Genomic DNA, 55,822 nt, shown 5'->3' on the forward strand with positions numbered 1-55,822 from the left:
GCAGGTCGCGCTTCTGGGTCCGCAGGTAGGACAGGAGGCCCGCTTCGTACTTGCCGACGTCCTTGACCGGGACGTTGTCCAGATAGCCCTTGGTGCCCGCGAAGATCACGATGACGATCTCGGCGTTGGTGAGCGGCGCGTATTGCGGCTGCTTCATCAGCTCGGTCAGGCGGGCGCCGCGGTTCAGCAGCTTCTGGGTCGCCGCGTCGAGGTCCGAGCCGAACTGGGCGAAGGCCGCCATCTCGCGGTACTGCGCCAGTTCCAGTTTCACGGGGCCCGCGACCGACTTCATCGCGTTCGTCTGGGCCGACGAACCGACGCGCGACACCGACAGACCGGTGTTAACGGCGGGACGGATGCCCTGGTAGAACAGTTCCGATTCCAGGAAGATCTGGCCGTCGGTGATCGAGATCACGTTGGTCGGGATGTAGGCCGACACGTCGCCGCCCTGGGTCTCGATGATCGGCAGAGCGGTCAGCGAGCCGGCGCCGAAGTCCTCGTTCAGCTTCGCCGAACGCTCGAGCAGGCGCGAGTGCAGGTAGAAGACGTCGCCCGGATAGGCTTCACGCCCCGGCGGACGGCGCAGCAGCAGCGACATCTGGCGGTAGGCGACGGCCTGCTTCGACAGGTCATCATAGATGATCAGCGCGTGCTTGCCGTTGTCGCGGTAGTATTCCGCCATGGCGGTCGCGGCATAGGGGGCAAGGAACTGCATCGGCGCCGGGTCCGAGGCGGTGGCGGCCACGATCGTGGTGTACGCGATCGCGCCGGTTTCCTCGAGCTTCTTCACCAGCTGCGCAACGGTCGAGCGCTTCTGACCGACGGCCACGTAGATGCAGTAGAGCTTCTTGCTCTCGTCATCGCCGGCGGCTTCGTTGTACGACTTCTGGTTCAGGATCGTGTCGAGCGCGATCGCGGTCTTGCCGGTCTGGCGGTCGCCGATGATCAGCTCGCGCTGGCCGCGGCCGACGGGGATCATCGCGTCGACCGACTTCAGGCCGGTCGCCATCGGCTCGTGCACCGATTTGCGCGGGATGATGCCCGGGGCCTTCACGTCGGCGATGCGACGCTCGGTGAACATGATCGGGCCCTTGCCGTCGATCGGGTTGCCCAGCGCGTCGACGACGCGGCCCAGCAGGCCCATGCCGGTGGGGACGTCCACGATCGACTTGGTGCGGGTGACGGTGTCACCTTCCTTGATCGACCGGTCCGAGCCGAAGATCACGACGCCGACGTTGTCGACTTCGAGGTTCAGCGCCATCCCGCGGATACCGCCGGGGAATTCGACCATTTCACCGGCCTGGACGTTGTCCAGACCGTGGACGCGGGCAATCCCGTCGCCGACCGAAAGCACGCGGCCGACTTCGGCCACTTCGGCTTCCTGGCCGAAATTCTTGATCTGCTCCTTGAGGATCGCAGAGATCTCGGCAGCTTGGATTCCCATTATCCGACCTCTTTCATGGCATTCTGAAGATTGGCGAGCTTCGAGGCGACCGAGGTGTCGATCATCTTCGAGCCGACCTTGACGACGAGACCGCCGATGAGGCTTTCATCCACGGTCGTGTTCAGTTTCACGGTCTTGCCGACCGAGTTCGAGATCGCGGCGGCAAGGCGGGCCGACTGTTCGTCGGTCAGCGGTTGCGCGGCGCGGACGTCTGCGGTGATCTCGCCCTTCTCGGCGGCGATCTTGTCCTTCAGCGCGGTGATCAGCGCCGGCAGGACGAACAGGCGGCGCTTCGAGGCCAGCAGCTGCAGCGTGTTGGCGACGACCTGGCCGAGGCCCATCTTCGCCGCCACGGCGCCGATCGCCCGGCCCTGCTCGTCGCGGCCATAGACCGGCGAGGTGATCAGGTCGCGCAGCTCGGGGCTGGCGGCCAGGGCCTGGGCCAGGGCTTCCGCATCGGCTTCGAGCTGGGCAAGCGCACCGGCATCCTTGGCGAGGTCGAAAACGGCCGTCGCGTAGCGCGAGGCGATGCTAGCGGAGATCGAAGCTGGTTCGGACACGTCCACCCTTCCGTTTCATGGTACCCAAGAACCCCGCGCAAGCGCAGGGGAAGGGCGTTCCGTGGCCGTGCACGGTCAGGAGCGTTCCGCATTCGGCCGAAATTCGGGCGAGGATGTAGCAGAGCCGCCGGACTGTCGCAACCGCGAAGGTCAACAGAAAGTTACCGCAAATCCACGGAAAATCAGCCACTTGCCCCCACCCCCTTCCAAGGTGTGAAAAAACACTGCGGGACTTCGGGCGCTAACGGCGCCCGCGCGCGCGGAATCTATACTCGCGGCGGGGCGAATGCCCGAAAATCGGGCAGACGATTCAGTGCGGTCCCCTAAGGGTCAGCGCCACGAAGTGACCCTACGTCATTCACGCCCGCGGGGCCGCGGCGGCGCGTCAGACCGGGTCGGCCGCGGAGGCTGGCAGCCCCTCGAGCGCCTTCAGCGGGCGCTTGACCGCGGCGGCCAGCCCGGGGCGGGTCGGCGCCTGCACCTGTTTCGAGACCTCGATCATCACCACGCCGCTGGCCAGCACGGTCGAGACGCGCGCGCCCATCCGCTCCCACATCGCGGCAGTGCGCAGCCAGAAGCGGCGCGAGTTCGGCGGCATGAAGAGGGCGGCGGCATGACGCTCGGTCGCGAAGCCCGCCTTGCGCAGCGCGGAGTCGAGCTGCCCCGAGGTATAGGGCCGCCCCGAGCCGAAGGGCGTGCGGTCCGAGCGCGACCAGAGGCCCGCGCGGTTCGGCACGATGAAGATCGCCCTGCCCCCCGGCCCCAGCACCCGCCGGCATTCCTCGAGCAGCGCCTGAACGTTGTCGGACCCTTCCAGCCCGTGCATCACCACCAGCTTGTCGACCATCCCGGTGTCGACCGGCCAGTTCAGTTCCTCGCACAGGACCGAGACATTGGGCATCCCCGCCGGCCAGGGCATCACCCCCTGCGGCGCCGGCATCAGCCCGATCACCCGGCGCGCCTCGGCCAGGTAGGGACGCAGGAGCGGCACCGCGAAGCCGTAGCCCGCCACGGTCTGCCCCGCGGCCTCGGGCCACAGCTGCAGCACGCGGTCGCGGATCGCCTTCTGCGCGACGCGGCCCAGCTGGGTGCGGTAGTAGAAGTTCCTCAGATCGAGCACGTCGAGATGCATTGAACCTTCCGGTCCGGTTGGGCACAGTCGGCCCCCACCATAGCCGCATCCGAAGGGAACGCCATGCTCGAGCTTCTGACCATCCCCTGCCTTTCGGACAACTACGCCTACCTGATCCATGACCCCGCCACCGGCGGCACCGCCTGCGTGGACGTGCCCGAGGTCGCGCCGATCGAGGCCGCGCTGGCCGAGCGCGGCTGGCGGCTGACCGACATCCTGATCACCCACCACCATGACGACCACATCCAGGGGGTCGACGCCCTGCGCGCGGCGACCGGGGCGCAGGTCACCGGAGCCGCCGCCGATGCGCACCGCCTGCCGAAGCTCGACCGCGCGGTGATGGCCGGCGGACGGTTCGACCTGTTCGGCACCGAGGTGCAGGTGATCGACGTCTCTGGCCACACGGTGGGTCACATCGCCTACCACCTTCCGCAGCCGGGCTGGGCCTTCACCGGCGACAGCCTGATGGCCTGGGGCTGCGGGCGGCTGTTCGAGGGCACGGCGCCGATGATGTGGGACTCTCTGTCGCGGCTGGCCGTTCTGCCGCCGGAAACGGTGATCTGTTCCGGGCACGAATACACGCTGTCCAATGGACGGTTCGCCATGACCATTGAACCGGAAAATCCCGCGCTTATATCGCGCTTCGCTGCGACGGAAGCGGCGCGCGCCGAAGGTCGGTCCACGGTCCCGTCAACGCTGGAAATTGAATTGGCGACCAACCCGTTCCTGCGCGCCGGCAACTTCCAAGTAAAATCTTCACTCGGAATGGAAAAAGCCACGGACGCCGAGGTTTTCGGCGAGATCCGGGGGCGCAAGGACCGCTTCTGACGCATTTCGCGGCGAAGCATGAACGCTGCGCCGCGGAAAGCTAAAGCTGGTGTTCACATTTTGCGTCACACTGATGGGCAGACGCGAAATCCGCGAAGAAACCACTTGAAGCCCGGCCTTTTCCACCGAACTTTAAACGTATGAGGCCAAGGTCGTTACGGATGGGCCCGACCGGCTCGCCCTTTCGGCCATGAGGAAAGGAGCACGCGCGTGCCGTCGTTTTCGAACACTCTCGAGCAGGCCATCCATGCAGCCCTCGCGCTGGCGAACACCCGCCGGCACGAACTGGCGACGCTGGAACACCTGCTTCTGTCGCTGATCGATGAACCCGACGCGGCCAAGGTGATGCGTGCCTGCAACGTCGATCTCGACGAGCTGCGCCGCACCCTGTCGGATTTCATCGACGATGACCTCTCCACCCTCGTCACCGATGTCGAGGGCTCCGAGGCGGTTCCGACCGCCGCCTTCCAGCGCGTGATCCAGCGCGCGGCGATCCATGTCCAGTCCTCGGGCCGCACCGAGGTGACGGGCGCCAACGTTCTGGTGGCGATCTTCGCGGAACGCGAGTCGAACGCCGCCTATTTCCTGCAGGAGCAGGACATGACCCGCTACGACGCGGTCAACTTCATCGCCCATGGCGTGGCCAAGAACCCTTCCTTCGGCGAAAGCCGCCCCGTCACGGGCGCGTCCGAGGAAGAGGCCGAACAGGCGGCTTCGCAGTCGGCGCCCACCGGGGAAGCGAAGGAGTCGGCCTTGGCGAAGTACTGCGTCGATCTCAATCAGAAGTCGAAGAAGGGCGAGGTCGATCCCCTGATCGGCCGCGAGGCCGAGGTCGAGCGCTGCATCCAGGTGCTCTGCCGCCGCCGCAAGAACAACCCGCTGCTGGTGGGTGATCCGGGCGTCGGCAAGACCGCGATCGCGGAGGGCCTCGCGCTGAAGATCACCCGGGGCGAGACCCCGGACATCCTGGCGGGCGCGACGATCTTCTCGCTCGACATGGGCGCGCTTCTGGCCGGCACCCGCTATCGCGGCGACTTCGAGGAACGGCTGAAGGCCGTGGTGAAAGAGCTCGAGGATCACCCCGATGCGATCCTCTTCATCGACGAGATCCACACCGTGATCGGTGCCGGCGCCACATCGGGCGGGGCGATGGATGCCTCGAACCTGCTGAAACCGGCGCTTGCCGGCGGCAAGCTGCGCTGCATGGGCTCGACCACCTACAAGGAGTTCCGCCAGCATTTCGAGAAGGACCGCGCCCTGTCGCGCCGGTTCCAGAAGATCGACGTGAACGAGCCGTCGGTCGAGGACTCGATCAAGATCCTGATGGGCCTCAAGCCCTATTTCGAAAGCCATCACGACATCCGCTACACCCATGACGCGATCAAGTCGGCGGTGGAGCTGTCGGCGCGCTACATCAACGACCGCAAGCTGCCCGACAAGGCGATCGACGTGATCGACGAGGCGGGCGCGGCCCAGCACCTGCTGGCCGACAGCAAGCGCCGGAAGACCATCGGGTCGAAGGAGATCGAGGCCGTCGTCGCCAAGATCGCCCGCATCCCCCCGAAGAACGTCTCGAAGGACGATGCGGAAGTGCTGCGCGATCTGGAAAAGACGCTCAAGCGGGTGGTCTTCGGCCAGGACAAGGCGATCGAGGCGCTGTCCTCGGCGATCAAGCTGGCCCGTGCCGGCCTGCGCGAGCCCGAGAAGCCGATCGGCAACTACCTGTTCGCGGGTCCGACCGGCGTCGGCAAGACCGAAGTGGCCAAGCAGCTCGCCGATACCCTGGGTGTGGAGCTGCTGCGCTTCGACATGTCGGAATACATGGAGAAGCATGCGGTTTCCCGCCTGATCGGCGCGCCTCCGGGCTATGTCGGCTTCGACCAGGGCGGCATGCTCACCGACGGCGTCGACCAGCATCCGCATTGCGTGCTGCTGCTCGACGAGATGGAGAAGGCGCATCCGGACGTCTACAACATCCTGCTGCAGGTGATGGACCACGGGAAGCTGACCGACCACAACGGTCGTCAGGTCGACTTCCGCAACGTGATCCTGATCATGACCTCGAACGCCGGCGCCTCGGACATGGCGAAGGCCGCGATCGGCTTCGGCCGCGACAAGCGCGAGGGCGAGGACACGGCCGCGATCGAGCGGACCTTCACGCCCGAGTTCCGCAACCGCCTGGATGCGGTGATCAGCTTCGCGCCGCTCGGCCGCGAGATCATCCTGCAGGTCGTGGACAAGTTCGTGCTGCAGCTCGAGGCCCAGCTGATGGACCGCGGCGTGCATATCGAGCTCGACCCCGAAGCGGCCGCCTGGCTTGGCGAGAAGGGCTACGACGACAAGATGGGCGCGCGTCCGCTGGGCCGCGTGATCCAGGAGCACATCAAGAAGCCGCTGGCCGAGGAACTGCTGTTCGGCAAGCTGACCAAGGGTGGCGTCGTCCATGTCCGCGTGAAGGACGACCAGATCGTGCTCGAGGTCGACGAGCCGGCCAGCCCGCGCCTTTCCGGCTCGAAGCCGAGGCTGCTGACCGCCGAGTGATCCTCGGCAAGGCCTGACCTACGACCACCCGCGGCGGCGACGCCGCGGGTGGTTTCGTTTCATCCCCCCGTCCGCCTCACTGCCGCCGCAAACGGCGCGATTATCCAGACTGTTGCACGGTGGGAGAGGTGTCATGCGGGTCGCGGTTCTGGTCGATGGCGACAATCTGGGGGACTGGGCCGCGGAGGCGATCCTGAAACTGGCGCGGGCCGAGGGCACGCCGGACATCCTGCGGGTCTACACCAATGCCGAACGCGGTACGGGCTGGAGCCGCCGGCCAAGCTTCCGCATCGTCCACACCGGCACCGGAAAGAACGCGACCGACATCGCGCTCGCCGTCGACGCGGTCGAACTCGCCCTGCGCGAGCGGATCGGGCTGCTGATCATCGCCAGCTCGGACGGGGATTTCCGCCACCTCGCGCTGCGCCTGCGCGAATTGGGGCACGGCATCCTCGGCGTCGGCGAGGCGAAGGCCCCCGCCGGGTTTCGCGCGGCCTGCACCGGCTTCAGGGTCATCGCCCCGCCCGGCGCCCCCGCAAACGTGACCCCGCTGAAGCCCGGCGCCGAGGCACCGACGCCGGTCGCGCCGCCTCCTGCGCCCCCCGCAGCGCAAGCGGCGACAGACAGGCATCACCTCTACCTGGCCGAAACCCTGTTGCGCGGCCAGGGACCGCTCCCGCTCGCCACGCTTGGCAGCCGGATCGGCGCCGCGGCCAAGGCAGACGCAATGCCCAGCAAACCGCCCGGGGGCTGGCGGGCGTTCTTCACGCGCCATCCCGACCGCTTCGCCCTTGACGGCGACGCGACCGCGACCCGGATCCGCCTCACCGGCGCCCCGCCCCTGCGCCGGCCCGGCACCGCGAAAGACCCCTTGCCGGTGATCGCCCCGCAGGGCTAAGCCCAAGGCATGCTCACGCTCGACAAGATCATCTCGGACCGCGGCTCGAAATACGCCGTCTCCGGCGCGCCCTGCACGACCGAGGCAGAGGCAAGGGCCCTGATCGCCGGCCTCTGCAGCGCCAAGCGCTTCGCCACGGCCACGCACCACAGCTGGGCGCTGCTGTCTTCGGCCGAGGGCCCGCTGAAGGTCGATGACGGCGAGGCCGGCGCGGGCCAGGTAATCCTGCGCATGCTCGAACGCGCCGCCCTCAGGGATCACGTGGTGATCGTCACCCGCTGGTATGGCGGCAAGCACCTGGGCGGCGACCGGTTCCGCCACGTCCAGGACGCGGTGCGTCTCTACCTCGACCACCCCGCGCGCCCTTCGGCATAGGCCCATGGCGCAGGGGGGCGCGGGGGGAGGCCGCGCCTCCCCCCGCCCTTGCCTGTCACCGCTCGGTCAGCTTCAGCTCGATCCGCCGGTTCGCGGCGCGCGCCTCGGGGCTGTTGCCCTCGGCCACCGGCCGGTACTGCCCGAAGCCGGTCGCGGCCAGCCGGTCCGGCGCGAAGCCCAGCCCGTCGATCATGTAGCGCACCACCGACAGCGCCCGGCCTTGGCTCAGCTCCCAATTGTCGCGGTAGCGCCCGGCGCCGGACAGCGGCGTGGTGTCGGTGTGCCCGTCGACGCGGATGATCCAGTCGATCTCGGGCGGGATCTCGCTCGCGATCTCGTTCAGGATCGAGGCGACCCCGGCGATCTGCGACCGGCCCTCGGCCGAAAGATCGGCCGAGCCCGGCTCGAACAGCACCTCGGACGAGAAGACGAAGCGGTCGCCGACGACCCTCACCCCCTCGCGCCCGTCGAGCAGCTGCGAGAGCCTGGCGAAGAATTCCGACCGGTAGCGGCGCAGGTCCTTGGCCTCTTCCTCCAGCCGCTGCCGCTCGGCCTCTTCCAGCGCGGCGCGGCGGCGCTGCTCGGCCGCGACCTGCGCCAGCGCCGAGTTCAGCTGCGCGCCGAGGCTCTCGATCTGCACCTTCGCCTCAGCGTCGCGGTCCGAGGACTGGTCGAGCAGCAGCTGCAGCCCCTGCAACTGCCCGCGCAGGGCCGAGACCTGCTCGTTCAGCAGCGCGAGCTTGCGCGCCCCCTCGGCGCTGACGTCCTTCTCCTGCGCGAGCCTTGCCCGGGCCTCGGCCAGCAGCGCCGCCTGGCGCTCGGCCTCGCTGCCCTGCACGCCCTCGAGCTGCTTCTTCGCCGCCTCGGCCGCGGCCAGCAGCGTCAGCGTCTCTTCGGCCCGCTTGCGGCTTTCCTCCAACGCCAGCGTCATCGCCGTCAGCTCGTCGGTCGAATTCTTCAGCCGCTCGCGCAGCGCCTCGGCAGCGGCGGCATCGGCCAGCCGCGCGGCCTCCCGGTCCGAGATCTGCTGGCGCGCCTCGCTCAGCGCGGCCTCGCTTTCGGCCCCGCGCCGGCGCAGGTCGGCGATCAGCGCGTCCAGCGCCTCGCGCCGCGCCGCGGCCAGGCGCGCGGCCTCGGCCTGCGCGTCGATCTCGCTGCGGGCCGAGGCCAGCGCCGTGGTCAGCCCGTCACGCTCGCCCGTCACCCGGTCGCGCTCGGCGATCAGGGCGGCGACCTGCGCCTCGAAATCGGTGATCTTACCCTGGGCGGTCTGCAGCTGGTCGGCCTGGGTGGCGATCTGCGCGTTCAGCGTGGCGATCAGCCGGGTCTGGCGATCGGCCTCGGCCGCGGCGGCATCGAGCCCGCCCTGCAGCTCGCTCACCCGCGCCCGTTCCAGCCCCAGCGCGTCGGCCAGCGAGGCGACCTGATCGCCAAGGCTCGACAACTCGTTGTCCTGGCTCGAGATCCGGTCGCGCAGCACCGACTGCACCACGGTGAAGATGGTGACGATGAACATCAGCACCATCAGCAGCGTCGTCACCGCGTCGACGAAGCCCGGCCAGATGTTGCTATGGCCCGCCCCGCCCCGGCGGCGCCGTGACGACAGCGCCATCTCAGCCCCTCCGCCCGGTCACCGTCTCGGGCGCGCCGAGCGCGCGCACCGCGCGGGTCAGTGCCGCAAGGTCGCCGCGCAGCTCGCCCACGGCCTCCTGCCGGCCGGCCGCGACCTCTTCCAGAAGGCGCAGCAGCTGCACGTCGATCGAGCGCAGGCGCATCCGGGTCTCGGCCTCGCCATAGGGGCCCTCGTCGGTCGCGCCGCGTTCGAGCAGCGCCGCGATCCGCTCCTGCCCCTCGGCGATGCGCACCAGATGCGCCTCTGAGGCCGTGCCGGCCTCGAGCGTCTGCGCCAGCCGCTCGACGCTGCCCGCCAGCTGCGCCAGCCGGTGGTCGACCGCCTGCCCCTTCTCGTTCGTGCGCGCGACAAGATCCTGAAGCGCGCCCATCTGCTCGACCATGTAGTCGATGACCTGCGCGTTGCCGCCCTCGCCGCCCTCAGAGCCTTCGCCGGCCAGCGAGATCCGGCTTATCGACGAAAGCCATTCCTCGAGCTCGCGGTAGAAGCGGTTCTGGCCGTGGCTGGCGAACAGCTCCAGCAGCCCCACGACCAGCGAACCGGCTAGACCGAGCAGCGAGGACGAGAACGCCGTCCCCATGCCGCCCAGCTGGCTTTCCAGCCCGTGCATCAGCCGGTCGAAGACGGCCATCGAGCTTTCGCCCGGCTGCGGCGCCAGCGCGCGGATCGTCTGCACCACGGCGGGAACCGTGGTGGCAAGGCCGTAGAACGTGCCAAGAAGTCCAAGGAAGATCAGAAGGTTCGCGAGGTATCGTGTAATGTCCCGCCCCTCTTCGATCCGGTCCTCGACCGACTCGAGAATGGTGCGCGCGGAAGAGGTCGCGATGCGGCTGGACTGGACGCGGCCACGCAGAAGGGCCGCCAGCGGCGCCAGCAGGATCGGGGCCTGCGCGGTCTCGGTCGTGCGGCCGGCGACGAAGCGCTCGATCCAGCTGACCGACTTGGCAAGCTGCACCACCTGCCAGAAGCAGGTCAGCACGCCCAGCAGGAAGACCAGAACGATGGTGCCGTTCAGCCAGGGGTTCGAGGCGAAGATCGAGCGGATCTGGGCCAGGATCAGCCAGGCCCCCGCCGCGACCAGCGCGCAGACGACCAGCATCAGCACTACCTGCCGGACGGGCTGACTGAAGAACGGCTGCGGCTGGGTGAGGATCCGGTCCTTCAGGCCGCGGCCGGGATCGGTGACTGGGGTCTGCATGTCTCGCCTTCCCGGGGTTTGCGCGACCATAGCCAAGCCCCGCCGCAACTGCCAATTCTAATCAACTGCCGGGCCTTAAGTCGCATCCCCCTGCGGCGCCTGCGCCGCAAGATGGCGCACCCGCTCGGCCAGCCAGTCCAGATCGGGATCGCCCAGCCCCAGCCCGTCGAGATGGCTCTGGGTGTTCCACAGGTAGTCGCGGTTCGGCCCGCGCCCGCCGGTCGCGCCAAGGATCACCCGCGCCTGATCCTCCAGCGCCATGCCCCCGCAATACTGCCGATGGGTGGGATCGACGACATAGGCCAGCGCCGTCACCACCCGCCCGTCGGTCAGCGACAGCTCGACCTCGCGCTCGAGATAGGCCGAGGACACCAGCTCGCGCTCGCGCAAGGCGGCCAGCGTCTCGGCCTCTGCGCCCTCGGCGACGCGCAGCCCCACGCCAAGGCAGGCCCGCCCCGGCGCCGCGTCCAGCGCCAGCACCAGCCCGGGGGTCTCTTCCGTGCCGCGATGGTGGATCGACCACATGCAGAAACTGCGGTGCCAATCGGCAAGCCGCGCCGGAACCGCCTCGGCCACCGGGAAATCGGGCTGCCAGATCAGCGATCCGTATCCGAACACCCACATGTCAGCCCCCGCGCCCTGTTCCATCGCCTGCCGCCCCTGTAGACATCAGCCAAGAGCGAGAGGAAACCCCCGCATGGCCACGCCCTTCCCCCGGTCGCTGAAGGCGATGATCTGGCTGATCGCCGTGCTGGCGATCGTCTATTCCGCCTATTGGTTCGCGGGGTCGCGGGTGGTGCTGTGGGGGGCGCGGACGGGGCTCGCGCAGCTGGTGGCCGAGGGCCGGGCCCAGCCGTCCCAGATCTCGCTGCAGGGCTTTCCCAGCCGCTTCGACGTGACGGCACAGCCGGTCGCGGTCAGCTCGACCTCTGGCTGGCTGGAATGGCAGGCGCCGCGGGCGGATGTCTTCGCGCTGAGCTACCGCCCCACCCACCTGATCGCGGTGCTGCCGTCCGAGCAGCGGCTGCGCCTCGGCCAACTCTGGACCGACCTGCGCATGGCCGAGGCCCGCGCTTCGGTCAACCTCGGCCTGTCGCGCGACCTGCCGCTGGAACAGGCGATCTTCGTGGCCAAAGCCGGCCAGATCCGGGCAGAGAACCTGCCCGAGACGCTGACCGGCGCCGCCCCGGGCGAGCCGATCACCGGCTTCGACGAGGCGCGGGCCGCGATCCGCGCGCTGGACGCCGGGGGGTTGCGGCAGGAACTGGGGCTGGAACTGAAGGGCCTCGACCTGCCGCCGGCGGCGGTGAAGCGGCTGGGCGACCTGCCCAAGCGCCTCGACCGGCTGCATGCCGACGTGACCTTCACGCTCGACCGGCCGCTGGACCGGCAGGCCCTGGTCGCGCTGCCGCGGCCCGAGGCGGTGCAGATCACCGACCTGTCGCTGGGCTGGGGCCCGGCGACGGTGGCGGCGTCGGGCAGCCTGACGGTGTCGCCCGAGGGGCTGCTGGACGGCGAACTGAACATGAGCGCCACGAAATGGGACGACATCCTCGACCTTGCCGTCGCCTCGCGGCTGCTCGACCGCGACATCGCCAAGACCTATCGGCGGGCGCTGGACGCGCTGGCCGATCTGACCGGGACGCAGGACGGCGCGCTGAAGGTGCCGCTGACGATCCGGCAGGGGTTTATGTCGCTGGGACCGCTGCCGCTGGGCTATGCGCCGGTGCTGCCGCCCGCCTCGGCCTTCTGAGGCCCGGCTAGCGGCAATAGGCGCTCGACCGGCGCTCGGCGGTGTCGACGTGGATATGGTCCTCGTGGAACCCGTCCGATCCCGGCCCCAGAACCGTGCCGAAGGGCCCGCAGGCCGCATCGTGGATCTGGCGCAGGATCCTTCCCTGCTCGCGGTTCTTCCAGCCCTCGGCCACGGTGATGACCGAGCCGTTCTGCAGCCGCAGGCCCGACACGTCGACCGCCTTGCCGCGCCCGTGTTCGGACACCTGCGCGCCCTTCTGGTTGTTGCGCGGCCGGCAGGTGTAGGACCCGGCGATCTCGACCCGCGCCAGCCCACCGCCGGTGCGCCCGACCGCGGGCTTCACCGCGCGTTCGACCCAGCCGTCCAGCGTGCGGGCGGTGGCGCAGTCGGTCTCGATCGGCATCGACAGACCGATCCCCGCGACCGAGGTGACGCGCACGCCGTCTTCCAGCCCGCAGCCCTTCACGCGCTCGGTGATGTCGGGGATCGGCTCGCCCTTCAGCGTCGGGACCCCGCAGACGAAGCCGCCCGGGCCGCGCTGGACAGACCGCAGCGGCGGGAACGAGGCCGGGGTGGCGCTTTCGGTGGTCGCGGGACGGCCCGCGGGGCGCGGGCTTGCGGCGAAGGCGATGGTCGCGGCGGCAGAAGGCCGGGATGCCGGGTCCTGAGCGGTCGGGAAGGCGGCCATCCCGGCGCCGGCGGCGCGGATCCCGGCGGCGACGCTGGCCCGTTCCGCGGGCTGCGGCACCAACTCTTCAGGCCGGGCGCGCGGGCGCGGGCCGTCGAAGGCCAGCGCGGCAGAGGGCGCGACGGCGGCGGGGATCGCGCTGTCGGGGCGTGGACGGGGCCGCTTGCCGGCGAAGCCCAGCGGCGCCGATGGCCCCGGCAGGACGGCCGAGGCCGGGACCAGCAGCTCGGGCTGGGACCGGCCCGGCGCGGCCGGCGGACGCGGCGACTGGTCGGGGGCGGATGCCACGGCAAGCCCCGGCCAGGCTGCGATCAGCACCGCCAGCGCGAGCCGGCGGCGCGCGCTCATGCGCCGACCTTGGCCGCGCCACGCCCGAAGTCGGGCGCCGCGGTATCCTGCCCGGCCTCGATGATGCCGCGGCGGATCGCCCGGGTGCGGGTGAAATAGTCGAACAGCTGCTCGCCGTCGCCCATGCGGATCGCCCGCTGCAGGGCGAAGAGCTCTTCGGTGAACCGCCCGAGGATCTCGAGCGTCGCGTCCTTGTTGGTCAGGAACACGTCGCGCCACATCGTCGGGTCAGAGGCCGCGATCCGGGTGAAGTCGCGGAAGCCCGAGGCGGAATACTGGATCACCTCGGAATTCGACACGCGTTCAAGGTGATCGGCGACGCCGACCATGGTGTAGGCGATCAGGTGCGGCGTGTGCGAAACGACGGCAAGCACGAGATCGTGGTGATCGGCCTCCATCGTGTCGACCTTGGCGCCGATGCCCTCGAGCAGGGCGCGCAGGCGCGCGACATCGGCCTCGGCCGTGCCCTCGACCGGGGTCAGCAGCCACCAGCGGTTCTGGAACAGCGTCGCGAAGCCAGAGCGCGGGCCGGAATGCTCGGTCCCCGCCAGCGGGTGGCCGGGGATGAACGCGACATGCGCGGGCAGATGCGGCCCCACGGCGTCGATCACCGCGCGCTTGACCGAGCCCACGTCGGTGACGGTGGCCCCGGGCGCCAGATGCGGCCCGATCTCGGCCGCGACTGCGCCCATCGCACCGACCGGCACGCAGAGCACAACCAGATCCGCGCCTTCGACCGCCGCGGCGGCACTTTCGGCCACCCGGTCGACGAAGCCGATCTCGAGCGCGGTGGCGCGGGTCTCGGCGCTTTTCGCGAAGCCCACGATCTCGCCCGCCAGTCCGGCGGCCTTCATCGCATGGCCCATCGAGGACGCGATCAGCCCGAGGCCGATCAGCGCCACGCGGCGGTAGACCTGGGTCATGCGCCCGCGCCTGCCACGAAACCGTCGCCCTGCCCCTCGGTCGCGGTCGCCCGCGCCTTGAACAGGCCGATCGCATGGGCGACGCGGCGGCACGAGGCCTCGTCGCCGACGGTGATGCGCAGGCAGTTCGGCAGGTTGTAGCCGGCGACGCGGCGCACGATCAGACCCTGCGACTGCAGCCAGGCATCGCAGGCCACGGCCTCGGCCTCGTCGGCGAAGCGCGCAAGGATGAAGTTCGCCGTCGAAGTGTCGGAAGGCACGCCCTTTTCCGCCAGCGCCTCTGCCAGCCAGGTGCGCATCCGCGCGTTCTCGGCCCGGCAGCGATCGACGTGATCCTGGTCGCGGACCGCGGCTTCGGCCACTTCAAGCTGCACGGTCGACAGGTTGAAGGGACCGCGGATCCGGTTCAGCACGTCGATGATCTCGCGCGGGCCGTATCCCCAGCCGATCCGCAGCCCGCCAAGGCCGTAGATCTTCGAGAAGGTGCGCGTCATCACCACGTTCGGCCGCGTCGTCGCCATCCAGGCGCCGCCGTCATAGCCCGGAACATATTCGGCATAGGCCCCGTCGAGAACGAGGATCGCCTGCGGCGGCAGGCCGTTCGCCAGCCGCTCGATCTCGGCCAGGCCGATCATCGTGCCGGTCGGGTTGTTCGGGTTCGCGATGAACACCAGCCGCGTGCGCTCGTTGCAGGCGGCAAGGATCGCGTCGACATCGGTGACCCGCTCGCGCTCCTTCACCTCGACCGGGGTCGCGCCGGCGGCCATGGTCGAGATCTTGTACATCAGGAAGCCGTGCTCGGTGAACACGACCTCGTTGCCCGGCCCGGCATAGGCCTGGCAGAGGAAGTGGATGATCTCGTCCGAACCGACGCCGCAGATGATCCGATCGGCATCGAGGCCATGCGCCTCGCCGATCGCCTGGCGCAGGGCGCGGTGATCGGTGTTCGGATAGCGGTGGATCCGGTGCACGGCGCGCAGGAAGGCCTCCTTGGCCTTCTCCGAGGCACCGAAGGGATTCTCGTTCGACGACAGCTTGATCGCGTCCGAGACGCCGGCGACATGGGCGGCGCCCCCCTGGTACAGGGCGATGTCCATGATGCCGGGCTGCGGCTGGATGCGGTCAGACATGGGGGCGACTCCGGATTGCCTCGCCCTTCTAACGATGCGGTCGAAGCGAATCCAGCCGCATCTGCCCCGGACTGTGTCCCGGATGCCACCGTTGCAGATCGGCCTGCGGCCGAGCCTCCGGCGGGGATATTTGGACCAATGAGAAAGCAGCTTTCTTACCGGCAGCAATATCCCGGGGGAGCGGCGCCAGCCGCGGGGGCAGAGACCCCTGCCCGACCGGGCCAAAGCGAAAGGGCCGCACCCTGCGGCGCGGCCCTTCCGGAAATCTCACCGATCCGGGGATCAGTTCTGGGCGTAGAATTCGACGACCAGGTTCGGTTCCATGACGACCGGATACGGCACGTCCGACAGGCCCGGGGTGCGCACGAAGGTCGCGGTCATCTTCGAGTGGTCGACTTCCAGGTAGTCCGGAACGTCGCGCTCGGCCGACTGGGCGGCTTCGAGGACGATGGCGAGCTGGCGCGAGCGGTCACGGACGGCGACGACATCGCCTTCCTTGACGCGGTACGAGGCGATGTTCACGCGCTTGCCGTTCACGGTCACGTGGCCGTGGTTCACGAACTGGCGGGCGGCGAAGACGGTCGGGACGAACTTGGCGCGGTAGACGATCGCGTCCAGGCGGCGCTCGAGCAGGCCGATCAGGTTCTCGGTGGTCTCGCCCTTGACGCGCTCGGCCTCGGCGAAGATCTTGCGGAACTGCTTCTCGGTCAGGTCGCCGTAGTAGCCTTTCAGCTTCTGCTTGGCGCGCAGCTGGGTGCCGAAGTCCGACAGCTTGTTCTTGCGGCGCTGGCCGTGCTGGCCGGGGCCGTATTCACGCTTGTTGACCGGCGACTTGGCGCGGCCCCAGATGTTCTCGCCCATGCGGCGGTCGAGTTTGTACTTGGCAGAGGTGCGTTTGGTCATCTCTGATCTCCTTCTGGCGGGCGCTTGCGCGCCTCTGGTTTGCGAAGGGCGTTGTCCTTTGCCGCGGCACCGTTTCGGGCGCCTTGGCCGACAGGCTTCCCCTTGCGGGGTCCACCAACACCAATGATGCCCCGCGCCGGCATCGGGCCGGTCGGGAACGGCGGGCTTATACAGGGGATTCCCGGCCTGTCAAGCGCGCCGGGCCGCCGGCGCCGAAAGCCCCGCATGGGCGGCGGCACGGGCGGCGGGGGCGCCCAGAAGCACGGCCTCGCCCGGCGTGAGCCGGCGCAGGCCCGGCGCCGCGGCCGCGGCACTTTCCGCCAGGAACGCATCCGCTCGGCAGACGGCGATGGCCTCGTGCTCGTCGGGCGTTAGGTGCGGCGCCGCGGTCTGCGGGTCGAAGGCCTGCACCGCGCCCCCCGCGGCTAGCATCATCAGGTGGCGGTCGGGAAGCATCAGCCAGTGGCAGGTGACGCCGTCGCGCGGGTGCACCCGGCCAATGCCGGGTTGCGCCGTCAGGGTGCCGGCCAGTGCCAGAACCGCCCGCGCCCCGAACAGCGCCGCGACCGTCGGGCCGCCCAGCGCAACCCCCTGCCCCGGCGCGAGCAGCAGCGGCGCGCGGCAGCCGATCCCAGGCAGGTCGGCGGCAAGCTGCACCGGCGCCTCTGCGGGCAGCGCCGCGAGCCGCCCGGGGCCGAGCCGCCGCGCGCCGGTCCAGAGCACCCGCTGTGCGCCCGCATCGCGGGTGATCACCCGGTCGCCGGGGCCCAGCGCCTCGACCGGACGCGGACCCTCGGGGGTCAGCAGCATTGTGCCGGACGCGAGACCCTGCAACGGCGCTGCCGGCTCGGGCGGCGCGCGCTGCAGGCGCAGGTCGATGATCCAGAGCTCGGTCACACGCGGCGGGCAGAGGCCGTCGAAGACCAGCGGCGCCCCGCGCCGCCCGCAGGCGGGGTGCAGAAGCAGCACGCGCCAGGTCGCGTGGCCGTCGGTGACCAGAAAGCCGTTGGCCGGGGCCATCGCCAGCCCGTCCTCGTCAGGCGGCGCGGCGGGCGCGCTGTGCCCGGTCGCCCGCAGCAGGCGCTGCGCCTTGCGGCTGGCCACCGCGCGCAGCCGGTCCTGATCGTCGCGCAGGCCCAGCAGCAGCGGACCCGGCCCGCCCTCGATCCTGACCGCGGGGCCGTCCCAGCGCCAGACCGCGCCCAGGGCCAGCGCCTCGGGACCGGCGGCGCGAAGGCCGTCGATCTCTGTCTGCTGCCAGGGAATGACGAAGGTCCCGCCCGCGTCGGTCATCCGTGCCTGTCGCTCTGCCTCTGCCGGGCGTTGCCGGCGTCACTCCGGCCTCGGGGGCCGGTTATCCACAGCGTAGCAGCTTGGACGCGCTCGCGGAAGCCTGAGCGCCGCGGGCGGAGTTCCGCTTGCATCCCGGGACCTGCAGGCGCATTGGCGGGACAGGAAAGGAAGGCCGATGGATCTGCGCAGGGGAATGAGGAAGGGGATGGTGCGCCGCTCGCGCGCGCTCGTCGTCTCGCCGCGGTTCTGGAAATCGCGACTGGTGTTCTGGGCGGGGGCGGTGGCCGTGGGGCTTGTCAGCCTCGGGTTCGCCTGGGCCGCGGATGAAAGCCAGCGCCTGTTCCAAGCCCTCATCGCCGGCGGCGACCGGGCCTGGATCGCGCTCGCGCTGACGCCGCTCGGCTTCGTCTTCTGCGCCTGGGCGGCGGCGCGGTTCTTCCCCGGAACACAGGGCTCGGGCATCCCGCAGGCGATCGCCGCCCGCCATCTCGACCGCGAAAGCCGCGGGATCTACCTGACGATTCCGCTGGCCGCCGGGAAACTGGTGCTGACGCTGATCGGGCTGGCCTGCGGCGCCTCGTCGGGGCGCGAGGGGCCGACGGTGCAGATCGGCGCCGCGATCATGCTGCTGTCGGCGCGGATCGGCGGCATGGTGCAGGCCAAGGGGCTGATCCTCGCGGGCTCGGCCGCAGGCGTCGCCGCGGCCTTCAACACCCCGCTCGCCGGCATCGTCTTCGCCATCGAAGAAATGAGCCGCAGCTATTCCGCGCGAACGAACGGCGTCGTGCTGTCGGCGGTGATCATCGCCGGTGTCACCACCTATGCGATCGGCGGCAGCTACACCTATTTCGGCGAGACCGACGTGGTCTCGCTTCTGCTGAACGACTGGCCGATCGTCGTGGCCTCGGGCATCGCGGGCGGGCTTCTGGGCGCGGTCTTCACCAAGGCGGTGCTCTGGGGCACGCGACGGATCCGGCGGATCAAGCGGCTGTCGACCCCGCGCCGCATGGTCGCGGTCGCCGCCGGCGCGGGGCTGGTCGTGGCGCTGGCCGGGCTGGTCACCGCCGGAGACACCTTCGGCACCAGCTATGAAGAGGCGCGCGCGGCCGTCGAGGGCCATGCGCTGTCGCCGCTGTTCTTCGTCTTCAAGTTCGTGGCGACGCTGGCAACCACCCTGTCCGGCATCCCGGGCGGGCTTTTCGCGCCCTCGCTCTCGGTGGGGGCGGGGCTTGGCAGCTGGCTGGGGCAGCTGTTCCAGGCCGACCTCGGGCTGGCGGCGGTGCTGGGGATGGCCGGCTATTTTGCGGGCGTCGTGCAGGCGCCGATGACCGCCTTCATCATCGTGATGGAGATGACCGGCAGCCATGACGACATCATCCCGATCATGACCGCGGCGATGATCGGCCACGGCCTGTCGCGCATCGTCTGCCCGGAGCCGCTCTATCACGCCCTGTCGCGGCTGTGGATCGCCGATGCGATCCGCGCCCGCCGGGCGATGGAACAGGCCGCGCGCGAGGACGCGCGGGACTGAAGATCAGAAACCGGCCCTCAGAAACTGGGCGGCGTGCAGCAGCTGACCACCTCGCAGGGGTCGGGCCCCACGGCGCGGAACCGGTGCGGGCGGCTGCTGTCGAAGGCATAGGCATCGCCGGGGCCGAGCACCCGGCGCTGGTCCTCGACGGTCACCTCGAGCCGGCCCGAAAGCACGATCCCCGCCTCTTCCCCGTCGTGAACCAGGGGCACACGGCCTGTGTCGGCGCCGGGCTGATAGCACTCTTTCAACATCATCAACTGTCGGAACGGGGTGGCATCCCCGACCCTGCGATAGGAAATCCGACCTTTCCCGATTTCCACCAGCTCTTCCGCCGCGAAGAAGGCCTTGCGCGGGGCCTCCGGCTCCCAAGCGAAGAATTCCGACAGGCCGATCGGCAGCCCGTCGAGGATCCGCTTCAGCGCGCCGACCGAGGGGTTGGTGCGGTTCGCCTCGATCAGCGAGATCGTCGAATTCGGCACGCCGACCCGCCGCGCCAGCTCGCGCTGCGAGATCTTGCGCGCCTCGCGCAGGCCGCGCAGCCGGTTGCCGATGTCCACTTCCATGACCGCCCCGTTCGGGTTGTTCAACATTCGCGAACACCGTGACGAACGGCACAGGGAAATCAAGACCTTCGAGGCCACCAGAAAAGGGATTGCGCGAAGCCCCGAAGCGTGGCGGCATGGGGTCTTCCGCGACCCGGCCCCCGCGATCCCCCGCGCGCCCGAGAGGACCCCTTTCATGACCATCCAGCACAACCCGAACGACCTCAGCCATGTGATCGAGGCCGACCGCGCCCATATCTGGCACCACCTGCTGCAGCACAAGGCGCTGGAGACGACCGATCCGCGGATCATCGTCGAGGGCAAGGGCATCCGGGTCTGGGATGCCGCGGGGCGCGAGTTCCTCGACGCGGTCTCGGGCGGGGTCTGGACGGTGAACGTGGGCTATGGCCGCGAAAGCATCGCCGACGCTGTGCGCGACCAGCTGGTCAAGATGAACTACTTCGCCGCCGCCGCGGGCTCAATCCCCGGGTCGCTCTTCGCCGAGATGCTCTTGGACAAGATGCCGGGCCTGAGCCGCGTCTACTGGGCGAACTCGGGGTCCGAGGCCAACGAGAAGGTCTTCAAGATGGTCCGCCAGATCTCGGCGCGCCACCACAAGGGCCTGAAATCGAAGATCCTCTACCGTGAGCGCGACTATCACGGCACCACCATCGGCGTGCTGGCGGCCTGCGGCCAGCCGCAGCGGGCCGAGCAGTACGGGCCCTTCCCCACCGGCTTCGTCGAGGTGCCGCACTGCCTTGAATACCGCGCGCAGTGGGACCTGACCGGCGAGGCCTACGGCCGCCGCGCCGCCGACGCCATCGAAGAGGTGATCCTGCGCGAAGGGCCCGAGACGGTGGGCCTGCTGTGCCTCGAGCCGATCACCGCCGGCGGCGGCGTCATCACCCCGCCCCCTGGCTATTGGGAGCGCGTGCAGGAGATCTGCGCCAAGTACGAGATCCTGCTGCACATCGACGAGGTCGTCTGCGGGCTCGGCCGCACCGGCACCTGGTTCGGCTATCAGAACTATGGCGTGAAGCCCGATTTCGTGACGATGGCCAAGGGCCTGGCCTCGGGCTATGCCGCGATCTCGGCCTGCGTCACCTCCGAGCGCGTCTTCGAGATGTTCAAGGACGATCCCTCTGACCCGATGAGCTATTTCCGCGACATCTCGACCTTCGGCGGCTGCGCCGCGGGCCCGGCGGCGGCGATCGAGAACATGCGGATCATCGAGAACGAGAAGCTTCTGGAAAACACCGTGAAGATGGGCGAGCGGCTGATGGGCAACCTGCAGGCGCTGAAGGACAAGCACGCGGTGATCGGCGACGTGCGCGGCCTTGGCCTTTTCCAGGGGGCCGAGTTGGTCGCCGACCGCGCCACCAAGGAGCCGGTGAACGAGAAGCTGGCGGCGGCCGTGGTGGCCGAGGCCGGCGCGCGCGGTGTGATCATCGGCGTCACCAACCGCAGCCTGCCCGGGCTGAACAACACGCTGTGCCTGAGCCCGGCGCTGATCGCCACGCCCGACGACATCGACGAGATCACCGAGGCGATCGACGGCGCGCTGACCAAGGTCTTCGGCTGACCTGATCCCGGAACGATGAAGGCCTCTCCCGGTCTACCGGGGGAGGCGTCTTCGTGTCAGCGGTCGCGGATCCGCGCCAGAACCGCGCGCCAGCCGCCCGGCGCCACCAGGAACGAGGTCGCGAAGCCCGCGGCGAAGCCCGCGATCTCCGACAGCGTCTGCCAGGTGCCGCCGAAGATCAGCCCGAAGACCAGCTGGATGCCCAAAAGGAACCCGATCAGCGAAAAGGCGCGGTAGCGGTTCGCATGGACCGCCCCGAGACGTTGCCACAGGATGAAGGTGAAGGCCCCGATCAGCCCGTAGACCGGCGGATAGCCCCCGAAAAGCGGCGGCAGATCCATCGGGATCGCGGCATAGGCAAGCGAGCCCGCCAGCGCCGAGACGACGAACACCGCCAGCACCGCGCCGGCGCTGAACACCTCTGCCACCATCTTGCCCAGCGCCAGAAGGAAGACCGCGACGAAGACCGCGTGGGTGAACGAGCCATGGACGAAAATGTAGGTCAGAAGCCGCATCGCCTGTTCCGGCGGCCAGTGGCCGTTCGCCGCCATCCAGTGGAACAGCTGCGGCGAGAAGCTGAACCGCTCCAGCGCTTCCAGCCGCCAGCCCACCGCGCCGGGGCCGCCGACAAGGCCGGTGCTGCCGGCCTGCAGCACGATCTCCATCGCCGCGATCGGCAGGAACAGCAGCCAGACCACCGGCGGCATCGGGTTCAGCGGGCTCTCGCGGTGATCTTCGTTCATGTCGGTGACGGTCGCTTCTGTTGACCTGAATTGCGCCCAGCGATAAGCGACGGGGACCGGAAACTCCAGCCTCCGGGGCCTTTTCACGGAAAGATCCGACATGTCAGAAGCGCCTTCCACCGCGCCGACTTCCGCGCCCTCTGCGGCGCCGACCGCCCCCTCGAAATTCACGCCGCGCGTCTTCTCGGGCATCCAGCCTTCGGGCGGGCTTACGCTTGGCAACTATCTTGGCGCGCTGAAGCGCTTCGCCGAGATGCAGGAGGGCGGGTTCGAGACGATCTACTGCCTCGTCGACCTGCATGCGATCACCGTCTGGCAGGACCCGGTCGCGCTGGCCAACCAGACGCGCGAGGCCGCGGCCGCCTTCATCGCCTCGGGCGTGGATCCGGCGCGCTCGGTGCTCTTCAACCAGAGCCAGGTCGCGGGCCATGCCGAGCTGGCCTGGATCTTCAACTGCGTCGCGCGGCTGGGCTGGATGAACCGGATGACCCAGTTCAAGGACAAGACCGCCGGCAAGAACGCGGAAAACGCCTCGCTCGGGCTGTACGCCTATCCCTCGCTGATGGCGGCGGACATCCTGCTGTATCACGCGACCCACGTTCCGGTGGGCGAGGACCAGAAGCAGCATATCGAGCTGACCCGCGACATCGCCGCCAAGTTCAACCATGACTACGGCGTCGATTTCTTCCCGGTGACTGAGCCGGTCATCGAAGGCGCCGCGACCCGCGTCATGTCCCTGCGCGACGGCACCAAGAAGATGTCGAAGTCCGATCCCTCGGACGCGAGCCGGATCAACCTGACCGACGATGCCGATGCGATCGCCTCGAAGATCCGCAAGGCCAAGACCGATCCCGAGCCGCTGCCCGAGACGCTGGAAGGCCTGAAGGACCGGCCCGAGGCGAAGAACCTCGTGAACATCTATGCCGCGCTGTCGGGGATGACGGCCGAGGCGGTGGTGGGCGAGTTCGCGGGCAAGGGCTTCGGCACCTTCAAGCCGGCGCTGGCCGAGCTGGCCGTGGCGCAGATCGCGCCGATCACCACCGAGATGAACCGGCTGATGGCCGATCCGGCCGAGATCGACCGCATCCTCGGCGCCGGTGCCGACAAGGCCGACGCGATCGCCGCCCCGATCCTTGCGAAGACGCAGGAGATCGTCGGCATGATCCGCTCGCGCCGCCGGTGACCCTGCCGCCGCCCCCCGGTGGCGGCGATGACGAGGCCCCGCCGCCGCCGCGGCGGGACGAGCCTGCGCGCGCCGAGCCTCAGCCCCCGCGCCAGCCCTTGGCCGGGGCCGGGATGATGCGCGCGATGGAGCGGCTGCGGGCCGAGCATCAGGCACAGGCCCGTGGCCGGGCGCCGGCCGCGCCGCCGGTGGCCCGACCCCGGGCCGAGTCCCCGCGGCGCAGCGAGCCGCCGCTGCGGGCCCTGCCCCCGCGGCCCTTGACCGACGCCCCCGCGCCGCCACGCCCGCTTGCGCCAGTGCCGGTGCCGACGGTGCCGCGCCCGGAACCGGAGGCGCCGCAGGCCCCTGCCCATATGTCGGCCGAGATTCCGCAGGAGGCACTGCCTCCGGCAATCGCACCGATCCCCGCGCCCCCCCTGCCGCCAGAGGTGGCGGCGCCTGCGCCCGAACCGGTCTCCCCGGCGACAGAGGGCACAGCCCGGGACGCTCGGGACGCGGTGGCTGGGACGGACGCGGTCGCAGCGGACCGACCGGCGGCTCCCGAAGGTGCGGCGGGGCCCGAGGCGGACAGCAACGCAGCGCCCCCGCCCGGCTCCCCGACCGACCAGACGGACGAGGCCGTGGCGCCAGAGGCCGCGCAATCTGACCCAGCACCGGACACGGCTGCGGATGACGTAGCGCCTGCGCCGGCGGCGGCCCCGGACGCTGGCGGGGCGGCGGGCGATGCGCGCCCCGAGGAGGGCGCCGCTACCGAAGACGATTGGACGGCCCTGCCGCAGCGCGAGGCGGCCGAGCTGAAGATCGTCCGCCGCGCCGCGCATGGGGGCGAGGCGACCGCGGGCAGCGCGCTGGCCTCGCGGCTGGCAAAGCGCCTGTCGCACCTGCCCAGCACGCAGCCGGACCCGGTGCCCGCCGCGCCCGCGCCGCAGCCCGCAGCCGCCGCCGAGGCCACCGCAGGGACGGCAGCCATACCCGCCGCGCCGGCCCTGCCTGCCGCGGAACCTGCGGTGATGGCGGCCGCGGCGACGAACGGGACACCCCCCGGCGCGCCGCTGCGGGCGACGGCGCGCCGGGCGCCGCCCCCGCCGGCGGGCCTGCTGGCGCGGCTCGGCCACGGGCTGCGGCTGGCGTTGCGGCGCCTTCTGATGCTGGTGCTGGTCGTCTCGGTGATCTCGACGGCGCAGTCGCTCTCGGCGATCGCGGCGCAACCCGGGATCTCGCCCCTTGTCGATGCCGGGCAGGACCGCATCCTGGCGGCGATGGACCGGGCGATGGCGCGCGAGGCGACGCCCGCGCGCATCACCGCCCGGCTCGAGGCGCTGCTGGCCGCGCCCGAGCGCAACTGGGTGGCGATCGACGCGGTGATGGCCGTCGCCGAGGAACGCGGCGTCTTCCTGCCGGCCGAGCTTCTGCAGCGGATCGACGCGGCGCAGTCGGCGGACGAGGGGCTGCTGGCCTCGGCCCGGGGCTGCCTTGCCTGCATGGCGAACCCGGCCGCCTGCCAGCTGTCGGCGCAGCTTTTGTGCCAGGCGCCGATGGTGCTGACCCCGGCGGGCGACATCGCCGCCGTCGGCGCCGAGGCCTGGTCCTGGGCCAGCGGCGCCGAGGTCGACCGGATCAACCTGGCGCTGGGTCTCGTGGGCCTTGGCGCCACGGCAGCGATCCTGGCGACCGGCGGCAGTTCCGCCACGGTGAAGGTCGGCGCCGGCGCGCTGCGCACCGCGCGCGGCATGGGGCTCGTTTCGGCCCGACTGGGCGCGATGATCGCACGCGCGGCGGAGGAGGGCGTGGACTGGGCGCGGCTGCGCGGCCTGCGCCTGACGCAGCTGAGCAGCCGCGACGAGATCGCGGGCCTGCTGCGCCCGGCCGCGCTGGCACCGCTGCGCGAGACCGCGACGGCGCTCGGCCGGATCGAGGCCGCGACCGGCCCGCGCGCGGCGCTGGCGCTGCTGGCGCGGGTCGACAGCGCCGACGAGGCCCGCCGCATCGCCAACGCGGCCGAGGCGCTGGGGCCGCGCACGCTGGGCCGGGTCGAGGTGCTGGGCAAGGGCCGGTTCCTGCGCGCCACCGTGCGGCTTTCGGAACTGGCGGTGAAGGTGATACTGAGCCTTGTCGCGCTGATGCTGTCGCTGGGCGGGCTTGCCGCCTCGGCCTGCGGCCACTACGCGACGCGCCGCCTGCGCCGCGGCTTGATGCACCTGTGACCGCGACCCCGCCGCGCTGCGGCGCGGCGGTTGCCGCAGGGGCACAATCTTGCTAAAAGACCCCCAGCAGCAAGGAGCGGGTGCGATCCCCGCTGGCTCTTCCGGCCGCCGATCCGCCGGACAACCGACCAGGCCCCATTTCAGATTTCGCCGGGCCTGACCACCGGACAGACTTTTCATGCACAAGGATACCTATGCCCGCCAATGGACGGGCAACATTCGCGCCGACCTGCTTTCGGGCCTTGTCGTCGCCCTCGCCCTGATCCCCGAGGCGATCGCCTTCTCGATCATCGCCGGCGTCGATCCCAAGGTCGGGCTTTATGCCTCGTTCTCGATCGCGGTGATCACCGCGATCTTCGGCGGCCGGCCCGGGATGATCTCGGCCGCGACCGCCGCCACCGCGGTGCTGATGGGCACGCTGGTGCGCAACCACGGGCTCGACTACCTGCTGGCCGCGACGGTGCTGGCCGGCGTCGTGCAGATGATCGCCGGGGCGCTGAAGCTGGGCTTCGTCATGCGCTTCGTCTCGCGCTCGGTGATGACGGGCTTCGTCAACGCGCTGGCGATCCTGATCTTCATGGCGCAATTGCCCGAACTCGACCCCGCCCGCGTGCCCTGGCTGACCTATCCGCTGGTCGCGGCGGCGCTGGCGATCATCTACCTGGTGCCGCGGATCACCCGCGCGGTCCCCTCGCCGCTGGTCGCGATCGTGGTGCTGACCGCCTGCTCGATGGCCTTCGGCTGGGACGTGCGCACCGTCAGCGACATGGGCGCCCTGCCCGATGCGCTGCCGGCCTTCCTGATCCCGAACGTGCCCTTCACGCTCGAGACGCTGCAGATCATCCTGCCCTATTCGGTCGCCGTCGCCGCGGTGGGCCTGCTGGAAAGCCTGATGACCCAGCAGATCGTCGACGACCTGACCGACACCGGCTCGAACCGAAACCAGGAGTGCATCGGGCAGGGCCTTGCCAACTTCTGCACGGGCTTCATCGGCGGCATGGCCGGCTGCGCGATGATCGGGCAGTCGATGATCAACGTCACCTCGGGCGGACGCGGGCGGCTGTCGTGCTTCTTCGCCGGGGTCATGCTGCTGATCTTCGTGACCTTCCTCAACCGCTGGGTCGGCCAGATCCCGATGGCGGCGCTGGTCGCGATCATGATCATGGTCTCGATCGGGACCTTCTCGTGGCGCTCGCTCGGCCAGCTGCGCGAGCATCCGCTGCCCTCGTCCGTGGTGATGCTGGCAACGGTGGCGGTGGTGGTGGCGACGCACAACCTGGCCTTCGGGGTGATGGCGGGCGTGCTGCTGTCGGGGATCTTCTTCGCGTGGAAGATCTCGCGGCTGTTCACGGTCACCACGACGCTCGAGGACGGGCACCGGATCTATCGGGTCGAGGGGCAGCTGTTCTTCGCCTCGGTCGAGGCCTTCCTCGCGGCCTTCGACTTCCGCGAGCGCGTGGCACGGGTGACGATCGACGTCTCGGGCGCGCATGTCTGGGACATCTCGTCGGTGGCGGCGCTGGACCAGGCGGTGCTGAAGTTCCGCCGCGCCGGGGCCGAGGTCACGCTGACCGGCCTGAACCTCGCCTCGCAGACGCTGGTGGCGCGGCTGGGGCAGCACGACAAGCCGGGCGCCAGCCTGCCCGCGCACTGAACCGGCACCGGGCCAGCACTGGCCCGGCACTGGCTGCGCAACGGCCGCCATCTGGTCTGCCCGGCGGCGCGCCCTGTCGCAGAAGCGTTACGGGGCGGGCCTAGCCTTCCGGTTGTGTCCGGCAGCGAATCCCCAACCGCTGCCGGGCCCGCTTCCGGGCCGGGGTCCGACCATACCCCCGCCGGCGCCCTGTTCCCCGCATCGCCGCATCCCCGTCCCGGAAGCCCCCACCGCCCGCCCGGCAGCGCCGCGACGGCAGGGCCTCGACGGCAGGGCCCCGACGGCAGGGGTGGACCCGGCCGCCCACGCGCCCTAGGATCCCGCCGCCTGCGCGACCGCCTCCGGGGCGGCCGGCGCGCGACAGCAAAGGATCCCCGCCATGGCATTCGGCACCAACATCCGCACCTATTTCGACGGCCGCTGGCACGAGGGCGACATCGCGGTGATGAAGGCCGCGGACCACGGCATCTGGCAAGGGTCCTCGGTCTTCGACGGCGCGCGCTGGTTCGAGGGCATCGCCCCCGATCTCGACCTGCACTGCGCCCGCCTGAACCGCTCGGCCGAGGCGCTGATGATCGAGCCGAACGTCGCCACCGACGAGATCATCGCCATCGTGCGCGAGGGGCTGAAGGCCTATGGCGCCGACCAGCCGGTCTACATCCGCCCGATGTACTGGGCGATCCACGGCTCGGATCTGGGCGTGGCCCCGGCGCCGGGCGAGACCGGCTTCGCGATCAGCCTCGAGGAGGTCGCGATGCCGCCGGCCGAGCGCGCGACGACGCTGACCACCACCAGCTTCCGCCGCCCGGTGATGGCCGACAACGTCTGCAACGCCAAGGCCGGCTGCCTCTACCCGAACAACGCGCGGATGCTGGTCGAGGCGCAGCGCAAGGGCTTCGGCAACGCGCTGGTGCAGGACGCGATGGGCAACGTGGCCGAGACCGCGACCGCCAACGTGTTCATGGTCAAGGACGGCGTCGTCTTCACGCCGATCGCCAACGGCACCTTCCTGTCGGGCATCACCCGCGCCCGCCACATCGCCAACCTGCGCGCCGACGGCGTCGAGGTGCACGAGGCGATCCTGACCCTGCAGGACTTCCGCGGCGCCGACGAGGTGTTCCTGTCGGGCAACTTCTCGAAGGTCACCCCGGTCAAGGCCTTCGAGGATGTCTCCTACGGCGACAACCCGGTCACGCGGCGCGTGCGCCAGCTGTACTGGGACTGGGCGCATTCGTCCGAGGCGAAGGCCCGCGCGGCCGCCTGACCGCGCGCCCGCTGCATGGCCATACCGTGGGCGCGCCACGGCGCGCTTGCAACCCGCCCCGGCGGCGGCGAATATCCCGCGGCAAGCGGAGCCCTGAGAATGCGCAAATTCCTCGTCGTGCTCGACGACACCCGAGAATGCCTGAACGCCATGCGCTTCGCCGCGATGCGCGCCGCCCATTCGGGGGGCGGAGTGGTGATCCTCGCCGTGATCCCGCCCGAGGAATACGGGCACTGGATGGGCGTGGCCGAGATCATGCGTGCCGAGGCGCGCGAACGGATCGAGGCGCATTTCGAGGTCTTCGCCAAGTGGATGCGCGATCGGCAGGGCGTCGACCCGGCGCTGATCGTGCGCGAGGGCGAGCCGGTGACCGAGATCCTCGCCACGATCAACGAGGACCCCGAGATCGGCATTCTCGTGCTGGGGGCGGGCAACGACAAGTCGGGCCCCGGGCCGCTGGTCACCCAGATGTCGCGCAATTCGGGCGCCCTGCCCTGCCCGATGACCGTGGTGCCGGGCGACATGTCCAAGGAGCGGCTCGAGGCCATCACCTGAGCCGCTGCGGCATCCGCGCCTGCCGCGCCCCGTTGCCGCGGGGCCAAGGGCTTTGCTAGACTGCCGCAAAAATCGGGCGGAACCGCCCGGACGCAGCAGGCCCGAGCAGCAGGACAGACCCGATGACCCTTTCCATAGCGAAGCTGCGGCTGGCGCTCTGCGCCGCCGCCCTCGCCTCGATCGCTGCCTGCGGGCGGCATAGCGAGCTCGATTGCATGGAGCGCGCCATGTATTTCGAATCGAACCGCTCCAGCCGCGACGGGATGGTGGCGGTGGGCAGCGTGGTGATGAACCGGGTCCAGTCGGGGCAGTATCCGCGCAGCGTCTGCGGCGTCGTCGGCCAGCGCCATCAGTTCGCGCCGGGCATCATGCGCAAGCGGATGAACCTGAAAACCGCGCCGCTGATCCCCTCGACCGCCGCCTCGGTCCTGCAGGGCGAACGGCACCCGCTGGTCGGCAATGCGCAGTTCTTCCACACCGCGACCTACCGCCCGCGCTATGACAACATCCATTACGTGCTGACCACCGGCGGCAATGCCTTCTACGAACGCCGCCCGCGCGAGAACGTGACCCAGTCGCGCCCGCCCGCGGCGCTCGAGGGCATCACCGGCTGGTGAGCCCGCCCGCCGCCCAGAGCGCGAGCCGCCGCCGAAGCGCGCGGTCGCGCTTCAGGTGCCATTCGCGGCGCATCGCCTCGACGCGCGAGGGCAGACGCTCGGCATAGATCAGGCCCCAGTCGCGGCCGCGGGTGGATTTCGCCCCGGCGCGACCGCGGCCGTTGTGCTCGGCCAGCCGCCGCTCGATATCCAGCGTCCAGCCGACATAGGTGACCACCGGTCCCGCGCCAGCCATGCCTGTCGTGCCCAGCACATAGACAAAGGCCGCCTCTTCGTTGTCCACGCCGTCCCCGCTCAGCCGTTGCGCAACCGGCTCTCGATCAGCAGGCCCTCTTCGTCAAGGATCGGATGGGCGACAGAGACCAGATGCGCATTCAGCCGCTTGAGGTCGCGCAGGATGTCGAGATGCAGCGACGAGGTCTCGCGGCTCTGCGGCTCGCCGTCGCGCAGCCGCACGAGATGGCGCTGCGCCGACTGCCGCTCGCGGTTGCGGATCTCGACCTTCTGCTCCATCAGCCGGCGGGCGAGGTCGGTGTCGCGGGTCATGAAGATGGTCTGCGCCATCTGCAGGGTCTCGCCGCTCATCAGGAACATCGCGTCGAGCTCCTGATAGCCCGCGTCCGAGAAGCGCAGCCCCAGACCCACCTTCTTGCGCACGCTCGCGGCCAGCCCCTTCTCGATGATGTCGCCGACATGCTCGAGGTTGATGACATAGTCTAGGATCGCGATCGAGCGGCGCCGGTCGTCCTCGTCCGCGGCGGGACCAAGGCGCGAAAGGTAGGTCTTCACCTGCTGCTGGCGCAGGTCGACCCGCTCTTCCAGCGCCGAGACCTCGGACAGGGGCGCGAGGTCGTTCTTGCGGAAGGCATGGCGGGTCTGGTCGAGCATGCGCTGGATGTCGTCACCGATGGCCAGCGCCTGCCGGCTGGCCCCGCCCAGCGCCAGCGCCGGCGCCGCCAGCGCCTGTTCGTCCAGCCAGCGCGGCGGCGCCTCGCCGGTCTGTTCGACCTCGGGCACCAACTGCGCCAGCAGCCGCGACAGCGGCCCGGCGAAGGGGGCGATGCCCGCCGCCAGCACGAGGTTGAAGGCCAGATGCGCCTCGACCGCGAGGCCGGTGTGCGGCAGCGGCAGCGCCTGCACCGCCGCGGCCAGCACGCCCGCCAGCGGCAGCGCGATCAGGCAGCCGATGGCGCGCACCAGCAGGTTGCCCAGCGTCAGCCGCCGGGCCGCGACCCCGGCGCGGGTCGTCGCCAACACCGGCCCCAGCGCCCCGCCAAGGTTCGCGCCCAGCACCAGCACCACGACCAGCCCCGCCGGCAGGTCGAGCGACAGCACCAGCAGCACCGCCGCAAGCGACGAGGAACAGGCCGCCGCGATCCCCGCCGCGACCAGCAGCGCCACCGGCCAGGCCGCGTCGAGCAGCCCGAGGAAGGCGGCCATCTGCGGCGTCTCGCGCAGCGGCGCGGTGGCGGTTCCCAGCAACTCCAGCGACAGCAGCATCAGCCCAAGCCCGATCAGCGCCCGGCCAGAACCGCTGATCGACGGGCGGTCGCGCCGGCTGGCGGCGACGCCCGCCAGCAGCAGCGCCGGCGCCAGCGCGCCGATGCCGGTCGCCAGAAGCAGCGCGGTCAGCGCCGTGCCGACATTCGCGCCCAGAAGCACCACCTGTGCCATCCGCCCGGCGATCAGCCCGCGATCGGTGAAAGAGGCCGCCAGCAACGCCGTCGCGGTCGAGGACTGCAGCCCCAGCGTCGCCACCAGCCCGGAAAGGAAGGCGCGCGGTGCGCTCAGCGTGCCCAGCCCCAGCGCGGTCTTCAGCCGCAGGCCGAAGGCCGTCGTGACCCCCTCGCGCACCAGTCCCAGCGCAAACAGCAGCAGCGCGACCGCGCCGCCGATCTGCAGGAACCCCGTCAGTGATCCCATGCTCGACGCATCCCCGTGGCATGCCCCTGCGGCCGATCTCGGCCGGATCCGCGCGGGGCCGAATGTAACAGAAGGATGACACGCCCCCGCCCGGCGTCAACGGGGCGACGGCGGAAACGCTCCTGGTCGATTGTGCCTGTGACATATTCTGCGCCCCCGGAGGGCGGGCGGCGGCGGGCGATTTAGAATGGCTCCAAACCTTGACCCACGCCCCCCGAAGGCGCATATCGGGGGCCAACCCGGAGGTCCGCGCCCCATGTTCATCCAGACCGAATCCACCCCGAACCCCGCGACGCTGAAGTTCCTGCCCGGCCGGACCGTGCTCGAGCTTGGCACCGCCGACTTCCCCTCGGCCGAGGCCGCGCAGAAGTCGCCGCTCGCCCGCCGGCTCTTCGCGGTCGAGGGCGTGACCGGCGTGTTCTTCGGCACCGACTTCATCACCGTGACCAAGGCCGAGGGCCTGGCCTGGGACCACCTGAAGCCCGCCCTGCTCGGCGCGATCATGGAGCATTTTCAGTCCGGCGCCGCGGTGATCGAGGGCGAGGGCGCGCCCACGGGCGGCCATGCGATGCATGACACCGAGGACGAGGCGATCGTCAGCCAGATCAAAGAGCTGCTCGACACCCGCGTGCGCCCGGCCGTGGCGCAGGACGGTGGCGACATCACCTTCCACGGCTTCGACCGCGGCGTGGTCTACCTGCACATGCAGGGCGCCTGCGCGGGCTGCCCCTCGTCGACGCTGACGCTGAAGATGGGCATCGAGAACCTGCTGCGCCACTACATCCCGGAAGTGGTCGAGGTCCGGCCGGTCGCGGCCTGATCCGGTTTCCATGACCGACGCCGTGATCCTGGCCTTCGACACCTCGGCCGCGCATTGCGCGGCCGCTTTGCTGCGGGGCGACCGCGTGCTTGCCCAGTCGCGCGAAGAGATGGCCAAGGGACAGGCCGAACGGCTGATGCCGCTGCTGGCCGAAACCCTCGCCGCCGCCGGTCTGGACTGGCCCAACCTCTCGGCGCTGGCCGTGGGGATCGGGCCGGGCAATTTCACCGGCATCCGCATCTCGGTCGCCGCCGCCCGCGGGCTGGCGCTGTCGCTGGGGATCCCCGCGATCGGGGTCACCGCGCTGGACGCGCTGGCCGAGGGCGGCCCGCGCCCGATGCGCGCCGCGATCGACGCCAAGCGCGGCAACCTCTACCTGCAGGGCTACGGCTGCGCGCCCGAGGCGCCGGTGCTGGTCACCGAACCTCCGGCCGCCGATGCGCCGCTGATCGGCCTCGACGCCGCCCCCGCCCTGCCGCTGGCCGAGGCCATCGCCCGCATCGCCGCCCGCCGGCTTGCCGCGGGCGCTCCCGGCCCCCGCCCCGCGCCGCTTTACCTGCGCGAGGCTGATGCCGCCCCCGCCGCTCCCGCCCCGCAGCTGATCGGATGACGCCCGACAGGCTGGCGGCGCTGCATGCCGAAAGCTTCACCGCGCCGCCGCCCTTCAGCGCCGCCGCCTTCGCGGGCTTCCTCGCCGACCCGACCTGCTTCCTGCTGACGGAGGGCGAGAGGGGAGGCGACGGCTTCCTTCTCGGCCGCGCGCTGGCGGGCGAGGCGGAACTTCTGACCCTTGCCGTGCCGCCCTCCGCCCGCCGGCAGGGCGCAGGCGCGCGGCTGGTCGCATCCTTCCTCGACGCGGCCCGTGCCCGCGGGGCCGAGACCGCCTTCCTAGAGGTGGCCGAGGGCAACGCCCCCGCCCGTGCCCTCTATGCCGCGGCCGGCTTCACCGAAGCCGGACGGCGCCGGCGCTACTACCGCCACCCCGACGGAACCACCGAGGATGCGCTGGTCCTTGCCCGCCCGCTTCTGCCAAGTGGTTGACGCGACTGCCGCAGCGCGGAATCCGGCTTGACCGGTCGCGGCCTTAAGGCTCTCATCCGATGCGATGTCCAGAGGCCGCCGCGTCACGAAGGCAGGCCCGACCAGACCGGGAGAGTTCCATGACCATCATGACCAAGATCCTCGGCGCGACCGCGCTTCTCGCGCTCGGTGCGGGGGCCGCGGCGGCCGATCCGGCGCTGATCTACGACCTTGGCGGCAAGTTCGACAAATCCTTCAACGAGGCCGCCTATGCCGGCGCCGAGAAGTGGAAGAAGGAAACCGGCGGCACCTACCGCGAGCTGGAGATGCAGTCGGAAGCCCAGCGCGAGCAGGCCCTGCGCCGTCTGGCCGAGTCGGGTTCGAACCCGATCGTGATGACCGGCTTCGCCTTCGGCGACGTGCTGAACACCGTCGCCCCCGACTATCCCGACACCAAGTTCGCGATCATCGACATGGTCACCGAACAGCCGAACGTGCAGTCGGTGGTGTTCACCGAGGAACAGGGGTCGTACCTTGTCGGCATGATGGCCGCGATGGCCTCGAAGACCGGGACCGTGGGCTTCATCGGCGGCATGGACATCCCGCTGATCCGCAAATTCGAATGCGGCTATGCGCAGGGCGTGATGGCTGCCAAGCCCGACGCCATTGTCATCCAGAACATGACCGGCACCACCCCCGCCGCCTGGAACGACCCGGTCAAGGGCGGTGAGCTGGCGCGCAGCCAGAAATCGCAGGGCGCCGACGTGATCTATGCCGCCGCCGGCGGCACCGGCATCGGCGTTCTGCAGGCCGCCGCGGACGAGAAGATCCTGTCGATCGGCGTCGACAGCAACCAGAACCACCTGCATCCGGGCGCGGTGCTGACCTCGATGGTCAAGCGCGTGGACAACGCGGTCTACGAGGCGTTCAAGGCCGGCGCAGACCTCAAGCCCGGCGTGCAGGTCATGGACCTGAAGGCCGGCGGCGTCGGCTTCGCGATGGACGACAACAACAAGGACCTCGTCACCCCCGAGATGAAGGCCGCGGTCGACGCCGCCGCCGCCAAGATCGCGAGCGGCGAGATCAAGGTGCATGACTACATGGCCGACAACACCTGCCCGGTGAAGTGACGGAATGCCGGCTGCAACGACGATGATGGCGGGGGACACCCCCGCCATCGAGCTCGTGGGGATCTCGAAGGCCTTCGGGCCGGTGCAGGCGAACCGCGACATCTCGATGCGCGTGATGCCCGGCACGATCCACGGCATCATCGGCGAGAACGGCGCCGGCAAGTCGACGCTGATGTCGATCCTCTACGGCTTCTACCGCGCCGATGCCGGCCGCATCCTGATCGGCGGGCGCGAGATCCAGATCCCCGACAGCCAGTCCGCGATCCGCGCCGGCATCGGCATGGTCTTCCAGCATTTCAAGCTGGTGCAGAATTTCACGGTGCTCGAGAACGTCATCCTCGGCGCCGAGGGCGACGGGCTTCTGCGCCCCTCGCTGGCCCGTGCCCGCGCGAGCCTCAGGAAGCTGGCCGAGGAGTACGAGCTGGACGTCGATCCCGATGCGCGGATCGAGGACCTGTCGGTCGGCCACCAGCAGCGGGTCGAGATCCTGAAGGCGCTCTACCGTGACGCCCAGATCCTGATCCTCGACGAGCCGACGGGCGTGCTGACCCCGTCCGAGGCCGACCACCTGTTCCGCATCCTTCGCGGCCTGCGCGACCAGGGCAAGACCATCATCCTGATCACCCACAAGCTGCGCGAGATCATGGAAAGCACCGACACCGTCAGCGTCATGCGCCGCGGCGAGATGACGGCGACGGTGAAGACCGCGGAGACCAGCCCCGAAGAGCTGGCCGAGCTGATGGTGGGCCGCAAGGTGCTCTTGCGCGTCGCCAAGGCCCCCGCCACCCCGGGCGAGGTGGTGCTGTCGGTCCGCAACCTGTCGGTCACCGATGCGCAGGGGGTGCAGCGTCTGAAGGACGTCAGCTTCGAGATCCGCCGCGGCGAGGTGCTGGGCATCGCCGGCGTCGCCGGCAACGGCCAGTCGGAACTGCTGGCGGTGCTGGGCGGCATCCACCACCATGGCCGGATCACCGGCGAGATCCTTCTGAACGGCCAGCCGCTCGACCTCACCGGTCGCGGCGCCGATGCCCGCGCCCGCCGCGCCGCCGGCATGGGCCATGTGCCGGAAGACCGCCACCACCTGGGCCTGATCCTCGACTTCACCGCCTGGGAGAACGTCGCCTTCGGCTATCACCGGGCGGGCTACGGCAGCGGACCGCTGATGGACCAGCGCGCGCTGATCGAGGACACCAAGGGCAAGATGGAACGCTTCGACGTGCGCCCGCCGATCCCGGCGCTGGCCGCCAAGAACTTCTCGGGCGGCAACCAGCAGAAGATCGTCCTCGCGCGCGAGATCGAGCGCAACCCGGACCTGCTTCTGGTCGGCCAGCCCACCCGCGGCGTCGACATCGGCGCCATCGAATTCATCCACCGCCGGATCATCGAGCTGCGCGATGCAGGCAAGGCCGTGCTGCTGGTCTCGGTCGAACTGGACGAGATCTTCTCGCTCTCTGACCGGGTCGCGGTCATGTTCGACGGCGCGGTGATGGGCGAACGGCAGACCGCCGCCACCGACGAGCGCGAACTCGGCCTCTTGATGGCGGGGGTCGCCGCATGAGACAGCCGCTTCCCGCCTGGGCCGACGTGGTGCTGGTGCCGATCCTCAGCCTGATCGCCGCCTTCCTGATCTCCGGCCTCGTGATCCTCGGCATCGGCGAGGATCCGGTCGAGGCGCTCAACACCATGGTCACCGGCGCGCTGGGCTCTGCCTATGGCTGGGGCTACACGCTCTATTACGCGACGAACTTCCTGTTCACCGGCCTCGCGGTGGCGGTGGCCTTCCGCGCCTCGCTCTTCAACATCGGCGGCGAGGGGCAGGCCGGCCTCGGTGGGCTTGGCGTGGCGCTCGTCTGCCTGATGCTGCCCTGGCCGCACTGGGCGCTGGCCCTGCCCGCGGCGATGATCGGCGGCGCGCTTTTCGGGGCGGCCTGGGCAGCGATCCCGGCCTGGCTGCAGGCCCGGCGCGGCAGCCATATCGTGATCACCACGATCATGTTCAACTTCATCGCCGCGGCCCTGCTGAACTACATGCTGGTCAATGTCCTGCGCCCACCGGGCAGCATGGACCCGGCCACCGCCCGCTTCCCCGAAGGCGCCAAGCTGCCGACCCTGCACGACATCCCCGGCCTCTCGGCCGTCTTCGGGCCCAACACGCCGGCGAACATCACCTTCTTCATCGCGCTCGCCGCCTGCCTCGGCGTCTGGGTGCTCCTGTTCCGCTCGCGCCTCGGCTACGAGATCCGCGCCTTCGGCAAGTCCGAACATGCCGCGGTCTACGCCGGCATCTCTCCCACCCGCATCACCATGATCGCGATGCTGATCTCGGGCGGGCTTTCGGGTCTGATGGCGATCAACAACGTGATGGGCGAGGCCGAGCGCCTTGTTCTGAATTCGGTCGAGGGCGCGGGCTTCATCGGCATCGCGGTGGCGCTGATGGGCCGCAACCATCCGTTCGGGGTGCTGCTGGCCTCGCTCCTGTTCGGCTTCCTCTACCAGGGCGGCGCGGAACTGGGCCTCTGGACCTCGATCCCGCTCGAGCTGCGCACCGTCGTGCAGGCCCTGGTGATCCTCTTCACCGGGGCGCTCGACCAGATGATGCGGATGGCGGTCGAACGCGTCTTCGCCCTCTTCCGCCGGAGGACCGCCTGATGGATGCCGCCACGCTTCTAGTGCTGGCCGACAGCACGATCCGCCTGGCGATCCCGCTGCTGTTCGCCTGCCTTGCCGGGCTCTTTTCCGAACGCGCCGGGGTCTTCGACATCGGGCTCGAGGGCAAGATGCTGATGGCGGCGATGCTGTCGGGCGCGGTGGCCTTCTGGACCGGCCACGTCTGGCTGGGCCTCGCCGCCGGTGTCGCCGGCGCCATGGTGCTGGCGCTGCTGCACGGGCTCGCCTCGATCACCTTCCGCGGCAACCAGCTGATCTCGGGCGTGGCGATCAACTTCCTCGCCTCGGGGCTCACGGTGCTGATCGCACAGGACTGGTTCCAGCAGGGCGGCCGCACCCCCGCCCTCTCGGGTGACGCGCGCTTCAACGCCATCACGCTGCCCTTCGCGGAAACCCTGCGCCCGGTCCCGGTCCTCGGCCCGATCTATGCCGAGCTGATCTCGGGCCACGCGATCCTCGTCTACATCGCCGTCCTCTGCGTGCCCGCGACCTGGTGGATCCTCTACCGCACCCGCTTCGGCCTCAGACTGCGCGCGGTGGGCGAAAACCCGGGCGCGGTCGACTCGGCCGGCGTCTCGGTCACCGGCCTTCGCTACGCCGCCGTGCTGATCTGCGGCCTGCTCGCGGGCCTTGCGGGCGTCTACCTTTCGACCGCGCTCTCGGCGGGCTTCGTGAAGGAAATGACGGCCGGGCGCGGCTACATCGCGCTGGCGGCGCTGATCTTCGCGAAATGGCGGCCCTTCCCCGCGCTGGGCGCCTGCCTGCTGTTCGGCGCGCTGGAAGCGGTGTCGAACCGCTGGCAGAACATCGACCTCTTCGGCCTCGTGCTGCCGATCCAGTTCATGCAGGCGCTGCCCTACATCCTGACCGTGATCATCCTCGCCGGCTTCATCGGCAAGGCAATCCCCCCGCGCGCCGGAGGCGAGCCGTATGTCAAAGAGCGCTGAGAACGCCCTGCTCACCGCAGAAGCCCTCGCCGCCCGCATCCATGCCGTCGCGGGGACCGAGCCTGTGGGCACCGCCCTGATCCTCGGCTCGGGCCTCGGCGGCCTGGTCGAGCAGGTCGCGGGCGTGCACATCCCCTACGACGAGCTGCCGGGCTTCCCGCATGCGGGCGTCTCGGGCCATTCCCCGAAGCTCGGCATCGGTCTCTTGGGCGGGACCCGCGTCGCCGTCCTCGGCGGGCGCGAGCATTACTACGAACGCGGCAACCCCGCCGCGATGCGCCTGCCGCTGGAAACGCTGAAGGCGCTCGGCGTCACCCGGCTGATCCTGACGAATGCCGCGGGCTCGATGCAGCCCGACATGCCGCCCGGATCGCTGATGCTGCTCTCTGACCACATCAACTTCTCGGGCCTGAACCCGCTGATCGGCGAGAAGACCGAGGCGCGCTTCGTGCCGATGACGGAGGCCCATTCCCCCGCGCTGCGCGCCGCCCTGCGCGCGGCCGCCGGCGCCGAGCAGATCGCGCTGCACGAGGGCGTCTACGCCTGGTATTCGGGTCCCAGCTTCGAAACCCCGGCAGAGATCCGCGCGATCCGCATCCTTGGCGCCGATGCCGTCGGCATGTCGACGGTGCCCGAGGTGATCCTCGCCCGCTTCCTCGGCCTCGAGGTCGCGGCGATCTCGGTGATCACCAACATGGCCGCCGGCCTGTCGGACGAGAGGATCAGCCACGAACACACCAAGGCGATGGCACCGCTGGGCGCGGTAAAGCTCGCCAGGGTCTTGACCCGCTTCCTCACGCCCTGACCGCCCCGCTCGACTTTGACCAAACATCCCGGGGGAGGCGCGCCCGCGCGCCCGGGGCAGAGCCCCCTCTTCCGCGGCTTTCGCACTGGTCCAAATATCCCGGGGGTGAGGGCCGCAAGGCCCGAGGGGGCAGCGGCCCCTGCCGCCCTCGCAAAACACGACTGATCACATAGGGTTAAGCGGGCTGAAGCCTTCCGGACACGCTTGCCCGCCGATCGCGCCTTCTCGGTTTGACAAGCCGCCGATTCGGGCGAAATGCAGTCGCAACACCCGCCTCCCGGACAGACGCCATGCAGATCTACCTCCCGATCGCCGAGGTTTCGGTCAACGCCTTCCTGCTCCTCGGGCTCGGGGGCATCGTCGGGCTGGTCTCCGGCATGTTCGGCGTCGGCGGCGGCTTCCTGATCACGCCGCTGCTGTTCTTCGCGGGCGTGCCGCCGGCCGTCGCGGTCGCCACCGGCGCGAACCAGGTCGTCGCCTCGTCGATCTCGGGCCTCTTTGCCCACATCCGCCGCAAGGGCGTCGATTTCCGAATGGGCTGGGTGCTGCTCGCGGGCGGCATGACCGGCTCGGGCCTGGGCATCTTCCTCTTCAACCTCCTGTCCCGCCTCGGCCAGATCGACCTCGCCGTGCAGCTGAGCTACGTGGTCTTCCTCGGCTCGGTCGGGCTCCTGATGTTCCAGGAGTCGCTGCGCGCCATGCTGCGCCAGCGCAAGGGCCCGCAGCCGCTGCCCAAGCGCAAGAGCCACGGCTGGGTGCACCGGATGCCGCTGAAGATGCGCTTCCGCGCCTCGGGCCTCTACATCTCGGTGATCCCGCCGTTCCTGGTCGGGCTCGGCATCGGCGTTCTGGCCGCGATCATGGGCGTGGGCGGCGGCTTCGTCATGGTCCCGGCGATGATCTACCTGCTGGGCATGCCGGCGAAGGTCGTGGTGGGCACCTCGCTCTTCAACATCCTCTTCGTCTCGGCCTTCACAACCTTCATGCATGCCTGGACCAACCAGTCCGTCGACCTCGTGCTGGCGCTGCTGCTGATCGTCGGCGGGGTGATCGGCGCGCAGATCGGCACTCAGGTCGGCGCGAAGCTCAAGGCGGAACAGCTGCGCATCCTGCTCGCGCTTCTGGTGCTGGCGGTCTGCGGCAAGCTCGCGCTCGAACTGCTGCTGACCCCGGCCGAGCTCTATTCGGTCGTGCCGAAGGGGCGCGCGTCATGATCCGCCCCGCCGCTCGCCGCATCGTTCTCGCCCTCGCGCTCCTGCTGCCCGCGGCGCCGCTCGCCGCGGAAGAGGTCGTGGCCGGCCTTTCGCAGAACCGCATCGCGATCGACACGACCTTCACCGGGTCCGAGATCCTGATCTTCGGCGCCGTGAAGCGCGAGGCGCCGATTCCGGAAAAGCCGCTGCAGGTGATCATCACCCTCGAGGGCCCGCAGGAAGAGCTGACCGTCCGCCGCAAGTCGCGCGTCGCCGGCATCTGGATGAACACCGAGCAGGTCGATGTCGACCATGCGCCCAGCTACTACGCCGTCGCCACCACCGCCCCGCTGCGCGAGGTGCTGACCGAGACCGAAGACCTCAGGAACGCGATCACCATCAACCGCGCGATCCGCTCGGTCGGCGCGACCATCGTCGGCGCCCCCGCCTTCGTGCAGGCGCTGGTCCGGCTGCGCGAGGCCGATGGCGCCTATGACATCGAGCAGGGCGCGGTGGACATCGCCGAGGACACGCTGTTCCGCACCCGCTTCCTGCTGCCCGCGAACCTGCGCGAAGGCGACTACCGCGCGCGGATCTTCCTGACCCGCGACGGGCGCATCGTCGACAGCCACGAGACGGTGGTCGACGTGCGCAAGGTGGGGCTGGAACGCTGGCTCTTCGTGCTCAGCCGCGAACAGCCGGCGCTCTACGGGCTGCTCGCGCTGCTGCTGGCGGCGGCGGCGGGCTATGCCGCCTCGGTCGGCTTCGCCTGGCTGCGCCGCTGAACGCGGCTTTCGGGCCGCGTGGCCCGGGCGCCGGGCGCGGCGCGGCGCGGCGCGAAACCGCTTCGGGGGCCGGCTCGGAAGGCCTTGTCAGAACGCCTTGAAGGTCATCGTGGTCAGCGTGCGCTGGATGCCCTCGATCCCGAACAGGTTCTCGTTCAGGTAATGGCCCACATCGACCTCTTCGGGGACATAGACCTTGGCGATCAGGTCCCATTCGCCCGAGGTCGAATACAGCTCGGACACCACCTCGCGGTCATAGATCCGGTCGGCGACCTCGTAGGTCTTGCCGGGCTCGCAGCGGAACTGCACGAAAACGCAGCGCATCGGGGGTCTCCTGCTTCAACTCGGGGCTGACGATAGGCCCCCGCCCCGCCAGAGGGAAGGCCCGCAGGCCCGCCGCCCCCGACCTTCGTCACGTTGACAGCGCCCCGCGCCGGACGATCTCTTGCGGCAGGGAGGACGACATCATGAGCGACATCATCGAATGGGTGCTGGAGATGGAGGTCCATGCCGGCGCGGCCGACAGGATCCAGCCATTGATCGACGAAATGGTCGCGGCGACGCAGGCCGACGAGCCCGGCGCGCTGCACTACGAATACTACATCACCGAGGACCGCGCGCATGTCACGGTGATCGAACGCTATGCCGACAGCGCCGCGGCCCTCGTGCACCTCGGCAATTTCGGCGCGAAATTCGCCGACCGCTTCTTCGCGATCTTTGCGCCGATGCGCTTCACCCTCTACGGGCCGGCCAATGACGAGCTGCGCGCGGCGGTGGCGGGGCTCGACGCGCGCCATCAGGCCCGGATCGCGGGCTTCCACCGCTGAGGGCGGGGCTCACTCTTCCTCGGCGACCAGCTTCAGCGCCGCCGCCGGAACCGGCAGATCCGCGGTCGTGAGCCCGGACTGCGGCCGCGACAGCCGGTTGCGCACCACCCAGTGCAGCCGGTGCTCGGCCCGGGTGATCGCGACATAGGCGAGCCGCTTCCACAGCGGCACCCCCGCTTCGGACCGCCCGGCCCGCGCCGCGGCGTAAAGATCGGGCGCGAAGACCTGCACCGTGCCCCATTGCGAGCCCTGCGCCTTGTGGATCGTCACCGCCGCCCCGTGCAGGAAGGCCGCCCCCATCCGCGCGGCGTAGGGGATGAACGGCTCTTCCTCGTCGGGCAGCTCGATCTTGATGATCGAGGCGGCCGAGACCCGCGGATCCTCGGCCCCGATGACATGCAGCCGTGAGAAGCCGGGCTTCTTGCCGGGGCCGAGCCAGATCACCTGCGCGCCCTTGATCAGCCCGCGCGCCTCCAGATCGATGCGCTTCTTGCGGTGCTTCAACGGCAGCTCGATCCCGTCGCAGATCAGCGGCTCGCCGGGCAGAAGCGCGTCCTTGGGCGCCCCGAAGGCGCCGCGGAAGGCCTGGATCAGCCGCACCCGCGTCTGGTTGCGCCACACCAGCACCGGCGAGCGCGCCATCAGGTCGCTTTCCACCCGCTCGGCCCAGACCACGCGGTCGTCCTTGCGCGCGGCCTCCTCGACCATCCGCTCGAACCCCTCGAAGGTCAGGCTCTCGTCGGCCAGCGCATGCGCCAGATCGAGGATCGGATTGTCCTCGGCCTGCCGGTGGATGCGGTTCAGCACCAGCCGCCGCCCCTCGGGCAGGCGGTCGAAGGCCATGGCGCCCGACTGGTTCACCGGCGCCAGCTGCGCCGGATCGCCGAACATCACCAGCATCGGGAAGATCTCTTTCAGATCCTCGAACTGCCGGTCGTCGAGCATCGAGCTTTCGTCGATGAAGCCGATGTCGAGCGGATCCTCGCGCCGCTTCCATCCCAGGATGAAGTCAGAGCCGCGCAGGCCCGCCGCCGCCAGCGCGCCGGGGATCGACTTCATCTGGTCGTAGAAGGCCTTGGCGCGGTCCAGCGCGGCATCGGTCAGCCCCTCGACCTCGGGCCGCTCGCCCTGCCCCGCCAGCCATTCGGCGATGCGCTCGTATTCGGGATCGTAGACGGGCGTATAAAGAATGCGGTGGATCGTCGTCGCCGGCACCCCGCGCGAGCGCAGCACGCTCGCCGCCTTGTTGGTGGGCGCAAGGATCGCCAGAGTCCGGCGGTCCTTCTTCTTCTTGCCCTCGTAATCGCCCGAGATCACCTCGCAGCCGGCCGCGGCCAGCGCCTTGGTCAGCTCGGACAGCAGCAGCGTCTTGCCCGAGCCGGCCTTGCCGACCACCGCCATGACGCTGCCGCCGCCTCCCGGCGGTTCGGTGCTGCCGTCGACGATGTCGACCCCGGCATCGAGCAGCGCCGCGGCAAGACTGTCCCAGGCCTCTGCCTGGTCCTCCGACAGCGTCGCTGCGGGCGCGAGGGCTGCGCGCTTGGCGGCCTCGGCATCGGGGTCATGAAACAGGTCCTGCGGCATGGCCGGGACCCTATCGCCAAACCCCGCACACCGCCAGAGCCGCCGCCAGCGCCGCACCGGCTCCAGACCGGCTCCGGACCGGCGCCGCACGCGCGCCGTCCCGCTTTCGCATTGGCTCAAATATCCCGGGGGGCGCGCCAGAGGCGCGCGGGGGCAGCGCCCCCTCCCCGCCCGAAACCGACCCGAAGCCTAAAGTTCGGTCAGCCCGTCTCCGACCGGCGCCTCCTGCTCGCGCCGCGCGATTTCCAGCTCGGCCACCAGCCGCGCCTCTTCCAGCCGCTGGACCAGGTCCGGCATCCGGTTCTCTTCGGCGAACCGCGCCAGGTCACTCAGCACATCGATCATCCACTCGTAACGCATGTCCCATCCGGCAGGGCGATCGGCCCGCCCTGCAGCATGGCCCGATTCCCTGCCGGACTGGTAAACGTTTCCCGAAACAGTCCGGCCACCGCGCGGGGGCGGTGGCGGGCCGTCCATCCTTCGCGGCGCTCAGCGCCGGCTGGCCTCGAGCGCGTCCTCGAAGGTGCGCAACCCGGTGCGCGGGCTCTGCACCAGCACCGCCATGTTGCCGGGCTTGTGCTGGTTGCGCAGCATCTTCATATGCGCCGCCGGGATCTCGGCCCAGGGGAAGACCTCGGACATCGCCGGATCCAGCCTGCGCTCGATCATCAGCTTGTTCGCGGCCGAGGCCTGCTTCAGATGCGCGAAATGGCTGCCCTGCAGGCGCTTCTGGTGCATCCACATGTAGCGCACGTCGAAGGTGCAGTTGAACCCGCTGGTCCCGGCGCAGATCACGACCATGCCGCCCTTCTTCACCACCAGCGTCGAGACCGGGAAGGTCGCCTCGCCGGGATGTTCGAAGACCATGTCGACATTCACGCCCTTGCCGGTGATGTCCCAGATCGCCTTGCCGAACTTGCGGGCCTCTTTCAGCCACTCGTTGTATTCCGGCGTGTTGACCTTGGGCAGCTGCCCCCAGCACTTGAAGTCCTTGCGGTTGATGACGCCCTTGGCGCCCATCGACATCACGAACTCGCGCTTGTCCTCTTCCGAGATCACGCCGATCGCGTTGGCGCCAGCGGTGTTGATCAGCTGGATCGCATAGCTGCCAAGCCCGCCCGAGGCACCCCAGACCAGCACGTTCTGCCCGGGCTTCAGGTCATGCGGCTCGTGCCCGAACAGCATCCGGTAGGCCGTGGCCAGCGTCAGCGTGTAGCAGGCGGCCTCTTCCCAGGTCAGGTGCTTCGGTCGCGGCATCAGCTGCTGCGCCTGCACCTTGGTGAACTGCGCGAAAGAGCCGTCGGGCGTCTCGTAGCCCCAGATCCGCTGCGAGGTCGAGAACATCGGGTCGCCGCCGTTGCACTCCTCGTCGTCGCCGTCGTCCTGGTTGCAATGGATGACGACCTCGTCGCCGACCTTCCAGCGGGTCACGCGCTCGCCGACCTTCCAGACGATGCCCGAGGCGTCGGAGCCCGCGATGTGATAGGGCGCGCCGTGGCCGTCGAAGGGGCTGATCGGCACGCCGAGCCCCGCCCAGACGCCGTTGTAGTTGACGCCCGCCGCCATCACGAGGACCAGAACCTCGTTGCTGTCGATCTCCCAGGTGTCGACGACCTCGACCTGCATCGCGGTGTCGGGCTCGCCATGCCGCTCGCGGCGGATCGCCCAGGAATACATCTTCTTCGGCACATACCCGAGGGGCGGCATCTCGCCGATCTCATACAGGTCTTTTTCCGGCGCCTCGTAGGGCGCGATTTCGGTCTGTCGGTCCAGGGCCATCACGTAAGCCTCCCATTCGGCGTCCTGCCGCGGCGCGGAATCACGCGCCGCATCTGCAACAGAGCTAACCGACCGCAGCGCAACATTGCAATACGACTGAGGTAGGTTTTGTAATTTTCTGTCTCGCACGATTATTGCGCGAGGGAAGTCATGGTTCCGCGACCTGACGTTAGGACAGTTGCCCGACGCCGCGGTCGCACGCATCATAGCACGGAACCCGCCGCAGCGCGGCGAATTGACAGGGACATATTATTTCGCTTAACACCCGCCACACGGCAAGAATGTTGCCGCAACAATCTGAGGCCGCCATGACCGACAGCCTGAAGCCCTCCGATTCCGCCCCGAAGCGCGAAAAGCCCTGGCTGTTCCGCACCTATGCCGGCCATTCCACGGCCGAGAAGTCGAACGCGCTCTACCGCGCGAACCTCGCCAAGGGACAGACCGGGCTCTCGGTGGCCTTCGACCTGCCGACGCAGACGGGGTATGATTCGGACCACGAGCTGGCGCGGGGCGAGGTCGGCAAGGTCGGCGTGCCGGTGGCCCATCTGGGTGACATGCGCGCGCTCTTCGACGCGATCCCACTCGAAGAGATGAACACCTCGATGACGATCAACGCGACGGCGCCCTGGCTCCTGTCGCTCTACATCGCCGTGGCCGAGGAACAGGGCGCGGATGTCGCCAAGCTGCAGGGCACCGTCCAGAACGACCTCGTGAAGGAATACCTCAGCCGCGGCACCTACATCTGCCCGCCGAAGCCCTCGCTCGCGATGATCACCGACATCGCGGCCTACACGGCCGTCCACCTGCCGAAGTGGAACCCGATGAACGTCTGCAGCTACCACCTGCAGGAGGCGGGCGCGACGCCGGAGCAGGAGCTGGCCTTCGCGCTGGCGACCGGCATCGCGGTGCTCGACGATCTGAAGGCCAAGGTCCCGGCCGAAGGCTTCCCGGCGATGGTGGGCCGCATCTCGTTCTTCGTGAACGCGGGCATCCGCTTCGTGACCGAGATGTGCAAGATGCGCGCCTTCACCGAGCTCTGGGACGAGATCTGCCGCGACCGCTACGGGATCGAGGACGAGAAGTACCGCCGCTTCCGCTATGGCGTGCAGGTCAACAGCCTCGGCCTGACCGAGCAGCAGCCCGAAAACAACGTCTACCGCATCCTGCTGGAAATGCTCGCGGTGACGCTCTCGAAGAACGCCCGCGCCCGCGCCGTGCAGCTTCCGGCCTGGAACGAGGCGCTGGGCCTGCCCCGCCCCTGGGACCAGCAGTGGTCGCTTCGGATGCAGCAGATCCTGGCCTACGAGACCGACCTTCTGGAATATGGCGACCTCTTCGACGGCAACCCGGTGATCGCGGCCAAGGTCGAGGTGCTGAAGGCGGGCGCGCGGGCCGAACTGGACCTGCTCGATGGCATGGGCGGCGCGATCGCGGCGATCGACTACATGAAGGCGCGGCTCGTCGAGTCGAACGCGGCCCGCATCGGCCGCATCGAGGATGAAGAGACCATCGTCGTCGGCGTGAACCGCTGGCAGCAGGGCGAGCCCTCGCCGCTGGTGGACAGCGAGGGCGGCATCATGACCGTCGATCCGGCGGTCGAGGCCGACCAGATCGCCCGCCTCGCCGCCTGGCGCGCCGCGCGCGACGCGGGGCGCGTGCAGGCGGCGCTGGCGGCGCTGAAAACCGCGGCCAAGGCCGGGCAGAACATCATGCCCGCCTCGATCGAGGCGGCGAAGGCCGGGGTCACCACCGGCGAATGGGCAGGCGTGCTGCGCGCGGTCCACGGCGAATACCGCGGGCCCACCGGCGTGTCGAAGAACCCCTCGAACCGGACCGAGGGGCTCGAGCCGATCCGCGAGGCGGTCGACCTCGTGTCACAGAAGCTCGGCCGGCGGCTGAAGTTCCTCGTGGGCAAGCCCGGGCTCGACGGCCATTCGAACGGGGCCGAGCAGATAGCCTTCCGCGCCCGCGACTGCGGCATGGACATCACCTATGAGGGCATCCGCCTGACGCCCGAGCAGATCGTGGCCGCGGCCGAGGCCGAGGCCGCCCATGTCGTGGGCCTGTCGATCCTGTCGGGCAGCCACCTGCCGCTGATCGCCGAGGTGATGGAGCGGATGACCGCCGCCGGCCTGTCGCATGTGCCGGTCGTCGTCGGCGGCATCATCCCCGACGAGGATGCCGCGCGGCTTCTGGGCATGGGCGTGACCCGCGTCTACACGCCCAAGGACTTCGAACTGAACCGGATCATGATGGACATCGTGGCCCTGGCCGAACCCGCGCCCGCCGCCGCCTGAGCGTCCGTCCCGCCTGCCAAGACCACCGGCCGGGGCCCTGCGCCCCGGCTTTTTCGTGCAGGCGCAGCGGCGCTGTTTCACCGGGACCGGCAATGCCCGTCAGCACTCGAAGACTGTTTCGCAACATGTCGAATCTTGGCGAAAAATCGTCGAAACTCCTGCGCTGCGGCGGAACCCCGCCGCGACGCGGGGGTTGACCGGACACGATGCCCGCGACGTTCCCTCTGCCGGATCAGGGCCCTGACCGAAACCGATGGATGAGGATTGACGTGCGGCCGCCCGGTCGCCGGCTGGATCGACTTTCCCCAAAAACCAACAGGACTTGACAATGAAGCACTTCCTTCTGGCCGCGGCCCTCGTTGCCGCTCCCATTGCTGCGTCCGCAGCGACCGTCGCCGCCCCGGATGCCGGCAAGACCGCGACCGCCGTTGGCATGCTGACCCCGGGCGGCACCGAAAGCTTCGTCTTCACCCTCGACAAGCCCATGGACCTCGACTTCTCGGTCGCGGTCACCGGCGCCGAGGATGACGTGAAGGAAGTGACCTACCAGTACTCCTTCGGCGGCTTCACCTCGGAGATCATGAACCTCGTGTTCGCCGAGAATCAGGGCATCACCGGCGCCGGCTACGGCAACTTCTCGATCTCGGCGCTGAGCGACGTCACCCTGACCTTCTTCGACGGCGTGGCCGAGACCGTCGGCATCACCGTGACCGCCGCCGGCGACAACCCGGCCCCGGTTCCGCTGCCGGCCGGCGTGGTCCTGCTGGGGTCGGCCCTGGCCGGTGCCGGCTTCATGGGCAAGCGCCGCCGCAAGGCCTGATCCTGCCGTCCCGCCCCGAAACCGGGGCGGGACACCCCCGCGGCCACCCCTGTCCTCGCCGCCTTGACCCTGCCGCCCTGCCGGGCTTCTCTCGGCCCGACAGCGGAAAGGTCTCCCCATGCGCATCATCATCCTCGGCATCGGCGCCATCGGCGGCACCGTGGCAGCCGCCCTCGCCCGTTCAGGGCAGGAAGTGCTCTGCATCGCCCGCGGCGAACAACTCGCGGCGATCCGCCAGAGCGGTCTGAAGCTGCGCTGCCCGGGCGAAAGCTTCACCGAAGCCCTCGACTGCGTCTCGTCCCCCGCCGAAATCGCCTTCCGCCCCGATGACGCGATCCTGCTGGCCACCAAGACCCAGCACAGCGCCGCGGCCCTCGACGCCCTGCGCGATGCCGGCGTCACCGACCAGCCGGTCTTCTGCCTGCAGAACGGCGTCGAGAACGAGCGCATCGCCCTGCGCCGCTTTCCCAATGTCCACGGCGTGCTGGTGATGATGCCGGCGCAATACCTGATCGCGGGCGAGGTCCTCGCCTTCTCGGCCCCCTGCCACGGCGCCTTCGACATCGGCCGCTTCCCCGGCGGCTGCGACGGCGCGGACCGCGCGCTGGCGGCGGCGATGACCGCGGCCAACATCCCCTCGGTCGCGAGCGAGGCGGTGATGACCGCGAAATACGGCAAGCTGGTGATGAACCTCGGCAACATCTCCGAGGCGCTGGTCGGCCCCTCGGGCGACAAGGCCGCGGCGACCCGCGCCCTGCAGGACGAAGGCCGCGCCGTGCTGACCGCCGCCGGCATCGCCTTCCGCGAGGACATCGACCCCGAGCGGCGGGCGCGGATGAAGATCGAAGAGATCGCCGGCGTCGAGCGGCTCGGCAGTTCGACCTCGCAGAGCTTCGCGCGCGGCGCCGCCTCGGTCGAGACGGACTTCCTGAACGGCGAGATTGCCCTGATCGCCCGCCAGCACGGGCTCGCCGCACCGCGCAACGCCTTCGCCTGTGCCGCCGCGGCGCGGATGGTCGCGGGCCGCATCGCGCCGGGCGGCCTGCCGCAGGACGAGGTGGCCGCGGCGCTCGGCCTCTGACAGGCAGTTCGGGCGCGCAGCCCGGCCCGCATTCGGGCGCGCGCCCGCGATGGACGCCCTGCCCCGCTTGCGCTATCAGGGCGCCCGACCCAAGGCGGAGGAAGACATGTCCGGTCACGGCGCCCCGATCCCGATGATTTCCCGCAAGTCCGGGCCGCTGTCCGGCACGGCGGCGATCCCCGGCGACAAGTCGATCAGCCATCGCGCGCTGATCCTTGGCGCGCTGTCGATCGGCCGCACCGAGGTGACGGGCCTGCTCGAGGGCGAGGACGTGCTGGGCACCGCCGCCGCGATGCGCGCCTTCGGCGCCGAGGTGACGCGCCACGGACAGGGCCACTGGACGGTTCAAGGCGTCGGCACCGGCGGCTTCGCCGAGCCCGCGGACGTGATCGACTGCGGCAATGCCGGCACCGGCGTGCGGCTGATCATGGGCGCGATGGCCACCTCGCCGATCACCGCGACCTTCACCGGCGACGCGAGCCTGCGCAAGCGCCCGATGGGCCGCATCACCGACCCGCTTGCGCTGTTCGGCGCGCGCGCCCATGGCCGTTCCGGCGGACGGCTGCCGCTGACGCTGGTCGGCGCCGCCGACCCGGTGCCGGTGCGCTACACGCTGCCGGTGCCCTCGGCGCAGGTGAAGTCGGCGGTGCTGCTGGCCGGGCTGAACGCCCCGGGCGAGACCGTGGTGATCGAACACGAACCGACCCGCGACCATTCCGAGCGGATGCTGCGCGGCTTCGGCGCCGTGCTCGAGGTCACGCGCGAGAACGGCCAGTCGGTCATCACCCTGCAGGGCCAGCCCGAGCTCAAGGCGCAGAGCGTCGCAGTGCCGCGCGATCCGTCCTCGGCCGCCTTCCCGGTCTGCGCGGCGCTGATCGTGCCGGGCTCGGACATCCTCGTGCCCGGCGTCAGCCAGAACCCCACGCGCAACGGTCTTTACACGACGCTGGTCGAGATGGGCGCCGACATCGCCTTCGAGAACCCGCGCGAAGAGGGCGGCGAGCCCGTCGCGGATCTGCGCGTCAGGGCCTCCGCGCTGAAGGGGATCGAGGTCCCGGTCGAGCGCGCGGCCTCGATGATCGACGAATACCCGGTGCTGGCGGCGATCGCGGCCTTCGCCGAGGGCAAGACCGTGATGCGCGGCGTCAAGGAACTGCGCGTGAAGGAAAGCGACCGGATCGACGCGATGGCGCGCGGGCTCGAGGCCTGCGGCGTGACGATCGAGGAAGAGCAGGACCTGCTGGTCGTCCATGGCATGGGCCAGGACGGCGTTCCGGGCGGCGGCACCTGCGCCACCCATCTCGACCACCGCATCGCCATGGCCTTCATGGTCATGGGTCTGGCGTCGCAGAAGCCGGTCAGCATCGACGACGGCAACCCGATCGCGACCTCGTTCCCGATCTTCGAGCCGATGATGCAGGGGCTTGGCGCCACGATCGAACGTAGCGCGGGCTGACCGCGCGGATGCCTCCGGCGGGGATATTTGAGCCAATGCGAAAGCGCTTTCGCCTTGGTCCAAATACTCCCCGCAGAGCGGACCACGCCCGCCAAAGGGAGCCACGACCATGATCTTCACCGTCGCCATCGACGGCCCCGCCGCGGCCGGCAAGGGCACGATCAGCCGCGCCGTCGCCGCGCGCTTCGGCTTCGCGCATCTGGACACCGGGCTGCTCTACCGCGCGGTCGGCGCGCGGGTGCGCGCGGGCGAAGAGCCGGGCGCCGCCGCCCGCGACCTGCGTCCCGAGGATCTGGCCCGCCCCGATCTGCGCACGCTCGAGGCCGGGACCGCGGCCAGCCGCGTCGCCGCCCTGCCCGAGGTGCGCGCGGCCCTCGTCGACTTCCAGCGCCGCTTCGCCCGCACCCCGGGGGGCGCCGTGCTGGACGGGCGCGACATCGGCACCGTCATCTGCCCCGCGGCCGAGGTGAAGCTTTACGTCACCGCCAGCGCCGAGACCCGCGCGCACCGCCGCTGGCTGGAAACCGGCGGCGACCCGGCCGAGGTGCTGGCGCAGGTGCGCGAGCGCGATGCCCGCGACATGGGCCGCGCCGACGCGCCGCTGCGCCCGGCGGCGGATGCGGTGCTGATCGACACCACCGACCTCAGCATCGAGGCCGCCATCGCCCGCGCGCTGGACGAGATCGCGGCGCGCCTGCCCTCGCGCTGAGCCCGCGCCGCCCCCATATCGGGGGGATGCGCGCCCTCGTCCCCCTCCTGCTGCTTGCCCTGTCCGGCACACCGGTTGCCGCGGCGGACCGTGGCCTGCTGTGGAATCGCTCTGGCCTGCCGGCGGGTTTGCCGATGACCCTGCAGTTCGACCCCGGCGCGCGCTGGCAGGTGACGCTCAGCGATCCCGCCACCGGGCGCGACCTGCTGGCCGCGGTGACCGGCGGCCCGAGCCCGCTGCGCGTCCTCGTGCCCGCCGGGCGCTGGGCCGTGCGGGCCGAGAGCGCGGGGGCGACCCGCGACCTCGGGACCCGCGCCTTTGCCGTCACCGGGCCCGCCCGCAAGCAGGGCTGGCGCTTCGACCTGCGCGGCGAGGGCGCCGCGGCGCATCCCTTTGCGCTCTGCCAGGGCAGCGTCGCCGTCACGCAACCGACGGACCGGGTCGGGCCGCCGCAGGCTGCGGCCGCGCGGTCACGGCTGCTGCGCGAGCCCGCCCCGGGCGAGCTGTCGCGCACGCTCGACGACCTCGCCGACCCGCCGTCGCTGCTGCCGATCGCGCCGCCGACCGACCGCCGCCTGACCCTGCCCTGCGACTGACCCTGCACCTGAACCGGGAACTGTCCCGGCCTCAGGGGAGCGCGAAGGGCGGTTTTCCTTGCCTCGGCGGGGGCAAGGGACTATAGCAGCCGCGTCCGGACGGGGTCCGGCACGGATCTGCGCGGGTCGGGGCATGGCTTCCGGCCCGGTTCGCCGTTCCTCCGCCCCGCCCTGGCAGAGCCACCAAAGACCGGCGGAGCCAACCGCATGGCCAGAGAAACCCGTAAAGGAAACCACACACGCATGTGCGCCAAAGCCACCATGGAAGAATTTGAAGCCCTCCTTCAGGAGAGCTTCGAGATCGACACCCCGGACGAAGGTTCGGTTGTCAAAGGCAAGGTCATCGCCATCGAGGCGGGCCAGGCCATCATCGACGTCGGCTACAAGATGGAAGGCCGCGTCGATCTGAAAGAGTTCGCCAACCCCGGCGAAGCTCCTGAAATTTCGATCGGCGACACCGTCGAAGTGTATCTCGACCGCGTCGAGAACGCCCGCGGCGAAGCCGTCATCAGCCGTGAGAAGGCCCGCCGCGAGGAAGCCTGGGATCGCCTGGAGAAAGCCTACGAGAAGGAAGAGCGCGTCGAGGGCGCGATCTTCGGTCGCGTCAAGGGCGGCTTCACCGTCGACCTCGGCGGCGCCGTGGCCTTCCTCCCGGGTTCGCAGGTCGATGTCCGCCCCGTGCGCGACGCCGGCCCGCTGATGGGCATGAAGCAGCCGTTCCAGATCCTGAAGATGGACCGTCGCCGCGGCAACATCGTTGTCTCGCGCCGCGCCATCCTGGAAGAATCGCGTGCCGAACAGCGCGCCGAAGTCATCGCCCGCCTCTCGGAAGGCGAAGTGGTGGACGGCGTCGTCAAGAACATCACCGAATACGGTGCGTTCGTTGACCTCGGCGGCGTCGACGGCCTGCTGCACGTGACCGACATGGCCTGGCGCCGTGTGAACCACCCGAACGAGATCCTGAACATCGGCGAGACCGTGAAGGTCCAGGTGATCAAGATCAACAAGGACACCCACCGCATCAGCCTCGGCATGAAGCAGCTGCAGGCGGATCCGTGGGATGCGGTCGAGCGCAACTACCCGATCACCTCGGTCCACAAGGGCCGCGTGACCAACATCACCGACTACGGCGCCTTCGTGGAGCTGGAGCCGGGCGTCGAAGGTCTGGTGCACGTTTCGGAAATGTCGTGGACGAAGAAGAACGTCCATCCCGGCAAGATCGTCTCGACCTCGCAAGAGGTGGACGTCATGGTCCTGGAAATCGACACCCAGAAGCGCCGCGTTTCGCTGGGCCTCAAGCAGACCATGCGCAACCCGTGGGAAGTCTTCGCCGAGACCCACCCGGTCGGCACCGTCATCGAAGGCGAAGTCAAGAACATCACCGAATTCGGTCTGTTCATCGGCCTCGACAACGACATCGACGGCATGGTGCACCTGTCGGACCTCAGCTGGGAACAGCGCGGCGAAGACGCCATCCAGAACTACCGCAAGGGCGACGTGGTCAAGGCCGCCGTCACCGAAGTCGACACCGACAAGGAGCGCATCTCGCTCTCCATCAAGGCGCTCGACGCGGACACCTTCTCGGATGCCGTTGACGGCGTGAAGCGCGGCACGGTCATCACCACGACCGTCACCGCGATCGAGGATGGCGGCATCGAGGTCGAATACAACGGCATGAAGTCCTTCATCCGTCGTTCGGACCTGTCGCGTGACCGTTCGGAACAGCGCCCCGAGCGCTTCCAGATCGGTGACCACGTCGATGCGCGCGTGACCAACGTCGACAGCAAGACCCGCCGTCTGGGCCTGTCGATCAAGGCGCGCGAGATCGCCGAAGAGAAAGAAGCCGTGGAACAGTACGGCTCGTCGGACTCGGGCGCCTCGCTGGGCGACATCCTGGGCGCCGCGCTCAAGAACCAGAACAACTGATCCGGTTCTGCTGACCTTCGGAAAGGCCCCGCCCCGGCGGGGCCTTTTCCTTTGCCCCCTTCCCGCTTGCCGCACCGGTCCGCAGCGGGCAGCATGCCGGCCAGAGACGACCGGGCGCCCGGCCCGGCCCCCGGGGACCGCATGCCGTTCACCTTCCACGATGCGCCCGACGACGCCGTCCGTCAGGCCGTGCTCCAGCCCCTGCTCGCCAGCAACCGCGCGCGCGGACCGCAGCTCGATCTGCGCCCCTTCGCCTTCACGATAGACGACGATGCGGGCCGCGTGCTTGGCGGGCTCGTCGGCCGCACCGCCTATGACTGGGCGGTGATCGAGCTGCTCTACGTCCCGCCCGAGGCGCGCGGACGCGGCACCGGGCGCCGCCTGGTCGCGGCGGCCGAGGCGCTGGCCCGCGACCGGGGCTGCACCGGCATCTGGCTCGACAGTTTCGGGTTCCAGGCGCCGGAGTTCTATCGCCGCCTTGGCTATCGGGTCTTCGGCACGCTGCCCGACAACCCCCGTGGCGACAGCCGCTGGTTCCTGTCCAAGCGCCTCGACTGACCCTTCCGGCACCCCCGGACGCGGCCTGACGCTGCGGCGCGGCATGGCCGCCGCGCATTATGCGAAGCGGAAACCGGCCGACCTGTCGCGGCGTTCACAGGGAATTCCCCGTGAATACAGCGGGTTTACTGTTTCTTGCCAAAGAGAATCCCCCTATAGTCCGCAAACTGCGACCGGGAGAGACATCCCGCGCATCCTCCGGGAGGCCTGAATGATCCGTTCGGAACTGATACAGAAGATCGCGGAAGAAAACCCTCACCTGTTCCAGCGCGATGTCGAGCGCATCGTGAACACGATCTTCGAGGAAATCACCGAAGCCATGTCCCGCGGGGACAGGGTCGAGCTGCGTGGGTTCGGCGCTTTCTCGGTCAAGGGCCGTGATGCCCGCACCGGGCGCAACCCCCGCACCGGCGAGTCGGTCGATGTCGAGGAAAAGCACGTGCCCTTCTTCAAGACCGGCAAGCTGCTGCGCGATCGGCTCAACGGGCTGGAAGGCTGAGCCCTGCGGGGCTAGATAGCTTCGGACCGGTCCCTCGAAAGGCGAGACGATGATCCGATACCTGCGCATCGCGCTGACCGCCCTGGTCGCGCTGGTCCTTCTTGTGCTGGCGCTTGCCAACCGCGACCCCGTCGCGCTGCGCCTCCTGCCCGGCGACATGGGGGCCTATCTCGGCGTGGGCGAGGGCATCCAGATGCCGATGTTCGTGGTGATCCTGATCACCCTGCTCGTCGGTCTCGCGCTTGGCTTCTCGTGGGAATGGGCGCGCGAATCCGGGCACCGCAAGGCCGCCAGGGCCCATGCCCGCCAGGCCGCGCAGCTCAAGCGCGAGGTCTCGACCCTGCGGACCGAGACCCAGACCCCGCAGGACGAGGTGCTGGCCCTGCTCGACCGCCCCCAGACGCTGCCGGCCCCGCGCTGATCCGATGGCCACCCGCGTCAAGATCTGCGGGCTGACCACGCCCGAAACGCTCGCCACCGCCGTCGAGGCCGGGGCGCGCTATGTCGGCTTCGTGTTCTTCCCGAAAAGCCCCCGCGACATCGGCATCGCCCAGGCGGCGGCTCTGGCCGTCGAGGTGCCGCCCGGCGTCGCCAAGGTGGCGCTGACCGTCGATGCCGACGATGCCGCGCTCGAGGCGATCACCGGCGCGGTGCCGCTCGACATGCTGCAGCTTCACGGGCACGAATCCCCGGCCCGCGTGGCCGAGATCCGCGCCCGCTTCGGCCTGCCGGTGATGAAGGCCGTCGGCGTCGCCACCGCGGATGACCTGCCGAAGATCGCCAAATACGAGACGGTGGCCGACCAGATCCTGCTCGATGCCAAGGCGCCCAAGGGCTCGGAACTGCCGGGCGGCAACGGTCTTGCCTTCGAC

The 55,822-nt window shown here is 69.9% G+C and carries 54 protein-coding genes and 1 other annotated feature (2 of these 55 cut by a window edge); of the genes, 35 read left to right on the top strand and 19 right to left on the bottom strand.

The window, feature by feature from the left end; all coding sequences use genetic code 11:
- The 3 genes from atpA to V8J36_RS07685 form a co-directional block, all read right to left on the bottom strand.
- Positions 1-1,444: the 5' portion of a F0F1 ATP synthase subunit alpha gene (gene atpA / locus V8J36_RS07675; protein WP_336466694.1), read on the bottom strand. 95 nt of this gene lie to the left of the window's left edge; the window shows 1,444 of its 1,539 coding nt (coding positions 1-1,444); its start codon is at positions 1,442-1,444; its stop codon lies beyond the left edge, outside the window.
- The gene (locus V8J36_RS07680) at positions 1,444-2,004 is read right to left on the bottom strand and encodes a F0F1 ATP synthase subunit delta (protein WP_336466695.1); all 561 of its coding nucleotides are present in this window, start codon (positions 2,002-2,004) and stop codon (positions 1,444-1,446) included. Before V8J36_RS07680 ends, atpA begins: the two co-directional genes overlap by 1 nt.
- A 385-nt stretch (positions 2,005-2,389) precedes the next feature.
- Complete coding sequence (locus tag V8J36_RS07685) at positions 2,390-3,136, bottom strand: class I SAM-dependent methyltransferase (RefSeq protein ID WP_336466696.1); 747 nt, start codon at positions 3,134-3,136, stop codon at positions 2,390-2,392.
- A gap of 63 nt (positions 3,137-3,199) precedes the next feature.
- Here V8J36_RS07685 and gloB point away from each other — a divergent pair, with 63 nt between their 5' ends.
- The 4 genes from gloB to V8J36_RS07705 all read left to right on the top strand — a co-directional run bounded on the left by gloB (position 3,200) and on the right by V8J36_RS07705 (position 7,778).
- Positions 3,200-3,964, top strand: a complete 765-nt coding sequence (gene gloB / locus V8J36_RS07690; RefSeq protein WP_336466697.1) for a hydroxyacylglutathione hydrolase — start codon at positions 3,200-3,202, stop codon at positions 3,962-3,964.
- 210 nt (positions 3,965-4,174) lie between these two features.
- Positions 4,175-6,505, top strand: coding sequence for an ATP-dependent Clp protease ATP-binding subunit ClpA (gene clpA, locus V8J36_RS07695; RefSeq protein WP_336466698.1), 2,331 nt, complete (start codon positions 4,175-4,177; stop codon positions 6,503-6,505).
- A 133-nt stretch (positions 6,506-6,638) separates the two neighbouring features.
- Entirely contained in the window at positions 6,639-7,403 is a 765-nt protein-coding gene (locus V8J36_RS07700) for an NYN domain-containing protein (protein ID WP_336466699.1), read from the top strand.
- 9 nt (positions 7,404-7,412) lie between these two features.
- Positions 7,413-7,778 carry a YigZ family protein gene (locus V8J36_RS07705; protein WP_336466700.1) on the top strand — a complete coding sequence of 122 codons (366 nt, stop codon included), beginning with the start codon at positions 7,413-7,415 and terminating at the stop codon, positions 7,776-7,778.
- 55 nt (positions 7,779-7,833) lie between these two features.
- Here the strand turns inward: V8J36_RS07705 and V8J36_RS07710 are convergent, their stop codons facing one another.
- The 3 genes from V8J36_RS07710 to V8J36_RS07720 all read right to left on the bottom strand — a co-directional run bounded on the left by V8J36_RS07710 (position 7,834) and on the right by V8J36_RS07720 (position 11,233).
- Positions 7,834-9,390: a peptidoglycan -binding protein gene (locus V8J36_RS07710; RefSeq protein WP_336466701.1), complete on the bottom strand. Its 1,557-nt coding sequence runs from the start codon at positions 9,388-9,390 to the stop codon at positions 7,834-7,836.
- Between the two features lies 1 nt (position 9,391).
- Positions 9,392-10,609 (bottom strand): biopolymer transporter ExbB, encoded by a 1,218-nt coding sequence (locus tag V8J36_RS07715; protein ID WP_336466702.1) that lies wholly within the window; start codon positions 10,607-10,609, stop codon positions 9,392-9,394.
- 75 nt (positions 10,610-10,684) lie between these two features.
- Complete coding sequence (locus tag V8J36_RS07720) at positions 10,685-11,233, bottom strand: gamma-glutamylcyclotransferase (RefSeq protein WP_336466703.1); 549 nt, start codon at positions 11,231-11,233, stop codon at positions 10,685-10,687.
- A 73-nt stretch (positions 11,234-11,306) separates the two neighbouring features.
- Here V8J36_RS07720 and V8J36_RS07725 point away from each other — a divergent pair, with 73 nt between their 5' ends.
- Entirely contained in the window at positions 11,307-12,362 is a 1,056-nt protein-coding gene (locus V8J36_RS07725; protein WP_336466704.1) for a DUF2125 domain-containing protein, read from the top strand.
- Between the two features lie 7 nt (positions 12,363-12,369).
- On the opposite strand, the gene V8J36_RS07730 is transcribed toward V8J36_RS07725, so the two are convergent.
- From V8J36_RS07730 to V8J36_RS07750, 5 genes are all read right to left on the bottom strand, one after another.
- Positions 12,370-13,401, bottom strand: coding sequence for an extensin family protein (locus V8J36_RS07730; protein WP_336466705.1), 1,032 nt, complete (start codon positions 13,399-13,401; stop codon positions 12,370-12,372).
- Positions 13,398-14,324: a prephenate/arogenate dehydrogenase family protein gene (locus V8J36_RS07735; RefSeq protein WP_336466706.1), complete on the bottom strand. Its 927-nt coding sequence runs from the start codon at positions 14,322-14,324 to the stop codon at positions 13,398-13,400. Before V8J36_RS07735 ends, V8J36_RS07730 begins: the two co-directional genes overlap by 4 nt.
- Positions 14,321-15,454, bottom strand: a complete 1,134-nt coding sequence (hisC, locus tag V8J36_RS07740) for a histidinol-phosphate transaminase (protein ID WP_336466707.1) — start codon at positions 15,452-15,454, stop codon at positions 14,321-14,323. Before hisC ends, V8J36_RS07735 begins: the two co-directional genes overlap by 4 nt.
- A 282-nt stretch (positions 15,455-15,736) precedes the next feature.
- Positions 15,737-16,357, bottom strand: a complete 621-nt coding sequence (gene rpsD, locus V8J36_RS07745) for a 30S ribosomal protein S4 (RefSeq protein WP_336466708.1) — start codon at positions 16,355-16,357, stop codon at positions 15,737-15,739.
- Between the two features lie 189 nt (positions 16,358-16,546).
- Positions 16,547-17,650 (bottom strand): Hint domain-containing protein, encoded by a 1,104-nt coding sequence (locus V8J36_RS07750; RefSeq protein WP_336466709.1) that lies wholly within the window; start codon positions 17,648-17,650, stop codon positions 16,547-16,549.
- Between the two features lie 175 nt (positions 17,651-17,825).
- Between V8J36_RS07750 and V8J36_RS07755 the strand changes: the two genes are divergently transcribed.
- Positions 17,826-19,181: a chloride channel protein gene (locus V8J36_RS07755; protein WP_336466710.1), complete on the top strand. Its 1,356-nt coding sequence runs from the start codon at positions 17,826-17,828 to the stop codon at positions 19,179-19,181.
- 17 nt (positions 19,182-19,198) lie between these two features.
- Here the strand turns inward: V8J36_RS07755 and V8J36_RS07760 are convergent, their stop codons facing one another.
- Positions 19,199-19,774, bottom strand: coding sequence for a cupin domain-containing protein (locus V8J36_RS07760; protein WP_336466711.1), 576 nt, complete (start codon positions 19,772-19,774; stop codon positions 19,199-19,201).
- A gap of 148 nt (positions 19,775-19,922) precedes the next feature.
- Here V8J36_RS07760 and V8J36_RS07765 point away from each other — a divergent pair, with 148 nt between their 5' ends.
- Positions 19,923-21,308 carry an aminotransferase family protein gene (locus V8J36_RS07765; protein ID WP_336466712.1) on the top strand — a complete coding sequence of 462 codons (1,386 nt, stop codon included), beginning with the start codon at positions 19,923-19,925 and terminating at the stop codon, positions 21,306-21,308.
- A 56-nt stretch (positions 21,309-21,364) separates the two neighbouring features.
- On the opposite strand, the gene V8J36_RS07770 is transcribed toward V8J36_RS07765, so the two are convergent.
- Positions 21,365-22,051, bottom strand: a complete 687-nt coding sequence (locus V8J36_RS07770) for a rhomboid family intramembrane serine protease (protein WP_336466713.1) — start codon at positions 22,049-22,051, stop codon at positions 21,365-21,367.
- Between the two features lie 100 nt (positions 22,052-22,151).
- Between V8J36_RS07770 and trpS the strand changes: the two genes are divergently transcribed.
- The 6 genes from trpS to V8J36_RS07800 all read left to right on the top strand — a co-directional run bounded on the left by trpS (position 22,152) and on the right by V8J36_RS07800 (position 29,528).
- Positions 22,152-23,234: a tryptophan--tRNA ligase gene (trpS, locus tag V8J36_RS07775; protein ID WP_336466714.1), complete on the top strand. Its 1,083-nt coding sequence runs from the start codon at positions 22,152-22,154 to the stop codon at positions 23,232-23,234.
- Positions 23,235-23,854: 620 nt separating this feature from the next.
- Positions 23,855-25,438 carry a hypothetical protein gene (locus V8J36_RS07780; RefSeq protein WP_336466715.1) on the top strand — a complete coding sequence of 528 codons (1,584 nt, stop codon included), beginning with the start codon at positions 23,855-23,857 and terminating at the stop codon, positions 25,436-25,438.
- A 70-nt stretch (positions 25,439-25,508) separates the two neighbouring features.
- Positions 25,509-25,564 (top strand) — a sequence feature (sul1 is cis-regulatory element that is thought to sense ions involved in sulfur or methionine metabolism; They are found in Alphaproteobacteria).
- A gap of 52 nt (positions 25,565-25,616) precedes the next feature.
- Positions 25,617-27,092, top strand: a complete 1,476-nt coding sequence (locus V8J36_RS07785; RefSeq protein WP_336466716.1) for a SulP family inorganic anion transporter — start codon at positions 25,617-25,619, stop codon at positions 27,090-27,092.
- A 379-nt stretch (positions 27,093-27,471) separates the two neighbouring features.
- Positions 27,472-28,356: a branched-chain amino acid aminotransferase gene (locus V8J36_RS07790; RefSeq protein WP_336466717.1), complete on the top strand. Its 885-nt coding sequence runs from the start codon at positions 27,472-27,474 to the stop codon at positions 28,354-28,356.
- Positions 28,357-28,455: 99 nt separating this feature from the next.
- A complete protein-coding gene (locus V8J36_RS07795) occupies positions 28,456-28,911 on the top strand; it encodes a universal stress protein (protein WP_336466718.1) in 456 nt (151 codons plus the stop codon).
- Positions 28,912-29,033: 122 nt separating this feature from the next.
- Positions 29,034-29,528 (top strand): cell wall hydrolase, encoded by a 495-nt coding sequence (locus tag V8J36_RS07800; RefSeq protein ID WP_336466719.1) that lies wholly within the window; start codon positions 29,034-29,036, stop codon positions 29,526-29,528.
- Here the strand turns inward: V8J36_RS07800 and V8J36_RS07805 are convergent.
- On the bottom strand, positions 29,515-29,811 hold the full coding sequence (locus tag V8J36_RS07805) for a GIY-YIG nuclease family protein (protein ID WP_336466720.1): 297 nt from the start codon (positions 29,809-29,811) through the stop codon (positions 29,515-29,517). The genes V8J36_RS07800 and V8J36_RS07805 overlap by 14 nt on opposite strands.
- Before the next feature lie 11 nt (positions 29,812-29,822).
- Positions 29,823-31,451, bottom strand: a complete 1,629-nt coding sequence (locus V8J36_RS07810) for a Na/Pi cotransporter family protein (RefSeq protein ID WP_336466721.1) — start codon at positions 31,449-31,451, stop codon at positions 29,823-29,825.
- A 256-nt stretch (positions 31,452-31,707) separates the two neighbouring features.
- Between V8J36_RS07810 and V8J36_RS07815 the strand changes: the two genes are divergently transcribed.
- The 10 genes from V8J36_RS07815 (at position 31,708) to V8J36_RS07860 (ending at position 40,818) form a co-directional block, all read left to right on the top strand.
- Positions 31,708-32,271 carry a NifU family protein gene (locus V8J36_RS07815; protein WP_336466722.1) on the top strand — a complete coding sequence of 188 codons (564 nt, stop codon included), beginning with the start codon at positions 31,708-31,710 and terminating at the stop codon, positions 32,269-32,271.
- A 10-nt stretch (positions 32,272-32,281) separates the two neighbouring features.
- A complete protein-coding gene (gene tsaB / locus V8J36_RS07820) occupies positions 32,282-32,881 on the top strand; it encodes a tRNA (adenosine(37)-N6)-threonylcarbamoyltransferase complex dimerization subunit type 1 TsaB (protein ID WP_336466723.1) in 600 nt (199 codons plus the stop codon).
- A complete protein-coding gene (locus V8J36_RS07825; RefSeq protein ID WP_336466724.1) occupies positions 32,878-33,312 on the top strand; it encodes a GNAT family N-acetyltransferase in 435 nt (144 codons plus the stop codon). Before tsaB ends, V8J36_RS07825 begins: the two co-directional genes overlap by 4 nt.
- Before the next feature lie 119 nt (positions 33,313-33,431).
- Positions 33,432-34,421: a BMP family lipoprotein gene (locus V8J36_RS07830; protein WP_336466725.1), complete on the top strand. Its 990-nt coding sequence runs from the start codon at positions 33,432-33,434 to the stop codon at positions 34,419-34,421.
- Positions 34,422-34,425: 4 nt separating this feature from the next.
- Entirely contained in the window at positions 34,426-35,979 is a 1,554-nt protein-coding gene (locus V8J36_RS07835; protein ID WP_336466726.1) for an ABC transporter ATP-binding protein, read from the top strand.
- Positions 35,976-37,070 carry an ABC transporter permease gene (locus V8J36_RS07840; protein WP_336466727.1) on the top strand — a complete coding sequence of 365 codons (1,095 nt, stop codon included), beginning with the start codon at positions 35,976-35,978 and terminating at the stop codon, positions 37,068-37,070. The genes V8J36_RS07835 and V8J36_RS07840 overlap by 4 nt, the downstream gene beginning before the upstream one ends.
- Complete coding sequence (locus tag V8J36_RS07845; protein ID WP_336466728.1) at positions 37,070-38,035, top strand: ABC transporter permease; 966 nt, start codon at positions 37,070-37,072, stop codon at positions 38,033-38,035. Before V8J36_RS07840 ends, V8J36_RS07845 begins: the two co-directional genes overlap by 1 nt.
- Positions 38,019-38,840: a purine-nucleoside phosphorylase gene (locus tag V8J36_RS07850; RefSeq protein WP_336466729.1), complete on the top strand. Its 822-nt coding sequence runs from the start codon at positions 38,019-38,021 to the stop codon at positions 38,838-38,840. The genes V8J36_RS07845 and V8J36_RS07850 overlap by 17 nt, the downstream gene beginning before the upstream one ends.
- A gap of 290 nt (positions 38,841-39,130) precedes the next feature.
- Positions 39,131-40,054, top strand: a complete 924-nt coding sequence (locus V8J36_RS07855) for a sulfite exporter TauE/SafE family protein (RefSeq protein ID WP_336466730.1) — start codon at positions 39,131-39,133, stop codon at positions 40,052-40,054.
- Positions 40,051-40,818 (top strand): TIGR02186 family protein, encoded by a 768-nt coding sequence (locus tag V8J36_RS07860; protein ID WP_336466731.1) that lies wholly within the window; start codon positions 40,051-40,053, stop codon positions 40,816-40,818. The genes V8J36_RS07855 and V8J36_RS07860 overlap by 4 nt, the downstream gene beginning before the upstream one ends.
- An 87-nt stretch (positions 40,819-40,905) precedes the next feature.
- Here the strand turns inward: V8J36_RS07860 and V8J36_RS07865 are convergent, their stop codons facing one another.
- Positions 40,906-41,142 (bottom strand): Lrp/AsnC ligand binding domain-containing protein, encoded by a 237-nt coding sequence (locus V8J36_RS07865; RefSeq protein ID WP_336466732.1) that lies wholly within the window; start codon positions 41,140-41,142, stop codon positions 40,906-40,908.
- Positions 41,143-41,285: 143 nt separating this feature from the next.
- Here V8J36_RS07865 and V8J36_RS07870 point away from each other — a divergent pair, with 143 nt between their 5' ends.
- On the top strand, positions 41,286-41,645 hold the full coding sequence (locus V8J36_RS07870; RefSeq protein ID WP_336466733.1) for a putative quinol monooxygenase: 360 nt from the start codon (positions 41,286-41,288) through the stop codon (positions 41,643-41,645).
- 9 nt (positions 41,646-41,654) lie between these two features.
- Here the strand turns inward: V8J36_RS07870 and V8J36_RS07875 are convergent, their stop codons facing one another.
- The 3 genes from V8J36_RS07875 to ccrA all read right to left on the bottom strand — a co-directional run bounded on the left by V8J36_RS07875 (position 41,655) and on the right by ccrA (position 45,008).
- Positions 41,655-43,229: an ATP-dependent DNA helicase gene (locus V8J36_RS07875; RefSeq protein ID WP_336466734.1), complete on the bottom strand. Its 1,575-nt coding sequence runs from the start codon at positions 43,227-43,229 to the stop codon at positions 41,655-41,657.
- Between the two features lie 189 nt (positions 43,230-43,418).
- Positions 43,419-43,589: a hypothetical protein gene (locus tag V8J36_RS07880; protein ID WP_336466735.1), complete on the bottom strand. Its 171-nt coding sequence runs from the start codon at positions 43,587-43,589 to the stop codon at positions 43,419-43,421.
- 129 nt (positions 43,590-43,718) lie between these two features.
- Positions 43,719-45,008, bottom strand: coding sequence for a crotonyl-CoA carboxylase/reductase (gene ccrA / locus V8J36_RS07885; RefSeq protein WP_336466736.1), 1,290 nt, complete (start codon positions 45,006-45,008; stop codon positions 43,719-43,721).
- A gap of 308 nt (positions 45,009-45,316) precedes the next feature.
- Here ccrA and V8J36_RS07890 point away from each other — a divergent pair, with 308 nt between their 5' ends.
- From V8J36_RS07890 to V8J36_RS07940, 11 genes are all read left to right on the top strand, one after another.
- On the top strand, positions 45,317-47,305 hold the full coding sequence (locus V8J36_RS07890; protein WP_336466737.1) for a protein meaA: 1,989 nt from the start codon (positions 45,317-45,319) through the stop codon (positions 47,303-47,305).
- A gap of 328 nt (positions 47,306-47,633) precedes the next feature.
- Entirely contained in the window at positions 47,634-48,125 is a 492-nt protein-coding gene (locus V8J36_RS07895; RefSeq protein ID WP_336466738.1) for a VPLPA-CTERM sorting domain-containing protein, read from the top strand.
- Positions 48,126-48,243: 118 nt separating this feature from the next.
- Positions 48,244-49,206 (top strand): ketopantoate reductase family protein, encoded by a 963-nt coding sequence (locus V8J36_RS07900; RefSeq protein WP_336466739.1) that lies wholly within the window; start codon positions 48,244-48,246, stop codon positions 49,204-49,206.
- A 106-nt stretch (positions 49,207-49,312) separates the two neighbouring features.
- Entirely contained in the window at positions 49,313-50,662 is a 1,350-nt protein-coding gene (gene aroA / locus V8J36_RS07905) for a 3-phosphoshikimate 1-carboxyvinyltransferase (protein ID WP_336466740.1), read from the top strand.
- A gap of 109 nt (positions 50,663-50,771) precedes the next feature.
- Entirely contained in the window at positions 50,772-51,371 is a 600-nt protein-coding gene (locus tag V8J36_RS07910; RefSeq protein WP_336466741.1) for a (d)CMP kinase, read from the top strand.
- 134 nt (positions 51,372-51,505) lie between these two features.
- Positions 51,506-51,967, top strand: coding sequence for a hypothetical protein (locus V8J36_RS07915; RefSeq protein WP_336466742.1), 462 nt, complete (start codon positions 51,506-51,508; stop codon positions 51,965-51,967).
- Between the two features lie 207 nt (positions 51,968-52,174).
- The gene (gene rpsA / locus V8J36_RS07920; protein ID WP_336466743.1) at positions 52,175-53,893 is read left to right on the top strand and encodes a 30S ribosomal protein S1; all 1,719 of its coding nucleotides are present in this window, start codon (positions 52,175-52,177) and stop codon (positions 53,891-53,893) included.
- Between the two features lie 141 nt (positions 53,894-54,034).
- Complete coding sequence (locus tag V8J36_RS07925) at positions 54,035-54,451, top strand: GNAT family N-acetyltransferase (RefSeq protein ID WP_336466744.1); 417 nt, start codon at positions 54,035-54,037, stop codon at positions 54,449-54,451.
- Positions 54,452-54,662: 211 nt separating this feature from the next.
- Positions 54,663-54,950 (top strand): integration host factor subunit beta, encoded by a 288-nt coding sequence (gene ihfB / locus V8J36_RS07930; RefSeq protein WP_336466745.1) that lies wholly within the window; start codon positions 54,663-54,665, stop codon positions 54,948-54,950.
- Positions 54,951-54,999: 49 nt separating this feature from the next.
- The gene (locus V8J36_RS07935; RefSeq protein WP_336466746.1) at positions 55,000-55,371 is read left to right on the top strand and encodes a lipopolysaccharide assembly protein LapA domain-containing protein; all 372 of its coding nucleotides are present in this window, start codon (positions 55,000-55,002) and stop codon (positions 55,369-55,371) included.
- Between the two features lie 4 nt (positions 55,372-55,375).
- Positions 55,376-55,822: the 5' portion of a phosphoribosylanthranilate isomerase gene (locus V8J36_RS07940; RefSeq protein WP_336466747.1), read on the top strand. It continues 189 nt past the right edge of the window; 447 of the gene's 636 nt are visible here — the first part of the coding sequence; it begins with the start codon at positions 55,376-55,378; its stop codon lies off the right edge, out of view.

Source organism: Frigidibacter sp. MR17.14, from assembly GCF_037095735.1.
In the GTDB taxonomy this organism is placed as follows: Bacteria; Pseudomonadota; Alphaproteobacteria; order Rhodobacterales; family Rhodobacteraceae; genus Frigidibacter.

Coding starts and splice junctions, on each gene's coding strand:
- V8J36_RS07685 (WP_336466696.1), bottom strand. CDS start 3,136: ATGCATCTCGACGTGCTCGATCTGAGGAACTTCTACTACCGCACCCAG.
- gloB (WP_336466697.1), top strand. CDS start 3,200: ATGCTCGAGCTTCTGACCATCCCCTGCCTTTCGGACAACTACGCCTAC.
- V8J36_RS07700 (WP_336466699.1), top strand. CDS start 6,639: ATGCGGGTCGCGGTTCTGGTCGATGGCGACAATCTGGGGGACTGGGCC.
- V8J36_RS07705 (WP_336466700.1), top strand. CDS start 7,413: ATGCTCACGCTCGACAAGATCATCTCGGACCGCGGCTCGAAATACGCC.
- V8J36_RS07710 (WP_336466701.1), bottom strand. CDS start 9,390: ATGGCGCTGTCGTCACGGCGCCGCCGGGGCGGGGCGGGCCATAGCAAC.
- V8J36_RS07715 (WP_336466702.1), bottom strand. CDS start 10,609: ATGCAGACCCCAGTCACCGATCCCGGCCGCGGCCTGAAGGACCGGATC.
- V8J36_RS07720 (WP_336466703.1), bottom strand. CDS start 11,233: ATGTGGGTGTTCGGATACGGATCGCTGATCTGGCAGCCCGATTTCCCG.
- V8J36_RS07725 (WP_336466704.1), top strand. CDS start 11,307: ATGGCCACGCCCTTCCCCCGGTCGCTGAAGGCGATGATCTGGCTGATC.
- V8J36_RS07730 (WP_336466705.1), bottom strand. CDS start 13,401: ATGAGCGCGCGCCGCCGGCTCGCGCTGGCGGTGCTGATCGCAGCCTGG.
- V8J36_RS07735 (WP_336466706.1), bottom strand. CDS start 14,324: ATGACCCAGGTCTACCGCCGCGTGGCGCTGATCGGCCTCGGGCTGATC.
- hisC (WP_336466707.1), bottom strand. CDS start 15,454: ATGTCTGACCGCATCCAGCCGCAGCCCGGCATCATGGACATCGCCCTG.
- rpsD (WP_336466708.1), bottom strand. CDS start 16,357: ATGACCAAACGCACCTCTGCCAAGTACAAACTCGACCGCCGCATGGGC.
- V8J36_RS07750 (WP_336466709.1), bottom strand. CDS start 17,650: ATGACCGACGCGGGCGGGACCTTCGTCATTCCCTGGCAGCAGACAGAG.
- V8J36_RS07755 (WP_336466710.1), top strand. CDS start 17,826: ATGGATCTGCGCAGGGGAATGAGGAAGGGGATGGTGCGCCGCTCGCGC.
- V8J36_RS07760 (WP_336466711.1), bottom strand. CDS start 19,774: ATGTTGAACAACCCGAACGGGGCGGTCATGGAAGTGGACATCGGCAAC.
- V8J36_RS07765 (WP_336466712.1), top strand. CDS start 19,923: ATGACCATCCAGCACAACCCGAACGACCTCAGCCATGTGATCGAGGCC.
- V8J36_RS07770 (WP_336466713.1), bottom strand. CDS start 22,051: ATGAACGAAGATCACCGCGAGAGCCCGCTGAACCCGATGCCGCCGGTG.
- trpS (WP_336466714.1), top strand. CDS start 22,152: ATGTCAGAAGCGCCTTCCACCGCGCCGACTTCCGCGCCCTCTGCGGCG.
- V8J36_RS07785 (WP_336466716.1), top strand. CDS start 25,617: ATGCACAAGGATACCTATGCCCGCCAATGGACGGGCAACATTCGCGCC.
- V8J36_RS07790 (WP_336466717.1), top strand. CDS start 27,472: ATGGCATTCGGCACCAACATCCGCACCTATTTCGACGGCCGCTGGCAC.
- V8J36_RS07795 (WP_336466718.1), top strand. CDS start 28,456: ATGCGCAAATTCCTCGTCGTGCTCGACGACACCCGAGAATGCCTGAAC.
- V8J36_RS07800 (WP_336466719.1), top strand. CDS start 29,034: ATGACCCTTTCCATAGCGAAGCTGCGGCTGGCGCTCTGCGCCGCCGCC.
- V8J36_RS07810 (WP_336466721.1), bottom strand. CDS start 31,451: ATGGGATCACTGACGGGGTTCCTGCAGATCGGCGGCGCGGTCGCGCTG.
- V8J36_RS07815 (WP_336466722.1), top strand. CDS start 31,708: ATGTTCATCCAGACCGAATCCACCCCGAACCCCGCGACGCTGAAGTTC.
- tsaB (WP_336466723.1), top strand. CDS start 32,282: ATGACCGACGCCGTGATCCTGGCCTTCGACACCTCGGCCGCGCATTGC.
- V8J36_RS07825 (WP_336466724.1), top strand. CDS start 32,878: ATGACGCCCGACAGGCTGGCGGCGCTGCATGCCGAAAGCTTCACCGCG.
- V8J36_RS07830 (WP_336466725.1), top strand. CDS start 33,432: ATGACCATCATGACCAAGATCCTCGGCGCGACCGCGCTTCTCGCGCTC.
- V8J36_RS07835 (WP_336466726.1), top strand. CDS start 34,426: ATGCCGGCTGCAACGACGATGATGGCGGGGGACACCCCCGCCATCGAG.
- V8J36_RS07840 (WP_336466727.1), top strand. CDS start 35,976: ATGAGACAGCCGCTTCCCGCCTGGGCCGACGTGGTGCTGGTGCCGATC.
- V8J36_RS07845 (WP_336466728.1), top strand. CDS start 37,070: ATGGATGCCGCCACGCTTCTAGTGCTGGCCGACAGCACGATCCGCCTG.
- V8J36_RS07850 (WP_336466729.1), top strand. CDS start 38,019: ATGTCAAAGAGCGCTGAGAACGCCCTGCTCACCGCAGAAGCCCTCGCC.
- V8J36_RS07855 (WP_336466730.1), top strand. CDS start 39,131: ATGCAGATCTACCTCCCGATCGCCGAGGTTTCGGTCAACGCCTTCCTG.
- V8J36_RS07860 (WP_336466731.1), top strand. CDS start 40,051: ATGATCCGCCCCGCCGCTCGCCGCATCGTTCTCGCCCTCGCGCTCCTG.
- V8J36_RS07865 (WP_336466732.1), bottom strand. CDS start 41,142: ATGCGCTGCGTTTTCGTGCAGTTCCGCTGCGAGCCCGGCAAGACCTAC.
- V8J36_RS07870 (WP_336466733.1), top strand. CDS start 41,286: ATGAGCGACATCATCGAATGGGTGCTGGAGATGGAGGTCCATGCCGGC.
- V8J36_RS07875 (WP_336466734.1), bottom strand. CDS start 43,229: ATGCCGCAGGACCTGTTTCATGACCCCGATGCCGAGGCCGCCAAGCGC.
- V8J36_RS07880 (WP_336466735.1), bottom strand. CDS start 43,589: ATGCGTTACGAGTGGATGATCGATGTGCTGAGTGACCTGGCGCGGTTC.
- ccrA (WP_336466736.1), bottom strand. CDS start 45,008: ATGGCCCTGGACCGACAGACCGAAATCGCGCCCTACGAGGCGCCGGAA.
- V8J36_RS07890 (WP_336466737.1), top strand. CDS start 45,317: ATGACCGACAGCCTGAAGCCCTCCGATTCCGCCCCGAAGCGCGAAAAG.
- V8J36_RS07895 (WP_336466738.1), top strand. CDS start 47,634: ATGAAGCACTTCCTTCTGGCCGCGGCCCTCGTTGCCGCTCCCATTGCT.
- V8J36_RS07900 (WP_336466739.1), top strand. CDS start 48,244: ATGCGCATCATCATCCTCGGCATCGGCGCCATCGGCGGCACCGTGGCA.
- aroA (WP_336466740.1), top strand. CDS start 49,313: ATGTCCGGTCACGGCGCCCCGATCCCGATGATTTCCCGCAAGTCCGGG.
- V8J36_RS07910 (WP_336466741.1), top strand. CDS start 50,772: ATGATCTTCACCGTCGCCATCGACGGCCCCGCCGCGGCCGGCAAGGGC.
- V8J36_RS07915 (WP_336466742.1), top strand. CDS start 51,506: ATGACCCTGCAGTTCGACCCCGGCGCGCGCTGGCAGGTGACGCTCAGC.
- rpsA (WP_336466743.1), top strand. CDS start 52,175: ATGGCCAGAGAAACCCGTAAAGGAAACCACACACGCATGTGCGCCAAA.
- V8J36_RS07925 (WP_336466744.1), top strand. CDS start 54,035: ATGCCGTTCACCTTCCACGATGCGCCCGACGACGCCGTCCGTCAGGCC.
- ihfB (WP_336466745.1), top strand. CDS start 54,663: ATGATCCGTTCGGAACTGATACAGAAGATCGCGGAAGAAAACCCTCAC.
- V8J36_RS07935 (WP_336466746.1), top strand. CDS start 55,000: ATGATCCGATACCTGCGCATCGCGCTGACCGCCCTGGTCGCGCTGGTC.